At 60.7% G+C, this 56,391-nt stretch carries 55 protein-coding genes and 2 tRNA genes (1 of these 57 only partly in view); 33 read left to right on the top strand and 24 right to left on the bottom strand.

Going from position 1 to position 56,391, the window contains the following annotated elements:
- Positions 1 to 388: the beginning of a tyrosine recombinase XerC gene (locus ED655_RS00280; RefSeq protein WP_122048559.1), read on the bottom strand. The gene continues 548 nt to the left of window position 1, outside the view; 388 of the gene's 936 nt are visible here — the first part of the coding sequence; its start codon is at positions 386 to 388; the stop codon falls past the left edge of the window.
- 56 nt (positions 389 to 444) lie between these two features.
- On the opposite strand from ED655_RS00280, the gene ED655_RS00275 reads away from it, so the two are divergent.
- Complete coding sequence (locus tag ED655_RS00275) at positions 445 to 2,679, top strand: primosomal protein N' (RefSeq protein WP_122048558.1); 2,235 nt, start codon at positions 445 to 447, stop codon at positions 2,677 to 2,679.
- Between the two features lie 225 nt (positions 2,680 to 2,904).
- Here ED655_RS00275 and ED655_RS00270 read toward each other — a convergent pair whose 3' ends face one another.
- The 3 genes from ED655_RS00270 to ykgO all read right to left on the bottom strand — a co-directional run bounded on the left by ED655_RS00270 (position 2,905) and on the right by ykgO (position 4,175).
- Complete coding sequence (locus ED655_RS00270) at positions 2,905 to 3,159, bottom strand: hypothetical protein (RefSeq protein WP_146926680.1); 255 nt, start codon at positions 3,157 to 3,159, stop codon at positions 2,905 to 2,907.
- A 70-nt stretch (positions 3,160 to 3,229) separates the two neighbouring features.
- The gene (locus ED655_RS00265; RefSeq protein WP_162993321.1) at positions 3,230 to 4,012 is read right to left on the bottom strand and encodes a tetratricopeptide repeat protein; all 783 of its coding nucleotides are present in this window, start codon (positions 4,010 to 4,012) and stop codon (positions 3,230 to 3,232) included.
- Positions 4,013 to 4,049: 37 nt separating this feature from the next.
- A complete protein-coding gene (ykgO, locus tag ED655_RS00260; RefSeq protein ID WP_025886195.1) occupies positions 4,050 to 4,175 on the bottom strand; it encodes a type B 50S ribosomal protein L36 in 126 nt (41 codons plus the stop codon).
- Between the two features lie 167 nt (positions 4,176 to 4,342).
- On the opposite strand from ykgO, the gene ED655_RS00255 reads away from it, so the two are divergent.
- Complete coding sequence (locus ED655_RS00255; RefSeq protein ID WP_062165539.1) at positions 4,343 to 4,735, top strand: hypothetical protein; 393 nt, start codon at positions 4,343 to 4,345, stop codon at positions 4,733 to 4,735.
- Between the two features lie 40 nt (positions 4,736 to 4,775).
- Here ED655_RS00255 and ED655_RS00250 read toward each other — a convergent pair whose 3' ends face one another.
- Positions 4,776 to 6,905, bottom strand: coding sequence for a S9 family peptidase (locus ED655_RS00250; protein WP_122048555.1), 2,130 nt, complete (start codon positions 6,903 to 6,905; stop codon positions 4,776 to 4,778).
- 237 nt (positions 6,906 to 7,142) lie between these two features.
- On the opposite strand from ED655_RS00250, the gene ED655_RS00245 reads away from it, so the two are divergent.
- On the top strand, positions 7,143 to 7,673 hold the full coding sequence (locus ED655_RS00245) for a YjjA family protein (protein WP_122048554.1): 531 nt from the start codon (positions 7,143 to 7,145) through the stop codon (positions 7,671 to 7,673).
- Positions 7,674 to 7,895: 222 nt separating this feature from the next.
- Here ED655_RS00245 and mdoH read toward each other — a convergent pair whose 3' ends face one another.
- From mdoH to ED655_RS00215, 6 genes are all read right to left on the bottom strand, one after another.
- Entirely contained in the window at positions 7,896 to 10,073 is a 2,178-nt protein-coding gene (mdoH, locus tag ED655_RS00240; protein ID WP_122048553.1) for a glucans biosynthesis glucosyltransferase MdoH, read from the bottom strand.
- Positions 10,049 to 11,572, bottom strand: a complete 1,524-nt coding sequence (locus tag ED655_RS00235) for an OpgD/OpgG family glucan biosynthesis protein (RefSeq protein ID WP_035444360.1) — start codon at positions 11,570 to 11,572, stop codon at positions 10,049 to 10,051. The genes mdoH and ED655_RS00235 overlap by 25 nt, the downstream gene beginning before the upstream one ends.
- A gap of 135 nt (positions 11,573 to 11,707) precedes the next feature.
- Positions 11,708 to 13,171, bottom strand: a complete 1,464-nt coding sequence (locus tag ED655_RS00230) for a mannitol dehydrogenase family protein (protein ID WP_122048552.1) — start codon at positions 13,169 to 13,171, stop codon at positions 11,708 to 11,710.
- A 177-nt stretch (positions 13,172 to 13,348) separates the two neighbouring features.
- Positions 13,349 to 14,404 (bottom strand): FUSC family protein, encoded by a 1,056-nt coding sequence (locus ED655_RS00225; RefSeq protein ID WP_122048551.1) that lies wholly within the window; start codon positions 14,402 to 14,404, stop codon positions 13,349 to 13,351.
- 3 nt (positions 14,405 to 14,407) lie between these two features.
- Positions 14,408 to 15,946 carry a Do family serine endopeptidase gene (locus ED655_RS00220; protein WP_122048550.1) on the bottom strand — a complete coding sequence of 513 codons (1,539 nt, stop codon included), beginning with the start codon at positions 15,944 to 15,946 and terminating at the stop codon, positions 14,408 to 14,410.
- A 19-nt stretch (positions 15,947 to 15,965) separates the two neighbouring features.
- Positions 15,966 to 17,165 carry an OpgC family protein gene (locus ED655_RS00215; protein ID WP_240993421.1) on the bottom strand — a complete coding sequence of 400 codons (1,200 nt, stop codon included), beginning with the start codon at positions 17,163 to 17,165 and terminating at the stop codon, positions 15,966 to 15,968.
- A 160-nt stretch (positions 17,166 to 17,325) separates the two neighbouring features.
- Between ED655_RS00215 and ED655_RS00210 the strand changes: the two genes are divergently transcribed.
- The gene (locus ED655_RS00210; RefSeq protein WP_062165534.1) at positions 17,326 to 18,471 is read left to right on the top strand and encodes an Mrp/NBP35 family ATP-binding protein; all 1,146 of its coding nucleotides are present in this window, start codon (positions 17,326 to 17,328) and stop codon (positions 18,469 to 18,471) included.
- On the top strand, positions 18,468 to 18,638 hold the full coding sequence (locus ED655_RS15390; protein WP_162993320.1) for a hypothetical protein: 171 nt from the start codon (positions 18,468 to 18,470) through the stop codon (positions 18,636 to 18,638). Before ED655_RS00210 ends, ED655_RS15390 begins: the two co-directional genes overlap by 4 nt.
- A gap of 136 nt (positions 18,639 to 18,774) precedes the next feature.
- Here ED655_RS15390 and ED655_RS00205 read toward each other — a convergent pair whose 3' ends face one another.
- On the bottom strand, positions 18,775 to 19,413 hold the full coding sequence (locus ED655_RS00205; RefSeq protein WP_035444365.1) for a hypothetical protein: 639 nt from the start codon (positions 19,411 to 19,413) through the stop codon (positions 18,775 to 18,777).
- A gap of 340 nt (positions 19,414 to 19,753) precedes the next feature.
- Between ED655_RS00205 and ED655_RS00200 the strand changes: the two genes are divergently transcribed.
- A complete protein-coding gene (locus tag ED655_RS00200; RefSeq protein ID WP_122048549.1) occupies positions 19,754 to 21,961 on the top strand; it encodes a TonB-dependent receptor in 2,208 nt (735 codons plus the stop codon).
- A 40-nt stretch (positions 21,962 to 22,001) separates the two neighbouring features.
- Here the strand turns inward: ED655_RS00200 and ED655_RS00195 are convergent, their stop codons facing one another.
- The gene (locus ED655_RS00195) at positions 22,002 to 23,036 is read right to left on the bottom strand and encodes a lysophospholipid acyltransferase family protein (RefSeq protein WP_205835953.1); all 1,035 of its coding nucleotides are present in this window, start codon (positions 23,034 to 23,036) and stop codon (positions 22,002 to 22,004) included.
- A 260-nt stretch (positions 23,037 to 23,296) separates the two neighbouring features.
- Between ED655_RS00195 and ED655_RS00190 the strand changes: the two genes are divergently transcribed.
- Complete coding sequence (locus ED655_RS00190) at positions 23,297 to 23,971, top strand: HdeD family acid-resistance protein (RefSeq protein ID WP_122048547.1); 675 nt, start codon at positions 23,297 to 23,299, stop codon at positions 23,969 to 23,971.
- An 89-nt stretch (positions 23,972 to 24,060) separates the two neighbouring features.
- On the opposite strand, the gene trpA is transcribed toward ED655_RS00190, so the two are convergent.
- Entirely contained in the window at positions 24,061 to 24,876 is an 816-nt protein-coding gene (trpA, locus tag ED655_RS00185) for a tryptophan synthase subunit alpha (RefSeq protein WP_122048546.1), read from the bottom strand.
- On the bottom strand, positions 24,873 to 26,099 hold the full coding sequence (gene trpB / locus ED655_RS00180; RefSeq protein ID WP_122048545.1) for a tryptophan synthase subunit beta: 1,227 nt from the start codon (positions 26,097 to 26,099) through the stop codon (positions 24,873 to 24,875). The genes trpA and trpB overlap by 4 nt, the downstream gene beginning before the upstream one ends.
- Positions 26,100 to 26,223: 124 nt before the next feature.
- Between trpB and ED655_RS00175 the strand changes: the two genes are divergently transcribed.
- The 3 genes from ED655_RS00175 (at position 26,224) to rho (ending at position 29,291) form a co-directional block, all read left to right on the top strand.
- Positions 26,224 to 27,210, top strand: coding sequence for a magnesium transporter CorA family protein (locus ED655_RS00175; RefSeq protein ID WP_122048544.1), 987 nt, complete (start codon positions 26,224 to 26,226; stop codon positions 27,208 to 27,210).
- Positions 27,186 to 27,773 carry a hypothetical protein gene (locus tag ED655_RS00170; protein ID WP_162993319.1) on the top strand — a complete coding sequence of 196 codons (588 nt, stop codon included), beginning with the start codon at positions 27,186 to 27,188 and terminating at the stop codon, positions 27,771 to 27,773. The genes ED655_RS00175 and ED655_RS00170 overlap by 25 nt, the downstream gene beginning before the upstream one ends.
- A 222-nt stretch (positions 27,774 to 27,995) precedes the next feature.
- Positions 27,996 to 29,291 carry a transcription termination factor Rho gene (gene rho, locus ED655_RS00165; RefSeq protein WP_023978877.1) on the top strand — a complete coding sequence of 432 codons (1,296 nt, stop codon included), beginning with the start codon at positions 27,996 to 27,998 and terminating at the stop codon, positions 29,289 to 29,291.
- Between the two features lie 260 nt (positions 29,292 to 29,551).
- On the opposite strand, the gene ED655_RS00160 is transcribed toward rho, so the two are convergent.
- Positions 29,552 to 29,998, bottom strand: coding sequence for a methylated-DNA--[protein]-cysteine S-methyltransferase (locus tag ED655_RS00160; RefSeq protein WP_122048542.1), 447 nt, complete (start codon positions 29,996 to 29,998; stop codon positions 29,552 to 29,554).
- A 13-nt stretch (positions 29,999 to 30,011) separates the two neighbouring features.
- Between ED655_RS00160 and mnmE the strand changes: the two genes are divergently transcribed.
- The 6 genes from mnmE (at position 30,012) to ED655_RS00130 (ending at position 35,605) form a co-directional block, all read left to right on the top strand.
- Positions 30,012 to 31,316, top strand: coding sequence for a tRNA uridine-5-carboxymethylaminomethyl(34) synthesis GTPase MnmE (mnmE, locus tag ED655_RS00155; protein WP_122048541.1), 1,305 nt, complete (start codon positions 30,012 to 30,014; stop codon positions 31,314 to 31,316).
- Between the two features lie 7 nt (positions 31,317 to 31,323).
- Positions 31,324 to 33,180, top strand: coding sequence for a tRNA uridine-5-carboxymethylaminomethyl(34) synthesis enzyme MnmG (gene mnmG, locus ED655_RS00150; RefSeq protein ID WP_122048540.1), 1,857 nt, complete (start codon positions 31,324 to 31,326; stop codon positions 33,178 to 33,180).
- Positions 33,177 to 33,758 (top strand): 16S rRNA (guanine(527)-N(7))-methyltransferase RsmG, encoded by a 582-nt coding sequence (gene rsmG / locus ED655_RS00145; protein ID WP_122048539.1) that lies wholly within the window; start codon positions 33,177 to 33,179, stop codon positions 33,756 to 33,758. Before mnmG ends, rsmG begins: the two co-directional genes overlap by 4 nt.
- On the top strand, positions 33,748 to 34,560 hold the full coding sequence (locus ED655_RS00140) for a ParA family protein (protein ID WP_023978871.1): 813 nt from the start codon (positions 33,748 to 33,750) through the stop codon (positions 34,558 to 34,560). Before rsmG ends, ED655_RS00140 begins: the two co-directional genes overlap by 11 nt.
- The gene (locus ED655_RS00135; RefSeq protein WP_122048538.1) at positions 34,557 to 35,438 is read left to right on the top strand and encodes a ParB/RepB/Spo0J family partition protein; all 882 of its coding nucleotides are present in this window, start codon (positions 34,557 to 34,559) and stop codon (positions 35,436 to 35,438) included. Before ED655_RS00140 ends, ED655_RS00135 begins: the two co-directional genes overlap by 4 nt.
- A 91-nt stretch (positions 35,439 to 35,529) precedes the next feature.
- Positions 35,530 to 35,605, top strand: a tRNA-Lys gene (locus ED655_RS00130).
- Positions 35,606 to 35,964: 359 nt separating this feature from the next.
- Here ED655_RS00130 and ED655_RS00125 read toward each other — a convergent pair.
- The 5 genes from ED655_RS00125 to ED655_RS00105 form a co-directional block, all read right to left on the bottom strand.
- Positions 35,965 to 36,039 (bottom strand) — tRNA-Gln (locus ED655_RS00125).
- Positions 36,040 to 36,085: 46 nt separating this feature from the next.
- Positions 36,086 to 36,715, bottom strand: coding sequence for a TetR family transcriptional regulator (locus tag ED655_RS00120; RefSeq protein WP_371861687.1), 630 nt, complete (start codon positions 36,713 to 36,715; stop codon positions 36,086 to 36,088).
- 141 nt (positions 36,716 to 36,856) lie between these two features.
- Complete coding sequence (gene proC / locus ED655_RS00115) at positions 36,857 to 37,651, bottom strand: pyrroline-5-carboxylate reductase (protein WP_122048536.1); 795 nt, start codon at positions 37,649 to 37,651, stop codon at positions 36,857 to 36,859.
- Positions 37,648 to 38,154 carry a type III secretion system chaperone family protein gene (locus tag ED655_RS00110; RefSeq protein ID WP_023978867.1) on the bottom strand — a complete coding sequence of 169 codons (507 nt, stop codon included), beginning with the start codon at positions 38,152 to 38,154 and terminating at the stop codon, positions 37,648 to 37,650. The genes proC and ED655_RS00110 overlap by 4 nt, the downstream gene beginning before the upstream one ends.
- A 159-nt stretch (positions 38,155 to 38,313) precedes the next feature.
- Positions 38,314 to 38,598, bottom strand: coding sequence for an accessory factor UbiK family protein (locus ED655_RS00105; protein WP_023978866.1), 285 nt, complete (start codon positions 38,596 to 38,598; stop codon positions 38,314 to 38,316).
- Between the two features lie 206 nt (positions 38,599 to 38,804).
- On the opposite strand from ED655_RS00105, the gene rfaD reads away from it, so the two are divergent.
- From rfaD to ED655_RS00085, 4 genes are read left to right on the top strand one after another with little or no spacing between them, the layout of a single operon-like run.
- Entirely contained in the window at positions 38,805 to 39,785 is a 981-nt protein-coding gene (gene rfaD, locus ED655_RS00100) for an ADP-glyceromanno-heptose 6-epimerase (protein ID WP_023978865.1), read from the top strand.
- An 8-nt stretch (positions 39,786 to 39,793) separates the two neighbouring features.
- A complete protein-coding gene (gene lgt, locus ED655_RS00095) occupies positions 39,794 to 40,627 on the top strand; it encodes a prolipoprotein diacylglyceryl transferase (protein WP_031240893.1) in 834 nt (277 codons plus the stop codon).
- Positions 40,620 to 41,426 (top strand): purine nucleoside phosphorylase YfiH/LACC1 family protein, encoded by an 807-nt coding sequence (locus ED655_RS00090; RefSeq protein WP_122048535.1) that lies wholly within the window; start codon positions 40,620 to 40,622, stop codon positions 41,424 to 41,426. The genes lgt and ED655_RS00090 overlap by 8 nt, the downstream gene beginning before the upstream one ends.
- The gene (locus ED655_RS00085; RefSeq protein ID WP_240993436.1) at positions 41,426 to 42,406 is read left to right on the top strand and encodes a hypothetical protein; all 981 of its coding nucleotides are present in this window, start codon (positions 41,426 to 41,428) and stop codon (positions 42,404 to 42,406) included. Before ED655_RS00090 ends, ED655_RS00085 begins: the two co-directional genes overlap by 1 nt.
- A gap of 36 nt (positions 42,407 to 42,442) precedes the next feature.
- Here the strand turns inward: ED655_RS00085 and ED655_RS00080 are convergent, their stop codons facing one another.
- Positions 42,443 to 43,465, bottom strand: a complete 1,023-nt coding sequence (locus ED655_RS00080; RefSeq protein ID WP_122048534.1) for a glycosyltransferase family 61 protein — start codon at positions 43,463 to 43,465, stop codon at positions 42,443 to 42,445.
- A gap of 409 nt (positions 43,466 to 43,874) precedes the next feature.
- Between ED655_RS00080 and ED655_RS00075 the strand changes: the two genes are divergently transcribed.
- The 10 genes from ED655_RS00075 (at position 43,875) to ED655_RS00030 (ending at position 52,210) form a co-directional block, all read left to right on the top strand.
- On the top strand, positions 43,875 to 44,807 hold the full coding sequence (locus ED655_RS00075; RefSeq protein WP_023978857.1) for a ribose-phosphate pyrophosphokinase: 933 nt from the start codon (positions 43,875 to 43,877) through the stop codon (positions 44,805 to 44,807).
- 12 nt (positions 44,808 to 44,819) lie between these two features.
- Positions 44,820 to 45,404, top strand: coding sequence for a histidine phosphatase family protein (locus ED655_RS00070; protein ID WP_122048533.1), 585 nt, complete (start codon positions 44,820 to 44,822; stop codon positions 45,402 to 45,404).
- 235 nt (positions 45,405 to 45,639) lie between these two features.
- Positions 45,640 to 46,278: a 50S ribosomal protein L25/general stress protein Ctc gene (locus tag ED655_RS00065; RefSeq protein WP_122048532.1), complete on the top strand. Its 639-nt coding sequence runs from the start codon at positions 45,640 to 45,642 to the stop codon at positions 46,276 to 46,278.
- A 20-nt stretch (positions 46,279 to 46,298) separates the two neighbouring features.
- A complete protein-coding gene (gene pth / locus ED655_RS00060; protein ID WP_122048531.1) occupies positions 46,299 to 46,877 on the top strand; it encodes an aminoacyl-tRNA hydrolase in 579 nt (192 codons plus the stop codon).
- On the top strand, positions 46,877 to 47,971 hold the full coding sequence (gene ychF, locus ED655_RS00055) for a redox-regulated ATPase YchF (protein ID WP_122038308.1): 1,095 nt from the start codon (positions 46,877 to 46,879) through the stop codon (positions 47,969 to 47,971). The genes pth and ychF overlap by 1 nt, the downstream gene beginning before the upstream one ends.
- 79 nt (positions 47,972 to 48,050) lie before the next feature.
- Positions 48,051 to 49,205 carry a glycerate kinase gene (locus tag ED655_RS00050; protein WP_122048530.1) on the top strand — a complete coding sequence of 385 codons (1,155 nt, stop codon included), beginning with the start codon at positions 48,051 to 48,053 and terminating at the stop codon, positions 49,203 to 49,205.
- Between the two features lie 77 nt (positions 49,206 to 49,282).
- Complete coding sequence (locus ED655_RS00045; protein ID WP_408735632.1) at positions 49,283 to 50,539, top strand: glutamate-5-semialdehyde dehydrogenase; 1,257 nt, start codon at positions 49,283 to 49,285, stop codon at positions 50,537 to 50,539.
- Positions 50,505 to 51,161, top strand: coding sequence for a nicotinate-nucleotide adenylyltransferase (locus tag ED655_RS00040; RefSeq protein ID WP_062165514.1), 657 nt, complete (start codon positions 50,505 to 50,507; stop codon positions 51,159 to 51,161). Before ED655_RS00045 ends, ED655_RS00040 begins: the two co-directional genes overlap by 35 nt.
- 128 nt (positions 51,162 to 51,289) lie before the next feature.
- Entirely contained in the window at positions 51,290 to 51,745 is a 456-nt protein-coding gene (gene rsfS / locus ED655_RS00035) for a ribosome silencing factor (protein ID WP_122048528.1), read from the top strand.
- Positions 51,746 to 51,754: 9 nt separating this feature from the next.
- The gene (locus ED655_RS00030) at positions 51,755 to 52,210 is read left to right on the top strand and encodes a 23S rRNA (pseudouridine(1915)-N(3))-methyltransferase RlmH (RefSeq protein WP_171840743.1); all 456 of its coding nucleotides are present in this window, start codon (positions 51,755 to 51,757) and stop codon (positions 52,208 to 52,210) included.
- A gap of 124 nt (positions 52,211 to 52,334) precedes the next feature.
- Here ED655_RS00030 and ED655_RS00025 read toward each other — a convergent pair whose 3' ends face one another.
- Together ED655_RS00025 and ED655_RS00020 are read right to left on the bottom strand one after the other, a co-directional pair.
- Positions 52,335 to 53,111, bottom strand: coding sequence for a CHAP domain-containing protein (locus ED655_RS00025; protein WP_408735631.1), 777 nt, complete (start codon positions 53,109 to 53,111; stop codon positions 52,335 to 52,337).
- A 149-nt stretch (positions 53,112 to 53,260) separates the two neighbouring features.
- The gene (locus ED655_RS00020) at positions 53,261 to 53,611 is read right to left on the bottom strand and encodes a RidA family protein (RefSeq protein WP_122048527.1); all 351 of its coding nucleotides are present in this window, start codon (positions 53,609 to 53,611) and stop codon (positions 53,261 to 53,263) included.
- A 233-nt stretch (positions 53,612 to 53,844) separates the two neighbouring features.
- Between ED655_RS00020 and ED655_RS00015 the strand changes: the two genes are divergently transcribed.
- Genes ED655_RS00015 through ED655_RS00005 form a run of 3 tightly spaced genes read left to right on the top strand, consistent with a single transcriptional unit; the run spans position 53,845 to position 56,048 of the window.
- Complete coding sequence (locus tag ED655_RS00015) at positions 53,845 to 54,519, top strand: MBL fold metallo-hydrolase (RefSeq protein ID WP_122048666.1); 675 nt, start codon at positions 53,845 to 53,847, stop codon at positions 54,517 to 54,519.
- Positions 54,520 to 54,537: 18 nt separating this feature from the next.
- A complete protein-coding gene (locus ED655_RS00010; protein ID WP_122048526.1) occupies positions 54,538 to 55,065 on the top strand; it encodes a DUF192 domain-containing protein in 528 nt (175 codons plus the stop codon).
- A gap of 5 nt (positions 55,066 to 55,070) precedes the next feature.
- A complete protein-coding gene (locus ED655_RS00005) occupies positions 55,071 to 56,048 on the top strand; it encodes an NAD-dependent epimerase/dehydratase family protein (RefSeq protein WP_122048525.1) in 978 nt (325 codons plus the stop codon).
- The last annotated feature ends 343 nt before the right edge of the window (positions 56,049 to 56,391 follow it).

Here is a 56,391-nt window from a genome sequence, read left to right as displayed (position 1 = left end):
TGTCGCGTGAGAGCGGGCGCGGCAGACGCTTGCGTGTCTTTGGCGCCTTGAGCTGGCGCAGGGCGCTGGCGCTGACCCCGTGCCTGATATGGAGATAGTGGTAGAATGACCGTAATGCCGAGACCCGTCTGGCGCGCGAGCGGGCACGACCATCGGGCGTGCCTTTTCCGCTTTCGGCTCGGTTCGTGTCATAGGCCAGCCATGCCCTGAAATCGCTCGTGCGCAAGGAGGCAAAGGCGGAGAGATCGGGCTCCTGCCCCAGATGCTCGCCCAGAAATGCCAGAGCGGTTGCGACATCGTTGCGATAGGCCAGAACAGTGTTGGGGCGCGCCCGCTTTTCATGGGTCAGCCAGTCGAGCCATGAATCGAGACATTCATGCATCAGCATGACGGCGGACCTCGTCTCGGCTAAGAGGGCAGGGCAGAAGGGGGCGCTTGGGCAGCATGACAGAACCGAGCTTAGTGAAGCTGAAGGCAGATGGCGAGAGAGCTGTGCGCATCAGCGTTCTGCTGCCGCTGCCTTTTCCCACAGCCCTTGATTATCTTGCGCCTGAAGGCGCGGTTGCGCCGGGTGACCTGGTCAGTGTTCCGCTCGGGCGACGTCAGGAGACCGGCTGCGTGTGGGACACGCAAAGCGACGTTCCCGCCGATTTTGCACCCGCCGCTGCACGCCCCATTGCCCTCACACGCCTCAAGCCTGTGCTGGGGCGGCTCGATATGCCTGCCATACCGGGTGATCTCAGGCGGTTTATCGACTGGCTGGCCGCTTATACCCTGACGCCGCCCGGCCTTGTGCTTGCCATGGCCATTCGCGCCCGTCACACCATGCCCACAAAGGTTCAGCTCGGTTGGGTCAGGGGGCAGGCCGACCCGGCAGGATTGCGCATGACGCAGGCGCGCCAGTCGGTGCTGGAGGCCGTCAGTGAGGTTCCCCTCTCTACCGCAAGCCTGACGGAAAAGACCGGCGTCTCGTCATCTGTCCTGCGGGGGCTGGCGGCAGCCGGATTGCTGCAGGAGGTCCCTCTGGTTTCGGCACCGCTATTTGCCACGCCAGACCCTGCTTTTCATCCTCCCCATCTTTCAGACGAACAGCAGGCCGCCGCGCACATACTGGCCAGTGCAGTGCAGGGGCACAGCTTTGGCGTCACCCTGCTTGAGGGGGTGACCGGCTCTGGCAAGACCGAAGTCTATTTCGAGGCCATCGGCGCCTGTCTTGCGGCCAACCGGCAATGTCTCGTGCTGCTGCCCGAAATTGCGCTTTCCACGCAGTGGACAGATCGCTTTGCCAGACGCTTTGGTGTGCAGCCTGCGCTCTGGCATTCCGAACTGGGCGGCAAGAAACGCCGCGAGACATGGCATGCCATTGCCAAAGGTCAGGCCCCGGTCGTGGTGGGCGCACGATCGGCCCTGTTTCTGCCCTTCCCCGATCTCGGTCTGATCGTGGTGGATGAGGAGCATGAGACAGCCTTCAAGCAGGAAGAGGGTGTAACCTATCACGGGCGCGATATGGCCATTGTCCGGGCGCGCCTGTCAGATGTGCCGGCCATTCTTGTTTCTGCTACGCCCAGCCTTGAGACGCTCACCAATGTGGAGCACGGGCGCTACCAGCACGTGGTGCTGCATAGCCGCCACGGCAACGCCACGTTGCCCGATGTGCGCCTTGTCGATATGCGCCGGGCGCCGCCCGAGCGCGGCCAGTTTCTGTCGCCTGCCCTGACAGATGCCATCAGCGCAACCTTTGCGCGTGAGGAACAGGCCATGCTGTTCCTCAACCGTCGTGGCTATGCGCCCCTCACCCTGTGCCGTGCCTGCGGTCATCGTATGGAGTGCCCCAATTGCTCGGCCTGGCTGGTCGAGCATCGGGCCCGGCAGATCCTGACCTGTCACCATTGCGGGCATCATGAGCCCCTGCCCGATACCTGCCCGTCCTGCGCTGCCGAATCCAGCCTCGTGGCCGTCGGGCCGGGTATCGAGCGCGTGCATGAGGAAGCACGGCTGCATTTTCCCGATGCGCGTATTCTGGTCATGGCCTCCGATACGCTGGGCTCGCCCTCAGCGACGGCCGACGCAGTCAGGCGCATCAGCGATCGCGAGATCGACCTTGTGATCGGTACCCAGATTGTTGCCAAGGGCTGGCATTTCCCTGACCTCACTCTTGTGGGCGTGGTTGATGCCGATCTCGGACTTGGCGGTGGCGACCTGCGTGCCGCCGAGCGCACGGTCCAGCTTCTGCATCAGGTGGCGGGTCGCGCTGGCCGTGCGGAAAAGCCCGGGACGGTTCTGCTCCAGAGCTATCTGGGGGATCATCCCGTCATGAAGGCGCTCGTCTCGAACGATTATCTGGCGTTCATGGAGCAGGAATCGGCGCAGCGAAAGCCCGGTTTCTGGCCGCCCTACGGGCGTCTGGCGGCGGTCATAGTCAGTGCGGATTCAGCCGAGGCCGCTGATAAGGTTGCCAATCTGCTGGGCGCACGTGCCCCGGAAGGCGCCGGTATCCAGGTGCTTGGCCCTGCACCGGCCCCTCTCGCTATTCTTCGGGGTCGCCATCGGCGTCGCCTCCTGCTGCGTACCAGACGCAATGTGGCGGTTCAGCCCATCCTGCGGGCATGGCTCGACGGCGTGAAACTGACGAGCCATGAGCGCATCGATATCGATATCGACCCGATTTCGTTTCTCTAGACAGGAAGCGTTTCGCCGGACTTATTGGCATTGGGGCGCTGCCCCAAATCCCGCCAAAGGACAATTGTCCTTTGGAAACCTGCTTACTTGGAAGCGGGGATGGAAGGGGCAGGCCCCTTCACGGGTGCAGGGCAGCGCCCTGCCGGGGCCGGGCACCCCCGGTATCGCCCTCGCCTGGTGAGGAGCCTTGTCATCCCCAGGCGAGGTCGAGGGAAGGAGTAAAAATCAGGCGGACTTGTCTTCGCGCTTGGGCTTGATGGCCTTGACGACGAAGGTCACGATGGCGATCACGGCGAGGAGGTGCTGCAGATGGGGACGCAGCTTCTTGGGGCCGAACATGCTGAGGAAGGTCAGGCCACCCAGGATGGCTTCCTTGGTCTGCGGCTTGGCCGAGCCGCACATCTTGCTGATGCAGCAGCCCTTCTTCTGGGCCTCGGGGGCCGTCAGTTCGGTAACCTGAGCCTTGTTCTTCTTGAACATGATGTTCTCCTTTGACTTCGACATCTTATCAAACTGCATAATCAAGGCAGAGTTGAGATCGTGACGCGCTTTAAATGGCGCGTCCATCCAGTTGGGCCTGCAGCGCCTTCACACGTTTGGCACCACCGCTGGCCAGCGGATCGACCACAAGAAGCTGTCGGGCTGCCTGCAGGGCCGCCTTGAGATCGTGACGTTCCTCCTCGACCTGCGAGAGCAACTGCCATGAAAGCGGGTCGTCAGGGTCTTTCTGCAGGGCAACGCCCAGATCGCTGATCGCCCCTTCGAAATCGCCCGCCGCATAGCGCACCCGCGCCCGGCCGCGCCGGATGAATGGCTTGTCAGGCTGAAGCACAAGGGCGTTGTCGAGTGCCGCCTCGGCCTTGCGATAATCATGGGCCTTAAGGCTCGAATCCGCATTTTCCAGCAACAGGCGCGTGCTGGCAGAGAGGTTCTTCTGGCGCAGCGTCTCGGCGCGTCGTTCCAGCGCGCGGGCTTCTGTGGCCGTATGCGCCATACGCAGGGCCTTGCTCGTCTCCTGAAGGGGGTCGGGCTTTGGCGCGCTGGGGGGCTTGGCACCGGGAGAGGGCTTGGCGGAATCCGGCTTGCTGTTATCTCGCATCGCGGGGGGCGTGCCTACAGACGCGTTTGGCCCTTTGTCCGTGCGGCTCGTGCTCGTCTTGTCAGGGATTGACGGAGAGGTGGCAGCTCTGTGCAGGCCGGGTTTGTGGCCGGGCGCCGGGTGGCCGTCAGGCGATCCCTTGGCCGGGGAGAGGGCCAGAACGACAAAAGCCGCGCTGCCCAGGAGCAGACACGGCCTGACGACGGCCCCGCGAAGGGCCGTGTAACGCGTCAAAACGGGGCGAAAGCTCCGTTTCGGCATCAGCAGGGAATTAGCCCTGGCGAGCCTTCATGCGCGGGTTCTTCTTGTTGATGACATAGACGCGGCCACGACGGCGAACGACGCGGCAGTCCTTGTCGCGGATCTTGGCAGATTTGAGGCTGTTACGAATCTTCATGATAATTTGCTTCCCGGGCCATGCAAGACGAACGGGCGTCGCGCCCGCGAGAGGTGGTCGGAATACTCATGGCTCCGGTCAGAGTCAACTCCCGACTGAGCTTCAACCCCATGAAACCCTTTATTTTGGGCGTTTTCAAAGGATGAAAACCCAATTATCCTGATTCCATGAAGAAAGCTCTGCCTGTTCTAGCCGCCCTCATGGTGGGTCTGCCCCTTTCGGCGCAGGCTGCGCCCAAGCCCAAGAATGATCCTGCCTCGGTGCTTAACCGGATTCTGGCCGTTCTCCAGACCGACCCGGACTCGGCCAGCGACAGCTGTGTGGAGGCGCTCAAGGAGCTGCACAAGACGCAGAAGATCGTGGCGAACCAGGACTCGGATAGCAACAACCAGGATGCGGCTGTAGCGCGCGATGTGCTCGAATCCGATTTTGAGGAGACGATCGAGGTTTGCGGCACGGATGCCCGGACGTTGTGCCGCACCAAGGGTGAGGCCGATCCCAAGCTCCCGGCCATGTGTGCCGCTATAAGGCCACGCCCCCAGGCCGATAGCGACGACTGATTATCGTCCCGGCCCCGTATGAAGGGGGCCGGGTTCCGGATCAGGGAGTCTGATCCGGCAGCGGGCGACGCGCCATGGCCCAAAGTGCGAAACCGTAGACATAGGCGACTTCTTCCAGCCGCTTGAACCGGCCTGACGAGCCCCCGTGCCCGGCATCCATGTTGATACGGCACAGGAAGGGCCCGCCCGTGGCAACTTCACGCAGTTTCGCGATCCATTTTGCCGGCTCCCAATAGGTCACACGGGGGTCCGACAACCCACCCATCGCCAGAACCGGGGGGTAGGCCACGGGTCGGATATTGTCATAGGGCGAATAGCTGGCGATCAGATCATACGCGTCACGGTCTTCCAGCGGGTTCCCCCATTCGGGCCATTCCGGCGGGGTAAGTGGCAGGGTGTCATCTGACATCGTGTTCAGCACATCGACAAACGGTACCTGGGCAGCGATGCCGGCAAACAGTTCCGGGGCAAGATTGGCAACCGCCCCCATGAGCAACCCGCCCGCAGAACCGCCATGCGCCACGATACGCCCGGCCTGTCCGTAGCCCTGCCTAACCAGATGATGGGCGCAGGCCACGAAATCGGTAAAGCTGTTGGGCTTGTGTTTGCCGCGACCCTCAAGGAACCAGTTCCAGCCCTTTTCCGAGCCACCACGGATATGCGCGACCGCATAGACCCAGCCGCGATCGACAAGGCTGAACACCGAGGTGCTGAACCCGGACTCCATCGAGATGCCGTAAGACCCGTACCCGTAGAGCAGGAGGGGAGCCGTTCCGTCGCATGGGGTGTCCCGGCGCTTGAGAACGGTGACGGGCACCTCTGCGCCGTCAGAGGCGATGGCGAACAGGCGATGGGTCTCGTAAAGGGACGGATCATGACCCGAGGGAATTTCACGAATTTTCTTCAGGCTCTGCTCGCCTGTGCGCATATCCAGATCGTACCAGTGCGCGGGCGTCGTCGGTGATTCATAGATATAGCGCAGGATGCTGTCCTCGTATTCGAGAAAGCCCAGCAGGGTAAGGTCGAAAGCGGGCTCCTTCATGCCGATCGTGCGGACCTTCGTGCGGATATCGCCCTGATCGGTATTGTTCCCGGCACGGTTCCCCGCAGCGCTCTCTGACACGACATGAATCTCGATATTGCCGTTCACCCGTTCCGCCCAGGCGAGATAGTCCCGACAGGCTGCGGCGCCCAGCAGGAAGCGCCCCGGCTCATGCGCGAGGAAAGGCGTCCAGTTCTCTCTCGATGGCGACTGGTCCGGCGCCTGCATGAACTGGAAATCGACCGCCCCTTCCGCATTGGTGAGAATGATGAAGCGGTCATTCCAGTGCGTGAGGGTATAACGCTCGCCCCGCTTGAGGGGCGATGCGATGCAAGGTGCCTGTGTCGGGTCGCTGGCGGGGATCAGCAGCGTCTCGTTGGTGTCATGATCGCCACGTTCGATCAGGATCCATTGGCGTGATGCTGTGACCGACAGGCTCAGGAAAAAGCCTGAATCGGGCTCATCGAACACAAGAACATCCTCGCCGCCCGCCAGAGGACGACGATAGACGCGTGACGGCCGTCCGTGGTCATCACGGTAGATCCAGAACAGCCAGGCACTGTCGGGCGAGATCACGAAGCTGCCTGCGGCGCTCTCGACAGGAGGGGCAAAGGCATCACCGGTGGTCGTATCGATGCTGTGCAGGCGATAGACCTCTGAACCCTGCGTATCGGCGGCATAGACAAACACCCGGTGGTCATCGGAATGACGGACGCCAGCCAGGGCGAAATAGGCCTGGCTTTTGGCCAGCGCCTCGACATCGAGCAGGACCTGATCCTCACCGCCGGACCGGGGGCGGCGCAGATAGACCGGATGCTGTGCATCCTTGGCGAAGCGGGAAAAATAGAGCCATGCCCCATCGGGCCAGGGAACGGAATCTTCTGCCGGAGGAATACGGCCGATCATTTCCTGAAGCAGCGCGGCGCGTTCTGGCGCCATATCGGCCAGACAGTGCTCGGTGTAGCTGTTTTCCTCGCGCAGGGCTTCGGCGATATCCGTGCGGAGCAGGGACGGATCACGCAGGACTTTCTGCCAGTTCTCGTCCTTCATCCAGGCGTAATCATCCTGCCTGACCCGTTCGAGCTGGGTAATGGTGTGCGGTACGCGCCGTGGCGAGGGAGGAATCATGGCAGGACCTCAGTCTGGAAAAACAAAACCTGTACCAGAGTGCGGCAGAATGGGGCGCACCTCAACGCCCCCATGATGAAGCGCCGAAGTTTCGATAGGGGAATAAACCACTTGGCGCCTCACATGTTAGGAAAGCACACGTCCTTCATCCTGATATACTTTCGGGAAAGCGCGTTTTAACAGGCTCCGCTTGCAAGAGACGGGTCTGAAAAAGAGCAGAAAAAAAGGATCGCTTTCATGTTGTCTCGTCTTTGTCTCGGTCTGACCGCCGTCGCTGGCCTTACCTTCGCTGGTGCTTCTGCGCATGCGCAGCAGGCTCCCGTGCCGTCCGTTGCACCAGGAACGCAGTCCACCGTGATGCCTGCCGGGTCCATTCCTGTTCATCGTGATGGCGCTCCGGATGCAGCCAGTCACGTCATGCAGGCCGTTGGTGGCAGCGGCGTGAGCAACACGGTAGCGACCGCCAGCACGCCGGGCGTTCTCGATAATTATGGTCTGCCCTCGCTCGATGCGGCCAAGGCGGGCAATCTCGCTGGCCTCGCCAGCTATTGTGTGCGTAACCACCTGGTGCACGGCAACACACTGCGCGTTGTAGGCCGCAAGCTGGCCAAGCGTCCCGATGTGCAGAACGACCAGTACTACTCGCTGGGTGGTCAGGGCCTGCTACAGAGCAGCACCAATGTTCCCTTCGATGTCTCGACCCTCGATCTGAGCCATCGCACGCAGCTTTGCGCCCAGGTCCGTCAGCGTGGGCAGGATTTCAAGTAAGCGCCTGTTAAGACCGAACGACAAAAAGGGCCAGCCACAAGGCTGGCCTTTTTTTGTGGCCTGTCGTTGTGGGGCGCTATCCGAGACCATGCCTGGGGGCAGGGATCTTCCGGGACTTTGGCAAATGTGGTGTGGGGATTGGAGGGGTTCATCCCATCCCGGGTGCGAGGCAGAGCCCCGTGGGAATAATACCGGAACAGGCATTATTCCCATGAACCCTGTTCAGGCAGGGAGGCCGAGAATGAGGTCCAGGCCTTCGGCGCTGCACAGGACAGAGGCTTTTTCCTGCCGGGACAGTGTCGCGAGAGCGCTGTCCACGGAAGCGGCTTCACGCAGTTTCAGCAGACCGACCAGCAGATTGGCATCGATAGCGGCACCGGGCTGACGGGCAATGGGCAGAGCACGGCGATGCTCGGCGGCGAGAGCCGGATTGCTGCGCAGGGCCGTGAAGGCCTCGGCCGGGGGGCGATCCGGCATGGCTTCGGCCTGGGTGCGACGCAGATCGTTCTCGGCGGCGAGCTTCAGGATGGGCGGCAAATTGGTCTCTTCGGGGATGAGCAGGAGTCCCCAGCTTCTGAGCCACAGACCGACATCACGGCTTGCGGTCATGGCGGCCAGAGGAATGGCCAGGGCCAGACCAATCAGAACCGGCGTCATCCACAGGAAGAGCGAGAACGAGACTGACCAGGCCGCAGCAGCCATGACCAGACCATAGGCGGTATAGATCCAGTAGCCATGCGCCACTTCCTTGAGGGAAACGCGCCCGTCATCACGGTTCTGGGCATTCCAGCCGGAATCGCGGCCGCGCAGGATCGAAATGACGCCTGAGGTGTGGATCAGCATCGCAATCGGCGCGATCAGACCGCCAATGAGCGTTTCCAGCAGGATGGAGGCCACAAGGCGGACAAAGCCACCACAGCTGCGCAGCATGGCGCGATCAAAGAGCGCTGCGATCAGGGCGAGTGCCTTGGGGGCGAGCAGTACGGCCATCGTGCCGATGAACACGTATTTGGCCTGTACCGGATCGACCTGCGGCCAGTGCGGGTAGAGCGTCTTGGTGTCGCCAAAATATTCGGGCCGGTCGAAATGGGACTGTAGCGAGATCAGGATACCGAACATGAGGAACAGCAGCCACAGCGGCGAGGTGATATAGGCACCGATACCGACCATCATGTGCATGCGGCTCATCCAGTGCAGCCCGCGTGACAGAACGATCTTGCCATGCTGGAGATTGCCCTGACACCAGCGGCGGTCACGGATCGCGACATCTGTGAGCGAGGGCGGGCTTTCCTCATAGGAACCGAACAGACCCGGCACCATGTGAATGGCCCAGCCGCCACGACGCATCAGGGCGGCCTCGACAAAGTCATGGCTGAGGATACCGCCACCGAAAGGCTTGCGGCCCGGCAGGTGAGGCAATCCGGCTTGTTCGGCAAAAGCACGGGTACGGATGACGGCGTTATGCCCCCAGTAATTGCCTTCCGAGCCATGCCACCAGGCAATGCCGTGAGCGATCAGCGGCCCGTAAACACGCCCGGCAAATTGCTGCATGCGGGCAAAGAGTGTCTTGCCACCGATGATGACCGGCAGGGTCTGGATGAGCGCCACGTTCTCGTGGCGCTCCATGGCCGAGACCGTACGCACGATCAGGCCGCCATCCATCACTGAATCGGCGTCAAGGGTGAGCATCTGCTGATAGGCACCGCCGAAGCGTTTGACCCATTCTTCCAGATTGCCGGATTTACGATCGATGTTCTTGGGGCGACGACGATAGAAAATGCGCCCCTGCCCGTTCACCGCCTGCACAAAGGCAAGATAGGCGCGCTCCTCGCGAACCCAGACATCGGGGTCTGTCGTGTCGGAGAGGATGAAGAAGTCAAAAGCGTCGATACGGCCTGTCGCCACCAGGCTGTCATGGATCGCACGCAGGCCCACGAGGACACGGTCCGGGTCCTCGTTATAGGTGGGCATGAGCACTGCGGTCCGGGTCATCAGCGCGGGCAGAGGGGTATCGCGCGAGATGCCAAGACCCAGACCCCCGTGACGCAGCACCGAGACAAAGCCGGCAAGCGAGGAGGTAAAGGAAAGTGAGATCCAGGCGCCGAGCACCACGAACAGCGCCAGAACGATGATGCCCAGCGTCGAGACGCCCATGCTGTTGAGCACGCGGTTCATCTCGAACGCCCCCCAGCCTGTCAGGGCAATGGCACCGCCAATGACCAGCAGGCGGCGCAACCACAGCAGGGAGGGTGTGGTGGGGGGATGACGGTCACGCCCGAAAGTCTCGGGACGCTGACGCAGGCTCTGCGTCGGCATCTCGAGGGGCGATTCCGCCGGAAGCACGTCGAAGGGGGTGAAAGAGGTGGGAAGGGTGCTCACGGCGTCCAACGATACATCCATTTTTCGGAAATCGGCCCCTGCTCATTGGCAAGCTGGCACGTCAGTTCGGCCAGCTTGGCGCTGCCCGGATAGAATTCGAACGTCGTACGCCATCCCTTGATGTTCGGATTGGGCTCAACCACCACGTTCTTGATGGTCCCGGTCGAGGCCTGCGGTACGAGGTGGAAGGCTGCATTGGCGGGCAGGTTCTCGAACGGCTTGCCGGTGAAATCGATCACGAACATGCGGCCATCGGCATGATCGGTCACGGCGCCGACGCGTGTTGCGCCAATGCGGGCCAGATCGGTTGGCCAGGGCGTGTCCCAGCCCCAGTACATGCGATAGGTGTAGCCGTATTCGTGCCCGGCCTGCATGGGCTGCTTGGGGCGCCAGAACGACACGATATTGTCGTTCACCTCGTTGGGTGTCGGAATCTCGACCAGATCGACAGCCCCTTCGCCCCAGTCACCGATGGGTTCGATCCAGAGCGAGGGGCGCTTTTCGTAGTTCAGCGCGAGATCTTCGAAATCATGGAACGCGCGGCGGCGCTGCATAAGGCCAAAGCCGTGCGGGCTTGCATCCTGGAAGGCCGAGAACTGGAGATCGACGGGATTGTTCAGCGGGCGATAGAGCTGCCCACCCGTGCCGGTCCACATCTGGAGCGCTTCACTGTCATGGGCGCCGGGGCGCCAGTCATCGACATGATTGCGGTTATTGGCATCGAAATAGAACATGCCGGTCAGGGCTGCCACGCCGCCTTCGGTGATATCGGTGCGCGGATAGAAGCTCGACTGCACATCAAAGACCGTTGTGGCGCCCGGACGAATGGTGAAGCGGAAAGCACCAACGACCGAAGGGCTGTCCATCAGGGCATGAATAACGACCGAGTCGACGCCGGGCTTGGGCTTTTCGAGCCAGAATTCACGGAAGAGGGCGAATTCCTCGCCCTTCGGGTCGCCTGTGCCATTAGCGAAACCGCGGGCGGACAGGCCGTAATTCTGCCCCTTCGCCACAGCGCGGAAGTAGGATGCGCCGAGAAACACGGCACATTCTTCCATCACATTGGGGGTGTTGATGGCATTGCGCAGACGCAGGCCGGAAAAGCCGAGATCATCGGTCACGCGCAGCATCGGGTCGGGATAGCTGAACATGTCAGGGTCGTAGACGATCGGGCTCGACTGTCCGTCCACAACCTCGTTCATGTTGATACGCGGGCGATACAGGAAGCCACGCGGGAAAAACTCGACGTCAAAGGCGAGGTTCTGGCCGTGCCAGAGCGCACGCTCTTCCTTGTACGTGATGCCGCGGAACTGATCGAAGTTCAGATTGTCGATAGCGCTGGGGAGAGTCTGCTGCGGCGCCTTGTAGGCGGATTTCGACAGGTTCTGCGCGATCTGCCGTACCGTGTTGTTGTCGAACGGGGTTGGCTTCGGGGCAGCAGCAGGCGCTGCCCGGGCAATTTTGCTGGCCCCCAGTATCGAGAGGCCAGCACCGATTTTAACAAGATCGCGACGCAGCACTATGACTATCTCCGGCAGACCCGGCTAAATGCCGGGTGATGTCTGATTTTCCTAACGCCCATAAGTTACTTTGGGACACAGGAAAACTCGCCTGCCTTAGAAATCTGTCATGAGTGCGGCTTTCGCGCATCCTTTTCAGATAGAGAGAGCGGCCTTTACGCCTTTTTCTCTAATAACCTTGCGTAGTTCGGTCACTTTTTCGTCAAGTGCGGCATGATCAAGCTTGCGCCAGCCATCAAAGGCCGGGAGGGCAAACCCGGCTTCGTAATCGTCGCTCCTGGCGATTTTCCAAGTGTCATCGGTGAAGGTCGGTTCGATCGGCTCGAATGTGCCGCCCTTCTCGTTCTTGCCGCGAAGCATTTCAAGATAGGCAGCCAGACCATAGGCAACGCGGTCTAGATCGCGCTTGTCTTTCAGGAGGTTCTGGATGGTGGCGGTCCAGAACACCTGCACCTTCGATGCCCCATCGCTGCCGATACGCAGGTTCTGGTCTGCCATGGCCGGGTTGGAGAAGCGCGAGATGACCGATTCCTTGTACTTCTCAAGGTCTTCACCCGGCGCGGCCTTCAGGGTCGGGATGACATCTGTGTCGAGATAGCTCTCGACCAGCTTGCGCAGATCGGGGTCATTGATCGACTCGTCGATATGATCGTACCCGAGGAGCAGGCCGGAGAAGGCCAGGAAGATGTGCGATGCGTTGAGCATGCGGATCTTCATGAACTCATAATCGGTCACGTCATCGACCATCTGCACGCCGACCTTTTCAAGGGCGGGACGTCCATCGGCAAATTCATCCTCGATCACCCACTGGGTGAAGTCTTCCGCCACGAGCGGCAGAAGATCATCCAGGCCGCTCTCCTTGTTCAGGCGGGCAGCGATGTCCGCCGAGACGGTCGGTGTGATGCGATCAACCATGGCGTTGGGGAAGGTGGCATTTGCCTCGATCCAGCTTGCCAGCTCCGGGTCACGGGCGCGGGCATAACCAAGGAATGCCTTGCGCGCCACGTTGCCGTTATGACGCAGGTTATCGCAGGACATGATGGTGAAGGCGCGATTGCCCGCATCGCGACGGCGGCGCAGGCCCTCGACCACATAACCAAAGATCGTGGACGGCGTTTCGGGGTTGGACAGATCGCGCTGGACGGCCTCGTTGTCGAGCGCGAATTCACCCGAATGCTCGTCGATGTTGTAGCCACCCTCGGTGATCGTCATCGACACGATCTTGATGGCCGGATCGGCGAGATATTCCAGAACGGCTTCCTGCTTTTCGGGGGCGAGGAGATAGTCGCGCAGGGCGCCAATAACGGTGCGCTTACTCTCGCCCGAGGGGGCCGTTTCGGTCAGGGAGAACAGGCAGTCCTGCTGCTTGAAATCCTCGGCCTTCTTCTTGGAACGGTCGCCCGAGGTCAGGCCGACACCGATAATGCCCCAGCCCTGCTGGCCGGGCAGCGCGAGGGCCTTGTCGACATAATAGGCCTCATGGGCACGAAAGAAATTGCCGACGCCAAAATGCAGGATTCCGGGCTTGATGTCCTTGAGATCGTAAGACGGAGCGGCCACGCCTGCCGGCAGGTGCTTCAGGGTCTCGCGGGTGATCATAAGCTTAAATCCCTTTTTGTTGCTTCAGGAGTGCCATTTCTGAACGACATGAAAAGACCAGATCCAGTCACACACGTCAAAAAACGCCCGGCATGATCCGGCCCAAATTACATCAGGAAACGTAACAGGGGGGGCACAAGTTCAACGCGATTTGCGCAGATACGCCATGCGTTGGGCTTACTTTCCGATCATGTCTCTCAGGTCTTTCGCCCGGCTTTCGGGCGTGCTCATCAGCACGTCTGTGGCGCGACGCAGATCCTGACGCAGCAGGGCGATGACGAAATGCATTTCAGGCAGCGCATCCTGCCCCAGTGTCGGCAGCGCACTCAAGACGTCTTCCCGTCCCGGACGATAGGGTTTCTCATGGGCCTTGCCCGCAGCATGGATTTCGCAGCGCCGGGCGAGAGAGCGATAGGCATGGCTCAGACCGGTATGCAGCCCGGCCACGCCAGAAAAACCGCCCCTGTCCTTGCCCGCATTGATGGCACGGGCCACCAGCATGGTATCACTGAGCATACGGCGCATCAGGGCGGGCAGCACGGTCAGGATCGGGTGGCGTTTTTCGAGCAGCCCCCAGTTTTCGCGATAGGCCTCTGCCACACATTCATTAATCACCAGCAGGTTGCGGGCGCAATGATCGTTGCGGGCTTCGAGTTCGCTCCACATTTCCTGCCGTCGCAGGGCCGCCTGAAGCAGTTCGTCCATCTCGCGGAACATGCGCCCTGCGGTGAGGAAACCGCGCCGCCGCGCACTGGCATGAAGCACCACGAAACTCACAACCAGCGCGACGATCACACCAAGGAAAATGGCAGTCAGTCGCTCGGTCAGCGGCCAGTACGGGTTCGCGCCATGCGAGGGCAGAAGATAGACAATCATCAGCGTCACCCCGGCAAAGCGCAGCGAGGGGCGAACGGCCGCCATATAGGCCAGCGGTAGCAGGGCGACGCAGAAGATTGGCCAGTAGAAACCCAGAATAAGCCGCGCGGTGATAGCCAGTGTGCCAACAACAGCACCGACCAGCGTGCCGATAATCTGGTCGCGCGCCGTGGAAAATGTCTGGTCTATGCTCGACTGGGTGACGATCAGCGCCGTGATCAGGGCCCAGATCGTCTCGTCCAGCCCGGTGGCTTCACCGATGATCCAGCACAGGGCCACCGCAACGAGGGTTCTGACCATCTGCCGCCACGGGGCCTCACCATCCTCGCGCGCCCGGAGCAGTGAGGCAAAGGGCATAGATCAGTCTCCGGATAGCGGCAGCGGCACCCAGCGCAGCCCGTCCTGACCCTGAACGAGCAGGAGCACGGTATGTTTCTTCTGCTGGCGTGCGCGTGCCAGTTCCTTTGACAGGGCGTCCGGTGAATTCACGGCCACCTGCTGCACTTCCGTCACCACGTCGCCCGGCTGAAGGCCACGCGTATCGGCAGCACCATCGCGTGTCACATCGGTCACCACCACGCCTCGCTGCGAATCCGACAGGCTGTATTTGCTGCGTGTCTCATCATCGATGGCAGAGAAGGTGACGCCCAGATCAGCCAGGGCGAGCTTGGTCGGGCCTTTCAACTTGGCATCGCTTGGCGGCATGTCCGGCGCCTCGGGTGAGGGTTTGACCACCAGGGTGACATCCATTGTCTTGCCCTTGCGCCAGATGCCGAACACCGTCTTGGTGCCGGGCGCAATTTCGGCCACGAGGCGTGGCAGGGCGTGGCCATCAATGGGTTTGCCATTGAGCGCGGTAATCACATCGCCTGTCTGCAGCTTTGCCGCAGAAGCCGGGCCCTTGGGGTCGATACCGGCAATCATCGCGCCCTTTTCGGGCTTGAGGCCGATGCTGTCGGCAATTTCATGTGTCACGTTCTGCACGCGTACGCCAATCCAGCCGCGCGACACATGGCCATCACGGCGCAGCTGGTCGATCACACCACGGGCATCATTGGCCGGAATGGCAAAGCCGATACCGATGGAGCCGCCACTGGAGCTGTAGATGGCCGTGTTGATGCCGATCACCTGCCCATCGAGATTGAAAAGCGGACCGCCGGAATTGCCCCGGTTGATGGAGGCATCGGTCTGAATATAGTCGTCATACAGCCCGTGATTGATATCGCGCCCACGCGATGAAACGATGCCGCTGGTGACCGTGCCGGACAGGCCGAACGGATTGCCGATGGCCAGAACGCGGTCGCCGACGCGGGCCTTGTCGCTATCGCCAAAGGGCACGGTCGGGAAGGGCGTCTTGCTCTCGATCTTGATCACGGCCAGATCGGTCCGGCTGTCGCGCCCCACGATCTTTGCAGGAAGCACCGTGCCATCCTGAAGGGTGACGGAAACCTTGTCCGCATCCTTGATGACATGGTTGTTCGTGACGATGAATCCGTCGGGCGAGATGATGAAGCCCGAGCCCAGCGCCTGCATCTTGCGTGGCGGATCGGAAGGCGAGGGGGAGCGATTCATGTAATCGTGAAAGAATTTCTCCATCGGCGAGCCGGGGGGAAATTGCGGCACCTGCGGTCCGTCATCGGGGCTGGCGTCCGGGCCGTCATCGTCGTCATCATCCTCACCCGGCTTCAGCGTGGCTGAAATCGAGATGTTTACCACCGCAGGCAGCAGACTGGCTGCCAGATCGGCCAGGGAGTCCGGCGCCGCATGAACGCTGCGTGCAAGAGCCGCCGGCGCAGTTGCTGCGGGTGCGGCCGGTGCCGGCGCGGGGTCGGCAAAGGCGGAGGAGGCGGCGGAAACCCAGCCGCCCATCAGGGCGGCAAGAACGAGGCGATGTTTCATGGCGCTAGGCTAACGCAAATCAGGGGTTTGCGTCACCTATCTCCGCGCTGCGATCTTTCTTCTCTTCCGCCCGGGCTTCCTTGCGTGTTTCGCCCGCCATCAGAGCGGCCTGACGGCGATGGCGATCAAGCCAGACCGACAATCCATAGACCCCGAGGAAGCCAAGCACATTGACCAGAATCTGGATGACCCAGCCATCGCCAAAACTGTTCATCACCAGTCGGGCAAACAGGTCGAGAATGGTGCCGAAGCTGAATACCTCAAGCGAATGACGCCCCAGCAGCGCGAGACCCTGCCCGATACGTGTTTCCGAAAGGCGCGTGGCCGTTACGGAGGACTGGACAAGCAGCAGGATGGCCAGAGCGTCGGTCCAGCGCCAGATGGCCAGATCGGACTTGTCGGCCTGCGGCACGACGGCAAGCGGCCTCAGGCTAGGCAGGTTCCAGCTTTCATAGGGAAAGCACTCAAGCGCGCCGAACAGCAGATAGGCTCCGGCAAGGCATTTGGCCCAGAGGGGGGCCGGTAGATTGCCCTCGCGCTTGCCCGCCATGATGGCGGCCAGCATGCCAAGGGTGAAAATGAACTGCCAGGCCAGCGGGTTGAAATACCAGCCATCGGGGTCGAGCCAGTTGGGCAGGTTGAGCGTGGGGTCACTGTTGATCAGCCCCCAGAGCGCAAGACTGACCCCGCCCAGTAGCCATGGCGAGATCTTCCACAGAAAGACCAGCAGCGGAAAGGCCAGAAGCAGCACGATATAGAGCGGCAGGATGTTCAGATTGTTCGGCAGGGCCTGAAGGCTGAGGACGCTCCAGATCCATTCATGGCCATGGGCCAGTTCGGGCTCCAGAAAATCCACGGGCACGGGGTAATAATGCCGCCACTGGCGTATGGTGAAAACCGACACCAGCAACATGACCATCTGGAACAGATACAGGCGCCAGCATCGGCGCACGATGCGCTCGATACCCATGACCCATCCACCCGTTGGCGGCCCGCGCAGGATCAGGCGGCCATAGGCCAGCCACGAGGCATAGCCCGCCAGCAGCACAAAGATCTCGGCGGCGTCAGCGAAGCCGAAATTGCGCAATGTGAAGCGGTTGAGCACATCCTGTGGCGCATGATCGGCCAGCATCATCAGCAGCGCGATGCCGCGCAGGGCATCAATGCGATGGTCGCGCTTCTTGCGTTTAGGGGTGGCGTCGGTTGTGGCCTCGCTCATGCCTGTCATGCTCTCCTGCCCGGACGACCCGGGTGCATCTGCCCCGGTATTGACCTGCTCATACGCGCAGATGGTTGCGCGATCCACTTCCCGCCATGTTAAACGAAAGGGATAAGGCCCGGCCCCGTCGCCAGAAGCGCCCCGTCGCCAGAGGACAACCATGACCGATTTTGAAAAACCCGCCAACGAGGAAGACCAGCGCAGGATTCTCGAGACCCTGCGCCTGGTTCAGGATGAAGCCGGCACATCCAATGTCCTGAGCTTTGCCTCGCTTGAAGGTGTGGCGGTGCGTGATGGACACGCCCATGTCTCTCTCGCCACGTCGCGCGAGGATGCGGCGCGTATCGAACCCCTGCGTCCCCGTGCTGAAGCTGCTCTTGCGCGTCTCCCCGGTATCTCGCGCGCAACGATCATCCTGACGGCCCATCGTGCACCGGGCAAGGCTGCGCCCCAGCCTCAGGGGCACCGCCCCTTCCAGCTCGAGCAGCCCGCCAACAGCCCCGGCCATCCTCAGCCCATGCGCCCCGATGGCAAGGCCCTGCCCCAGGTGCGCGCCATCATCGCCGTTGCCTCCGGCAAGGGCGGCGTGGGTAAGTCGACCACCGCGGTCAACCTCGCGGCCGGTCTGGCCAAGCTCGGGCTGCGTACCGGCATGCTGGATGCCGATATCTATGGCCCCTCCCTGCCACGCATGCTCGGCCACTCCGCCAAGCCTGCGCTTGAAAATGGCAAGATCATTCCCGTCGAAGCCTGGGGCATGCACGCCATGTCCATCGGGTTTCTGGTGGATGAACAGCAGGCCATGATCTGGCGCGGCCCGATGGTCATGGGGGCCATCGGCCAGTTTCTGGGCGACGTGGCGTGGCCCGCCCTCGATGTGCTTGTGATCGACATGCCGCCGGGTACAGGTGACGCCCAGCTGACCATCGCCCAGAAGCTCAGCCTGCGCGGTGCCGTGATCGTTTCCACCCCGCAGGACATTGCCCTGCTGGATGCCCGCCGTGGGCTGACCATGTTCGAGCGCATGAATGTGCCTCTGCTCGGTGTGGTCGAGAACATGTCCTATTTCTGCTGCCCTAACTGTAACCATCGCACCGAGCTGTTCGGTCATGGGGGCGCGCGGGCCGAAGCCGAAAAGGCCAATGTACCGTTCCTTGGCGAAATTCCGCTGCTGGCCGATATTCGCATGAGCGCCGATGCCGGTACGCCGATCATTCTGTCCTCGCCCGACAGCGAGGCCGCGCAGGCCTATACCCGGCTGGCCCGTGCCGTGGCGGACAGTCTGCGTCTGGAGCCAGGCGCTTGAGGCGCTTGTCTCTCGCTCTTCTGGTCGGTGGTCTGGTGCTTGCGGGGTGCGGCCCCCGCAAGGTGGCCCATCATGGCTACGCCGACGATGGCTACGGGGTGATCGATAATTCCCCTCATCTGCCGCCGCCAGATACGCTCTGGCGGCCGGCCAGGCCTGCACAGTAAGCGGATGTATGGGGCGCTGCCCCATGCCCCGCCAAAGGACGGTCGTCCTTTATAAACCTGTCTGGTTCGAAACGGGGATTAATGGGGCTTGCCCCTCTGCGGGTGCAGGGCAAAGCCCCGCACCCTGCCCGAATAGTCAGTGAGCCGGTGTTACTGCCGGGGTCTGTTCGCCGGTTTTTTCGGTAACCGAGACATCGCCATTGACGGTTCGGTTGAGCACGGAAAATGACACCGCATCCATCGTCGTCACATCGACGTCATCGCCGGTCTTGAGGCTGTTCAGCAGGGGCTGAAGCGCCTTCTGACGCACAGTGATGGTGCGTGTGATATCAGCATGATCGATGATCGTTACCTTATGGGCAGCCGCATCGACCGTCACGACCTTCACGCGCTGACGCTGGAACGAGACGAGCGTGCCATGCGGGTGGCGACGGGCATAACCCTTGGCGGATGACACGGTCGATTCTGGCAGGGGCGTGCCGGGTGCGGCGATATCGGCTGCCATCGTCTGGAAGAAACGGACCGAAATCTGGTCTCCAGCCTCAAGATGGGGAAGGTTCTTTGCATCCTTGGGGATGGTGAGGTTGAGCAATCCGCCCTTCTTGTCACGCAGCAGAACGGTACGTGTTTCCGGATCGATCGTCTCGACCGTTGCGGTCATGCTCTGGTTGCCCGTGATCACGGCCTGTGCAGCCGCTCGGGAGATATGGAGCGTCGAAGCCGGTGCAGCGAAAAGAAGGGCAGTCAATGCGGGGCGCAGCAAACGACGGGTCATGCGCGTTGTCCTCGAAACCATGGGAGCGTTCTTGTCCTTCTTGGGTGTCAGTCAGAGCGAAATGGTCGACTGTTCCATCTCATCGGCGGGAGAGACGGACCGGTTCAGGCTGCCCCATGTTGCGCTTCATGAAAAGGGGGCGTGAGGCATGGGTGCTCAGCCTTTTGTGCAATTCACCGATAGGTTGCACAGTCCCGATCGGGTAGCTGCTGCCCAGGCCAGAAGCGGGCGCTTCTGACAACGATCGTCGGCATGTCGCTCAAGGATCGGGCGCAAAAACCTTCGAGGCAGTGTAAGGCGGTCTGGCAAGAGGGCGTTCGTTTCGGCATGAATACGGGTTATGTCCGATCACTCCACCCGCTCTGACCTGCGTTATGGCCTGTTGCTCCTGCTGGTTTGGGGTGGCGCCGCTATCGTCACAGGCTCAGGCAAGGCCGAGGCAGCGCCGCTGCAAGGCCATGACAAACCCGCACCGCAGACCGGGCAACGAGACGAGCATGTGATTGTGCATGGTCGTCAGGCATCCGGTATGGGGGCTGATTATGGCCGTCATGATGCGTCTCTCGGGCCGTTGGGCACGCGCTCGCTTCTGGACACGCCTTTTTCCATCATGGCGGTTTCACGGGATGTGATTGTGAACCAGCAGGCGCGCAATGCGAATGATCTGGTGCAGTACCTGCCTTCGGTACAGCTTGAAATGCGGGGAGACCCCAATACCAGCCGTCCGCAATCGCGGGGCTTCGAAGCGGATGTTATCGCCAATTCCCGTATGGACGGGCTCAATATGGTGATCACGACGCCTTATGCTGCCGAAATGTTCGATTCTCTCCAGGTGCTCAACGGGTTGTCGGGCGCGTTGTATGGACCGCAGAATCCGGCGGGGACATTCGACTACACGCTGAACCGCCCGACAGATCATGCTCGCGAGCATCTGGTGTTCGGAGTGGACTCGACGGGTGCGCCCCTGGAGTCACTCGATGCATCAGGGCGGGTGGGGCATGGGCGATGGTTTGGCTATCGTGTGACGATGCTCAACCAGTCTGGCACGACCTATGCCCCCGGTACGCATCTGCGACGCGGGCTGATTGCCGGAACCTTCGATTTCAGGCTCGACAACCGGACGACGATCCAGATTGACGTCAGCCAATACAGCTATGCCCAGCGTGGTTATGCCGGAGGGTTCTCCTTTGCCACGGGGCTTTCCTTGCCCAAGGCGCCCGATCTTGCGCAGCAGGGATATGGTCAGGATTTTGCGGGTTATAACGCGTCAACCAATACGGCGCTGGCAAAGGTCATCCACAGATTCAACGAGAACTGGTCGCTTACGCTGGGCGGCCTATATCAGGATGCCTGGCGGAATGTCTTTGGTGTCACCAATGCCTTGCTCGACGATACGGGGCGATATCGCACCACCATCACGGCAGCAACGACCGCCAATGATTTCCGGGTCTGGTCGAACCTCGCCTATGTCAATGGCCGGTTCCACACCGGGCGTTTCGTGCATCAGCTGGTGCTCGGCTCGAACGGTTACAGCATGGGTAATTTCAATCCGACTGCGGGGGCGAGCACGATACTGGGAACGGCCCGTATCGGGGCCCCGACCGTATTCGCAGGGACGCAGCCTTATTTCTCGGGGCGCTATCAATCCGCATCGATCCTGACACAATCCCTCCTTCTGGGGGATACGATGGCGCTGAACCGCCATTTTTCCATCATGGCGACGCTTGGCTGGAGCTGGCTCGACACGACGAGCCGCAACCGCAATGGCATCACGACCGCCGCCTATAACGCCTCTGGTGTTTTCACTCCCATGACGAGCCTGATCTATCGGCTTGACGAGCACACGAGCTTTTACGGCACATGGGGGCGGTCTGTTCAGGCGGGGCCGGTTGCCCCGGCGTCGAGCCGGAATGCCAATGACGTGCTCGCACCGCTGCGCTCGGAAGAATATGAGGTGGGCGCAAAATACCGCCCTTCGTCGGGGGTGATGCTGAGTGCCGCGGCTTTTCGCATGACGCGTGGTTTTGCCTTCACCGATCCGGTGAGCAGCCTGTATCGCGAGGCGGGAACACAACGCAATTACGGCGTCGAGGGGCAGGTTGCAGGGCGGGTCAGCGACGGGCTGAGTGTCATAGGGGGTGTCACCTGGCTTGATGCGCAGGTTGGCAACACAGGCTCTGCACTGACATCGCACAAGCAGGTTGTGGGGGTGGCTCCGGTGCAGGCCAATATCCTGCTCGATTATCACCCCGGCTGGGCGCGGGGTGGCGCGGTCAATGCGAGCGTGCACGTTGTTGGCAGACGCGCAGCCGATAACGAGAACCGCAGTTTCGTCGCCTCGTTCACAACCCTTGATCTGGGTGCGCGCTATGGCTTTCACGTATATCGCGTGCCGATGGTCATACGCTTCGGGGTCAGCAACGTAACCAATGCGCGGTACTGGGCTTCGGTCTATCCGAGTTCTGTCGATGGCGGCACCAATGCCACGAATTCGGCAGTTGCCGGCTTGCCCCGGAGCTATCACGCAACGACAGAAATCGATTTCTGATGGTTGTGTTATGATCGTTGTGTTCTGGCCGGCGCGCGTGTCAGCGCGATAGATCAGGCTGCCAGCCCGTCATGGTATCCCGGTTCTGGCGCAATTCTGCTGCGCCGCGCGCGACGGCAGACCATGCGGCATTGGCCAGTGCCTTGCGGCTGGGGAAGTCTTCTGGTGCCAGAGGCGCGTGAAGCAGGACAGTCGCCCGCTTGTTACGTGTTTTCAGAAATTGCCAGACGTGGGGCCCCAGATCCATATCGCCATACCAGGCAAAGATGGCGCGTCGGGTGCGCGTGACGGGCAAACCCTCCAGCCGGTCATAAACCAGAGAGATAGGTTGTATGAGTGGCGTCAGTCCGGGCGGGTAGGAGGGCATATCCACGGGCGGCGCATTTTTGGGCAGGCGTGGCAGCTTCGCGATCGCGAAGAAAGTGGACATGAAGGGCAGCACGCGCGACCCATCAGAGGATGTGCCTTCAGGGAACAGGATCAGATTATCTCCCGTCGCAAGACGCGTGATCATTTCGTCTCGCTCACGCCCGGTTGTGCTCCGGTTGCGGCTTACGAAAATGGTGCGTCCGATCTTGGAGACCAGCCCCATGATGGGCCAGCGTTCGATGTCGCCTTTGGCGACGAATACGGAATAGATCTTGGTTCCCAGTACAGGGATGTCGAGCCAGGATGAATGATTGGCGACATAGATAACGGGGCGCTCACCCCGATCGCGTCCTTTCTGTCCGCCGACTGTGCCGACGGGGCTGCCAACGACCTGGATATCCAGATCAAGCAACTTGCACAGAACGCCCCAGATGACCCGCGTCCAGCGTATTTTGAGAACGCCGGGGATGGGGAGCAGTAAAGCTTCAAATCCCACTGAAAGCGGCACCCAGATGATGACCCCGGCCAGACGGATGCCAGCACGAAGGGCCTCAACACGGCGGGTCAGCACGCTGGGCGCACGCGCGGGCGTAGGCTCCATCAAGATCGGGCGGGGCTGATGACGTGCGTGATTCTTGTTCGGTGCTTTGCTGCCCCGTCCTGATAGCAGTTTGGCGAGCCGGGCTCGGAAGTCTTTCGCACTCATGCCGTGTTCAATACTGTCAGGAGGCAAATGTGACAATCTCCCGACCTGCGATCCTCAGGATGATGACTGGTCAATACGTATTGATGGCAGCAGGACGCGCCGATCACGTTTTGTGCAGCGAAGCCTGGGAATGTTCCACGTGAAACATCGCCTTGTCCCATGGGTGCAGGTGGCGCTGGTGGTCACGTATTCTTTAGGGCGTCGCCTTGCGGTCTGCAGCCTGCCTCGTGCGTAATGATGAGAAAGAAAGGTAAAAAGTAATGTCTGGTTTTGGCAATACCCCAGAAAACAAACCCTCCGGTGACAATGATCCGGGCGACATCTCGCGCAGCGATGAATTACCTGGCGGGATCTTCACAGGCGGGAGCTTTCCCGAAGGCGGTATTCCGGGCTTGCCACCCTTTACGCCCAAGCTGAAACCAAACTGGTTCATCGGCATCGGGGCCGCCCTCATCCTGCTTGGTGTGTTTGCCTTTCTCGATACTGTTGTGACCACGCTGGCGAGCATCGTCGTTATCGGCATGTTGCTCATTTTCTCGGGGGTCGCCTATCTGGCGCAAAGTTTTGCCCATCGTGACGTGCCGGGGTCGCGGTTCTGGATTACTGCCCTGACAGGGTTTCTCTACGTTCTCGGCGGTATTCTTCTTATTCAGGAACCTGAGACGGGATCGCTGTTTCTGACAGCTTTCCTGGCCGGGTGCTTTATGGCTTCAGGCGTAATGAGGGGGCTCTGGGCGCTGGGCCATCGCCACGTGGCCAATTGGTGGACGATGATTCTCAGTGCGGCGGTTGCCCTGTTCACCGGGGTGTTCATCTTCGTTACCCTGCCGTGGTCCGGGCTCTGGCTTATCGGCACATTCATTGCCATCGAGCTAATCTTCGGCGGTATCTCCGCAATGGCGTTCGGCATGTCGCTCAAGCGCGACGGGCAGTGATATCCCGCCATGACGGCGCATGAAAAAGGCCGCCCCGACACAGTGTCGGGGCGGCCTTTTTTACATCAGTTCAACTGCGCAAGAGCCACTTAGTTCTGGCGAACGGCCTTGGCGATGTCCGCCAACTGACCCAGGACGGACGGAACGCTCTCTGCGGTTGCCTTCCCATTCTCCAGCGTGCCGGCAAGTGTCGCGATCAAGGCTGAGGCCACGACTGCAGCATCACCCACCGAAGCCGCCTGCGCGGCCTGTTCCGGGGTGCGAATGCCAAAGCCAATGGCAACCGGCAGGGGGCTGACGGCACGAAGGCGCGGAAGCGCGGCTGCGAGCTCATCGGTGCTCGCAGTGCGCGTTCCCGTAATGCCGGTGATGCTCACGTAATAGATGAAGCCTGATGCGGTGTCGAGCAAATAGGGCAAGCGGCTGTCGGGCGTGTTAGGCGCAACCAGCTGGATGATATCCAACCCGCAGCGTTGCGCGTCTCCTGACAGCAGATCGCTCTCTTCTTTGGGAAGGTCGACAATGATCAGACCATCGACACCCGCCTTGGCAGCATCGGTGCAGAAGCGTGCCGGGCCGTAACTGTCGATGGGGTTGAGATAGCCCATCAGGATGATTGGCGTCTCATTATCCGTCTCGCGGAAGGCGCGCACCATATCGAGCACCCCGGCCAGCGTAGCGCCTGCCTTGAGGCCACGCAGCGCGGCGGCCTGAATGGTCGGGCCATCGGCTGAAGGATCGGAAAAGGGCACCCCGATCTCGATCAGATCGGCCCCTGCCGCGGGCATGCCCTTGAGCAGGGCGAGAGAGGTTTCTAGATCCGGGTCATAGGCCTGAAGATAGGGGATGAGTGCTCCGCGCCCTGCTGCCTTGAGCGATTCAAAACGGGCCTTGATACGACTCACAGCGCAACTCCCAGATGCTCGGCGACGGTAAAGATATCCTTGTCGCCACGGCCCGACAGGTTGAGGACGATGATCTGGTCCGGCGACATGGAGGGGGCGATCTTCATGACATGAGCCAGACCATGCGCACATTCGAGCGCCGGGATAATGCCTTCGGTGCGCGTCAGAAGCTGGAAGGCCTCCAGTGCTTCCTTGTCGGTCACACCCACATACTCGGCGCGTCCGATATCATTCAGCCAGGAATGTTCCGGCCCGATGCCGGGATAGTCCAGCCCGGCGCTGATCGAATGGGCCTCGGCAATCTGGCCGAACTCGTCCTGCAGCAGATAGGTGCGATTGCCATGCAGCACGCCCGAGCGACCGCGGGAGATGGACGCTGCGGTAAAGCCGCTATCCAGCCCATGACCTGCTGCCTCGACCCCGATCAGGCGCACGGATTCATCGTCGAGGAAAGGATGGAACAAGCCCATGGCGTTGGAACCACCACCAATGGCCGCCACCAGCACATCAGGCAGGCGTCCCTCGACGGCCATCATCTGCTCGCGCGTTTCGATGCCGATGATTGACTGGAAGTCGCGCACCATCTCCGGATAGGGATGCGGCCCTGCCACCGTGCCGACCAGGAAGTATGTGTCATGCACATTGGCAACCCAATCGCGCATGGCCTCGTTCATGGCATCCTTGAGCGTGCCTGACCCTGCCGTTACCGGATGCACCTCGGCACCGAGCAGATGCATGCGAAACACGTTGGGCTTTTGCCGCTCGACATCGACGGCGCCCATATAGACCGTGCATTTCAGACCGAACAACGCGCAGACCGTGGCGGTGGCCACGCCATGCTGTCCTGCACCCGTCTCGGCCACGATGCGCGTCTTGCCCATGCGGCGTGCCAGAAGGATCTGGCCCATCACATTGTTGAGCTTGTGCGAACCGGTATGGTTGAGCTCTTCACGCTTGAGATAGATTTTCGCGCCGCCGAGTTCGTCGCTCAGGCGCTTGGCATGCCAGAGCGGACTGGGGCGGCCAACGTAATCGCGGAAATAGTAATCCAGCTCACGTCGGAATTCCGGGTCTGCCTTGGCTGCCTGGTAGGCATCCGACAGATCCTGCACCAGAGGCATGAGTGTTTCTGCAACGAACTGGCCACCAAAACTTCCGAAGCGACCGCGTTGATCGGGGCCGTTGCGCAGGCTGTTGGGGCGGGGCGGGACTTCAGAGCTCATGAAAATTATCCTGTCCGGGGCATGGATCGACATGGCGAGCGGGTTTCTGCGATACCAGAGGGGCGGCGTTGCGTCCATTCCCGACCCGCTGGGTGAAAGCGCCTGAACCAGAGAGGAAAACCTGATGTTTCTAGCGCACCCGGTCGGGCAGCCGGTTCACGAAATTCTGGCAGCCGATGATGCGAAAGGCGTGTCCTGGCTCGATCTGGTGGAGCCGAATGAGGATGAGATACGCCTTGCGGAAGCTGTGACCGGTCTGACCCTGCCGCGCAGGGCCGCACTGGAGGAGATCGAAAGCTCGTCGCGCCACTACCGGCATGGGGATGTGATCTATCTTTCCATGCCACTGGTGCGGGTGATCGATGGGCGGCTGACGGCATGGCCTGTGGGTATGATCGTTTCACCGGACCGGCTGATCACCCTGCGCTATTCCAGCTACACCGCTTTCGAAACCATGAGTCGTGACCTTGCGTCCAACGACGCCGATTTTGCGCTTTCCGATGTGCCGGAACTGACCATTCATCTGCTTGAGACGATCGTGAACCGTCTGGCCGATATTCTGGAAAATGACGGCCATACGCTCGATACGATCTCACGGACGGTCTTTGCGCCCAAACGTCCGAACCGCCATGTCCGCAACGCCAATATACTGCGACAGACGCTGCGTGAGCTTGGCGAGAGCGGTGACCTTACCTCATCCATCAGGGAGAGCCTGCTGGGGGTGGACCGCATTGGCATGTATCTGGGTGATGCGCGGTATTTCGAGTTTCGTGAGGCCCTTCAGACCCGGCTGCGTATTCTCGGGCGCGACGTTGCCTCACTGAACGATTACGTGGCTCAGATGACCGTCAAGGTGCAGTTCCTGCTGGATGCAACGCTCGGATTCATCAGTATCGACCAGAATGACGGGATGAAACTGCTTACGGTTGTCAGCTTCGTGGGCATCACCCCGACCCTTCTGGCGGGTATTTACGGGATGAATTTCAAGGTCATGCCGGAACTCGAATGGCATTACGGCTATTATTATGCGTTATGCCTTATGCTTGCCTCGGTGCTGCTGCCTCTCTTCATTTTCTGGCGCCGTGGATGGTTTGGAGATCGCTCAACGTGAAGCGCCTTGCCCTTTCCCTTCCGATCATGTGCGTCGCCCTCGCTGCCCAGCCTGTCATGGCGGGTGAGGCGGGGCGGCCCTTGCAGCCCACCACCCAGCAGGCGCAACAGATGCTTGATCGGCTTGCCCAGGAACCTCTGAAGTATGAGGGCGACAGCGCCACGGCCCCCGGCTTTCGTCAGGCCCCCGGCTATACTGGCCGTCAGCCGACGCAGATTCTGGTTGGGTATCACATCGAGGGTAGCCGTCTGCAGGGCGAATTCGTCGCGCTAGACGCGGATAATCGCCCCCTGCAGGCAGCGCCTCTTACTGGCGCATTGACCGCGCAGGATGTCACGCAAGCGCATTACCAGCCCGCTTCCGGCTTTGGCGGGCCGGTTCCCTGTACGATCGATATTGCCCTGCCCAAGCCCCTGCATCTTGACGGCCAATGCGCGCCGGCCATGATTTCCGGTGCCTATGCTGAACGTGTAAAGGCGTCACCTTTGATGTTCATTATTCCGGGTCTCGGCGCATCCGAGGCGACATCGGGACAGTATATGATGAAGCCTTGGCGCGGCTGATCGGAACTATTGACAGAAAGCGTTATTTCTCACTAGATTGAGACGCAAGAGCCGCCTGTTCTGATTCATGCGGCCTTTTTCAAGACCCTTTCGTCTTCGCTCATCGTCGGGCCCGTTTCTGCGGCCCATCTGACGGGGCATTCTTTCACGATCGATCATCTGTCACGGTCACGATTCCAAATCGTCCGGGCAATGGACTATAGCCCATCTAAGGCGCTTTTCATGCATCTTGCTGAACTCAAGAAAAAAACACCTGCCGATCTGTTGGCCTATGCTGAAGAGCTGCAAATCGAGAATGCTTCCTCGATGCGCAAGCAGGACATCATGTTCGCCATTCTCAAGACCCTGGCGGATAATGATCAGGCCATCTACGGCGAAGGCACGCTGGAAATTCTGCCCGATGGGTTCGGCTTCCTGCGCTCGCCTGAAGCCAATTACCTGCCCGGCCCTGACGACATCTATATCTCGCCTGCCCAGGTCCGTCGCTTCAGCCTGCGTCCTGGTGATACGGTTGAGGGGCAGATCCGCGCCCCGCGTGATGGCGAGCGTTACTTCTCACTGCTCAAGGTCAATACCATCAATTTCGAAGAGCCTGACGCGGTTCGTCAGCGCATCAACTTCGACAATCTGACGCCGCTCTATCCTGAGCGTCGCCTGCGTATGGAAGTCGAGCAGGCCGGTGCACCCGAGCCTCAGCCTACCGGCAAGGGCAAGAAAGACCAGCGCGACTATACGCCGCGCGTGATCGACCTTGTCGCCCCGATCGGTATGGGCCAGCGCGCCCTGATTGTGGCCCCGCCTCGCACCGGCAAGACCGTGATGCTGCAGAGCATCGCCTCGTCGATTTCCGCCAACCACCCCGATGTGTTCCTGATCGTTCTGCTGATCGACGAACGCCCCGAGGAAGTGACCGATATGGCCCGCTCGGTGCGTGGCGAAGTCGTGTCCTCGACCTTTGACGAGCCCGCGACCCGCCACGTGCAGGTGACCGAAATGGTGCTCGAAAAGGCCAAGCGCCTTGTTGAGCACAAACGCGATGTCGTGATTCTTCTCGACTCGATCACCCGTCTGGCGCGCGCCTACAACACCGTTGTTCCCTCATCGGGCAAGGTGCTGACCGGTGGTGTGGATGCCAACGCCCTGCAGCGCCCCAAGCGCTTCTTCGGCGCAGCGCGTAACATCGAAGAGGGTGGTTCGCTCACCATCATCGCCACCGCGCTGATCGATACGGGCAGCCGTATGGACGAAGTGATCTTCGAGGAGTTTAAGGGTACGGGTAACTCCGAACTCATCCTCGATCGCAAGCTTGCCGACAAGCGCACCTTCCCGGCAATCGACATCACCAAGTCGGGCACGCGTAAGGAAGAACTCCTTGTCGATCGTGCGTCGCTCTCGAAGATGTGGGTCTTGCGTCGTATCCTGTCGCCCATGGGGACGATGGATGCCATGGACTTCCTGCTCGACAAGCTGAAATACAGCAAAACGAACCAGGATTTCTTCGACGCCATGAACAACTGATCTGGTCTGCAGGTCATGAAAAACCGCCGGAGGCTCATGCTTCCGGCGGTTTTTTTATGGGCGATATCGAGGGGCGTTTCGCCGTGGACGCCACCCGGTTTGGTCGCGTTTTCCTTGCCTCATGCGGAGGAATGATCGTGCCGTAGAACGCGGTCTGCATGAAGCATGTTGGGGCAAGGTACCCAACTGATGGCGCCATATACTTTATCCGGCAGGGTAGGATTTGCCTACCGGGGGGCTGTCTTTACAGGGCTGGCGAGTCAGACCTGAACGCCTTCAAGGCGCAGCAGATAGCGCTTGTCGTCCAGACCATTCTCGCCGGAATAACCACCCAGATGGCTGCGCCCCAGAGCACGGTGGCAGGGGATCAGGATAGGGATGGGGTTATGCGCCATAGCGCCGCCAACCGACCGGGCCGAGCCTCCTGCCTTGAGGGCGAGTTCGGCATAGCTGATGGTCTCACCGTAAGGCACGTCGCGCAAAGCCTGCCAGACGGCTTTGCGATAGGTGGTCCCCCAAGGGGCAAGAGGCAGATCGAAACTTTCGGGCTCGCCGTCGAAATAGCGTTCCAGCATGGTCTGGGCGCGGCTAAGAAGAGGCGTCTTTTCCTGATCGCGCCCCCAACCCCAGTCGAGGGCAACGATTGCGCCATCATCCTCGCTGAGGGTGAGGGGGCCAATGGGGGAATGAAGCGAGAGCTGGGGCATAGAAGGGATTCACATGGTTGACGCGATGGAACGCCCGGCAGCGCGCAAGGGCGAGGTCATCTTCGCTCTGGCGACAGGAACCGGGCGGGCAGCAATCGCTATCATGCGCGCAAGTGGTACCGGGGCTCAAGAGGTGCTTGCGTCGCTATGTGGCGGAAAGCTGCCCAAGCCGCGTCATGCAAGCCTGCGGGCGCTGCATCATGAGGGCGACCATCTGGACGATGCGATGGTGCTGTGGCTGCCGGGGCCGCGTTCCTATACGGGCGAGGACGGCTTTGAGCTGCACCTCCATGCCGGTCCGGCCGTCATTGATCGCGTGGCAATGGCCCTGACAACGCTTGGTGCCCGACCGGCCGAGCCGGGCGAATTTACCCGGCGCGCCGTACAGGCAGGCAGGCTCGATCTGCTTCAGGCTGAGGCGATAGCTGATCTGGTGGAGGCCGAAAGCCAGAGCCAGCGTCAGCAGGCGCTTGCGCAGGCGGACGGCGCTTTGAGTCGCCTCTATGAAGGCTGGAGCGAGCGCCTGAAAACATTGCTGGCGCATCAGGAAGCGTTGATTGATTTCCCTGATGAGGATCTGCCCGAGGCGGTCGAGCTTGCCCTGTCGCGCACCCTCAACGACCTTCGCGCTGCCCTGAAGGCGCATCTCTCCGACAAGCGCGGTGAGATCGTTCGTCGTGGCCTGACCGTGGTGATTGCAGGGGCTCCTAATGTCGGCAAGTCGAGCCTGCTGAACCATCTTGCCGGATATGATGCGGCGATTGTCACGCACCGCGCGGGGACGACGCGCGATGTGATCGCGATTGACTGGCTGTTTCAGGGGGTGCGGCTGCGTCTGGTCGATACAGCGGGGCTGCGCGAGACCGAGGATGAGATCGAGGCAGAGGGTATACGCCGTGCAATGTTTCACGTGGAACATGCCGATCTGGTGCTGCACGTCGTGGCAGGTATGGCCGAAATCCCGTTGCGTCCCGATGCCATGATGATCAGCAACAAGGTGGATCTGTATCCGGCGCTGGATAATACGCTGGGTCTGAGCGTCCAGACGGGTGAGGGGATGGAGGGCTTCGAGCAGGCCCTAGGCGCGCGTATCAAGGCCCTGACCGCTGGCGTGGGCGCTCCACTGACACGGGCGCGACACAGGGCTGGTATCGAGGAAGCTCTGCTTTATCTCGATCAGGCTCATGAGGCGCTCTGGCCGGAAGTGAGGGGTGAGGCGCTGCGTCTGGCCATGCGCGCCCTGGGGCGACTGACGGGACAAGTTGATGTCGACTCTCTTCTGGATGTGATATTTGGACAATTCTGCATTGGTAAATGAGGCGTGTGTGAGCGAGTTTGATGTTGTCGTCATAGGCGGAGGTCATGCGGGAAGTGAGGCCGCAGCGGCTTCGGCGCGTTTCGGTGCGCGAACGCTTTTGCTGACCCAGAAGCCCGAGATGATTGGCGCCATGTCGTGCAACCCGGCCATTGGGGGTATCGGCAAGGGGCATCTCGTGCGTGAAATTGACGCGCTTGATGGCCTCATGGGACGGGCAGCCGATCAGGCAGGCATCCATTTCAAGCTGCTCAATCGCTCCAAGGGACCAGCCGTTCACGGCCCGCGTGCGCAGGCCGATCGTTTTCTGTATCGCAATGCCATTCAGGCGCTGCTGAAGGCCACGCCCAATCTGACCATCATGGCGGGCGAGGCAGCCGATCTCGAGGTGCGTGACGGGCGCGTCACAGGTGTCATTTGCGAAGACGGGCGCGTGGTCCGTTGCGGCGCTGTTGTGGTGACCAGTGGCACGTTTCTGCGCGGGGTCATTCATATCGGGCATACGCAGGAGCAGGCAGGGCGCATCGGCGAGCGTCCGGCAGCGCGTCTTGGCGAAAGGCTTGAAGCCCTCGGGCTGCGTATGGGGCGGCTCAAGACCGGCACTCCTGCACGGCTTGCGCGCGACAGTATTGACTGGGACTCTTTGGCTGAGGACAAGGGTGATGACGTACCCGAACCGTTCAGCAGGCTGACCGAGCGTATCACCACAGACCAGCTTTCATGCCGTATCACCAGCACGACGCCACAGACCCATCAGATCATTCGCGATAATCTGGCGAAATCCGCACTCTATGGCGGGGCGATTGCAGGCAAGGGGCCACGCTATTGCCCGTCAATCGAGGACAAGATCGTCCGGTTTGGCGAAAAGGATGGGCACCAGATCTTTCTCGAGCCCGAGGGGCTCCCCGGCAATCCGGGTGGCGATCTGGTTTACCCTAATGGTATATCGACGAGCTTGCCTGCCGATATTCAGGCGCTGATGATGGCCTCCATTCCGGGGCTTGAGAAGGCGCGTATCGTCACCCCCGGCTACGCCGTTGAATATGATTATGTCGACCCGCGTGAGCTCGCCCCCAGTCTCGCCCTCAGGGCCATGACCGGCCTTTATCTGGCAGGGCAGATCAATGGAACGACGGGCTACGAGGAGGCGGGTGCCCAGGGCCTGCTCGCAGGGCTCAATGCCGCACGCTTTGTGGCAGGCAACGATCCGCTCGTGCTGGGGCGTGATCAGGCTTATCTGGGTGTGATGCTGGACGATCTCACCTTACAGGGCGTTTCAGAGCCCTATCGTATGTTCACTTCACGCGCCGAATATCGACTCAGCCTGCGCGCAGACAACGCCGATCTCCGCCTGACTGCAATTGGGGAGGAAATGGGCTGCGTCGGTGCAGAGCGAGCCGAGCGGTTGAAGCAGGACCGCGAGGCGATCGACGGGGCAATGGACCAGGCCAAGGCACCGATCCATGCTCCGCAGGATCTGGCTGCACAGGGCATTGCTGTCTCACAGGACGGACGCAGGCGTTCCCTGCTCGACGTGCTGTCAGGGCAGGCTGACGAGGAAGCGGCGACCCGTCTGGCCCCGTGGTTTGGTGCGTTGCCTCTGCGCATTCGGCGCCACGTTGAGACCGAGGCACGCTATGGGGGGTACCTGCAAAGACAGGAGCGCGAGATACGCCAGCTGGCCAATGAGGCCCAGATCGCGCTGCCTGATGATCTCGATTATGGACGTATCGGTGGGCTGAGCAGCGAGATGAAGGAACGCCTTTCTATCGCGCGCCCGGCTAATTTCGCCGCCGCCCAGCGTGTGCCGGGTGTCACACCCGCCGCCATGATTGCGCTCCTCGCCCATGTGAGGGCCGTGGCATGATCGAGGTTTCACGTGAAACACGCGAACGCCTCGAGGTGTTCGCGGCACTCCTCGAGAAGTGGAATGCGCGGATCAATCTGGTGAGCCCGCGTGACATGCCCCATTTGTGGGAGCGCCATATCGCAGATTCGCTCAGACTGGTGCCGTTCATCACCAGAGGCGCACGCGTGATCGATCTGGGCTCGGGGGGTGGATTCCCGGCATTGATGATCGGTATCGCCTGCGACGCCGAGATGGTGATGGTGGAGTCGGACCAGCGTAAATGCGCCTTTTTGCGCGAGGCGGCGCGGGCCTGCGGCGTCAAGGCGCGGGTCGTGTCCAAACGCATCGAGCAGGCCGAACTTCCCCCGGCCCCCTATGTGACCGCGCGCGCGCTGGCGTCTTTGAGCCAGCTTCTTGAATGGAGCACGCCATTTCTTCTGCCGGGAGGGAAAGCCCTGTTTCTGAAGGGTAAAAATCTTCCCGACGAGTTGACCGAAGCCGAGCGGTGCTGGCACATGCAGCACAGAATTCTGGACAATCGCGCCGCCTCAGGTGGCGCCATCATCGAGATAAGCGATATCAAACGTGTCGAATAACGACACGGGCAAGAAGGCCCGTATTCTCGCCGTCACCAACCAGAAGGGTGGTGTGGGCAAGACCACAACAGCAATCAATCTGGCCGCGGCACTCGCCAGCACGCAACGCGTGCTGCTGGTGGATATCGATCCGCAGGGCAATGCCTCGACCGGACTGGGTGTCGATTATAATGCGCGTCAGATCGGCAGCTATGCGGCGCTCATGCAGGAAGCGCCCCCCGAAAAGCTTCCCCGCCCGACAGAGACACCCAATCTCGACATCATCGTTGCCAATACCGATCTGGCGGGTGCGGAGCTTGAACTGATCGGCAGTGATCGACGTGAGTTTCGCATACGCGAGGCTCTGGAGGCCCTGTCAGGGCGTTATGATGTCATCCTGATCGATTGTCCGCCAAGCCTGGGTCTGCTGACGCTCAACGCGCTCGTTGCGTCCGATGCCGTGCTGATTCCGCTCCAGTGCGAGTTTTTTGCTCTGGAAGGTATAAGTCAGATCGTGCGGACGGTTGACCGTGTGCGCCGGGCCTTCAATGCAGACCTGCATGTGGCGGGCATCATTCTCACGATGTATGACCGGCGCAACAACCTCTCGGAGCTTGTGGCGGCCGATGCGCGCAACTTCTTTGGCGAGCAGGTTCTGGAAACGCTGATCCCCCGGAATATCAAGATTTCCGAAGCCCAGAGCCATGGCTGCTCGGTGCTCGAATATGACCGTCGCAGCAGCGGGGCTCAGGCCTATCTCGCTTTGGCACAGGAAATCGGCCAGCGTCTGGGCCTCACCCAAAAGCAAGGGGCTCCCTCATGAGCAAAAAACCGGCTCCCCGTCTCGGCCGCGGCCTTGCCGCCCTGCTTGGCGACCAGGCGATCGAGCTGCCCCGTACGCAGGGGGCATCGCATGACGCTGTGCCGACCCCCTCCATGTTGGGGGTAGACCTTCTCGCACCGGGTCCTTTCCAGCCACGTGTGGATATGGATGAGGGGAGGCTGAACGAACTCGCAGACTCCATACGAAGCCGTGGTGTGCTGCAACCTATCCTTGTACGGCCAGACCCGGATCAGAAGGGACATTACCAGATCATCGCAGGTGAGCGCCGCTGGCGGGCCTCGCAGCGTGCAGGGCTGCATGAGGTGCCGGTGCATGTGCGTCTGCTCGATGATGCCGATGCCATGGCTGCTGCGCTGGTCGAGAATCTGCAACGCGCCGATCTCAACGCGATTGAAGAGGCAGAAGGCCTGCAACGCCTGCTGACCGATTACGCCCTGACGCAGGAGGAACTGGCCGGGGCTGTGGGCAAATCCCGCCCGCATATTGGCAATATTCTGCGCCTGCTGAACCTGCCCGAAGCCGTGCGCCAGAAGGTGCGTGACGGCTTGCTGAGTGCAGGCCATGCCCGTGCCCTGCTTGCGCATCCTGACCCCTGCGCAGCGGCTGATATCGTAATTGCCCGTGGGCTGAACGTGCGTCAGACCGAGGCCTTGGCGCGGTTGACCCCCAAAGCCGAACAGGAAGCGATCAAGGCGCCGCGCGATAACGAACTGGTCCGTCTGGAGCGGGATCTTGCGACGCGTCTTGGCCTCAAGGTTAAGATCGAATTCAACGGCAAAGGCGGCTCGCTTCGACTGGACTATCGTAGCCTCGATCAGTTCGACACGCTTATGCGTCTGCTTTCCCCGGAGAAATAGGGATTTTAGTTTCGTATGCGGAATAGTGCATTTTTTCTCTTGATGCCTGTTCCGCCCTTTGTTAGAAGCCCTCTCACCGGAGCGGGGCTATGGGCACATAGCTCAGTTGGTAGAGCAGCTGACTCTTAATCAGCGGGTCCAAGGTTCGAGCCCTTGTGTGCCCACCATCGCCCCGCCGGTACTTCCTCCTATGCAAAAATCGATCTTCCCAGACCTGTTCTGGGACTGGCACCTGCCGTTGCTTCGACGTACGGATACTGCCGTTCAAGAGAAGTATCGATCATCTGGCGGGTGTCATCGCGATAAGCCATGTTCGTGTCACGCCTCGCGCAGCGCTTGTCTGCGGCCATACCGGAGCGCCGTAGGACCGCGCAGCGTCGCTCCGTCCTGTATCAGGCAGAACGCCGTGTATGCGGAAAATCTGCGGCATAAGCCTGCATCGTGAGTTTCAGCACGATGAATCCGCAAGACGTCCGAAAACCGGCAGGCTCGTTCTGTAGATCAGTTTTTCAGAGGAAAATGGCGCTGGCTGGGATGGGAGGGATCGAACCTCCGAATGGCGGAATCAAAATCCGCTGCCTTACCGCTTGGCTACATCCCATCGCGTTGAAGGGCTTTTAATCTGCCTCATGGCAGACGTAAAGCCATTATGTTTCGAGTTCGAGCGGATGATCGGCTATGCCGCTGCGCTGGCTGGCCTGATCCATCAGGCGGTCCGGGGAGGGCTTGAGCACACCAAAACGTTCTGCCTTGTCGAGCCCCTGATCGAGCGCCGCCATGGTCTGCGAGAGGTCGGCGCTTTCATCCTTCTCCCAGGCACGCAGAGCAAAGCCCCAGACACCAGCAAGCCCGTTGAGACGCATCACCCCGCCAAGTCCGCTGCACTCCACACCAGCGACCTCGGCCATCCAGCGCATCGTGTCGAGGGTGGCAGCACCAAGCAGGAGTGTCAGACCGGGTTCTGTCGGCAGGGCCTGCAGAACGGCCCGGATGCCCTCGCGGTATTGCTGGAATACATCGAAGCGCCGCATGAACAGATCGAAGATGCGTTCACGGACGGATCCGCTCAAACCGTCATCGCGAAAGGCCGACTCGTCAGCCAGACGGCCCAGACGGAACAGCAGGCTGTGCCGGAAAGGAAAGCGGGCACGGACTTCATCGATCGGTAATCCGGCGCGCTGGGCGGCCTCGACCAGCGTGAAGCGTGGCCAGCCTTTTTCAGCGGCAATGGTGAAGCCCGCCTCCAGAAGCGCCAGATCAAATTCTTCGCGATCGATTTCCGTCATGAACCCGTCCCTGTCATTCAGCATCAATAATACAAGATGGTCAGGCCGTGACAATCGAATGACAGGGAAATGAACGGTTTTGCCCGTGCGCCATCCCTGTGATGGCTCAGAGGGTGTTCCGCGGTGCTTGGCTCAGGAGGCCATTTCGCGTGCTCGCGCCATGGCCGCATCAATCGCCCTGGTCATGGTGGCGGGCCAGGCTTCCGGTGCCATCATCGCCTCGAGCGCTTTGGCTGTTACGCCGTTGGGGCTCGTGACATTTTTGCGCAATGTCGCGCTTTCCTCCGGAGAGGCTTCGAGCAGCGCCCCAGCGCCTGAAACGGTCCCTCGTGCAATAAGCCGCGCCGTGTCAGATGGCAGGCCTACGCGCAGAGCTTCCTTTTCCAGCAATTCCGCCAGTAGGAACACATAGGCTGGGCCGCAACCCGATATGGGAGTGAGCGCCTCCAGCAGGGCTTCGCTCTCTACCCAGGCGACGTCACCCACGGCAGAAAGCAGGGTCGTGCAAAGCTCGCGCTCATCCTCGTCAAGATCGGTGCTGCAAACACCCGTTACGCCCTTGCCGATCGAGGCCGGTGTATTGGGCATGGCGCGCACGGTTTTCGTGCGGGCACCATCAGAGGCAGCGCGCAAGCTCTCGATGGTTCGGGCGGCCAGCATCGAGATGACAATGGTATCGTCCAGAATAGGCCTGAGCGATGCCATGGTTTCTTCCATGCCAGCCGGTTTGACGGCTAGGATGATGATGTCGGGTTTGAAGCCCTGGGGAATTTCCGAAGGGCTTCGCACGACGCGATGGGGGGCAGGGGGCGCTTCACAGCGTCGGTCCAGAATGACGGAGGGTGCCAGACCCTCCTCAAGCCAGCCCTGCCAGAGCGCCCCACCCATCTTGCCGCAACCAACCAGAAGCAGTGACGGCAGGCTCATGCTTCACCTGCGCAATCGAGCATAGCCGCCTCAAGGGCTTCGGCGGGAGATTTGCCGCTCCAGAGCGTGAACTGGAAGGCGGGGTAAAAGCGCTCACATTCCGTGATGGCGATATCGATCATGTCTTCCATGCTTTCTGCGGCAAGGCTCGTGGCACCGCGCAGCAGAACCGAATGGCGGAAAACCGGCGTGCCGGTTTCGAGGTCAAGGCTGAAATGCCCGATCCAGAGGCGCTCATTGGCCAGTGCGATCAGTTCGTAAAGCGCTTTGCGGCGGTTGGCGGGAGCCCGCAGGTCGAACGTGCAGGTAAAATTCATGGCTGCGATCTCACGGGACCATGAGAAATATAGCCCGTAATCGCACCATTTTCCCGGTGCTTCGGCGGCCATCTCGCAATCTGTGCGGCGATCGAACGCCCAGTCATGGCCGCAGACGATCTGCTCCATGACGTCGAGGGGATTCGTATCCTGATGCGAGGAGGAGGAGAAGGAAAGAGCAGGCATTCGGGACTCCCTGGGCCGGTGATGCGCATGGCATGGCGATGCGCATCAGGATGTCTGCAACGATATGAAGATCCGGGGCTGTGCAAGCTGCGAATCGTCATATCAGGCCACGTTACGTATGCCTGCGTCCTGTTGCAAGATCGCAGGTACGCAGGGCCTTTAACCGTGTGACGGTGGGGCGGTGACGGCCTTTTCCAGATCGGACAACCGCTCTTCCAGCTTGGCGATGCGGGCATCGGCATCTTCCTGCGCCATGCGAGCCCGTGTGGCCAGTTCGCGGGCCACATCCAGCTCGTCGCGTCGCACGAGATCGAGCGAGGATAGAACCTCGTCAATCCGTGCGCGCACCATGGCATGGACTTCTTCCCGCAGACCGGTCAGGGCCGAAAAGGCACCTCCGGCGACACCTGCGAGATCATCGAAAAAACGGGGCCGGTCTGCCATGGCGGTATCCTTGCTGTCGTGTCGCCCGGCCTTGTCACCGGGCGGTGAAAATGCCCCCGTGCAGCCAACACCGGGCGTCATGCCGCCCAGACTGGCCCCCACATCGTTCGGCTGCAACGCGGCATGGAGGATCAGGATGCCAGGGCCGCGCTTTTCTCCGGCTGGTGTGGCTTGGAGGTTGCGTTGCGGCGTCTTATACAGGTTCCATGATGATCGTCACCGGCGGCGCCGGATTTATTGGCTCGTGCCTGGTCGCAGCGCTCAAGGCGCGGGGTGAGGCTGTCGCGGTCGTGGACCGCCTTCGTGATCAGGGGAAGTGGCGCAATCTTGCCAAACATGCCCCGGACCTGCTGATYAGCCCGGAGGAGCTCGACGCCTTCCTGATCAACACGACCGGCATCAAGGCCGTGTTTCATATGGGCGCCATCAGCAGCACCACGGCACGCGATGGCGATCTGGTCTGGCAGACCAATATCACCCTGTCCGAAACGCTGCTCGACTGGTGCGCCTCGCGCGATGTGCCGTTCTTCTATGCGTCCTCTGCCGCCACCTATGGCGCAGCCGACCGGCCGGAACTCTTTTCCGATGCGCCCGAATCGCTCGGGACGCTGCGGCCCATGAATCTGTATGGCTGGTCCAAGCATGTGTTTGATCAGCATCTTCTGGCCCGGCAGGCCTCGGGTGGCGTGATGCCGCGCCAGTGGGCCGGTCTGAAATTCTTCAACGTCTATGGACCCAATGAATATCACAAGGGATCCATGATCTCGGTGGTGAAGGTGAAATATGACGAGGTGATGCGCGGGGCGCCGGCCCGGCTGTTTCGCTCCGACCGTCCCGATCTGGCTGACGGCGCGCAATCGCGCGACTTCATCTGGGTGGGCGATCTGATCGATGTGATGCTGTGGCTGTATGATCACCCCGATGTCAGCGGTCTGTTCAACTGTGGCACCGGCACGGCGCGCAGCTATGTCGACCTTGCCAATGCAGTGTGCGATGCGGCTGGTGTGCCGCGGCGCATCGAGTTCATTGATATGCCCGAGGCCCTGCAGGGGCAGTATCAATCCTATACCTGCGCCGACATGTCGCGCCTGCGTGCTGCCGGGTATGACCGCCCATTCACGACGCTTGAGGCGGGAATTACCCGCTACGTGCGCGACTATCTCGCGACGCCCGACCCCTATCTGTAAAGAACCCCATGTCCGCCCATCCGATCATCCTGCCGCAATTCGACCCGATCGCCTTCCGTCTTGGGCCGCTGGCCGTGCACTGGTATGCGCTGGCCTATATCCTGTCGATCCTGATTGGCTGGAAGATCGCTATCCGGCTCTGCGGGCTGGCGCCACGCGCTGCCACCCGTGAGCAGGTTGATGATTTTGCCTTCTGGGCCATGCTCGGCGTCGTGCTGGGCGGGCGTCTGGGTTACATCCTGTTCTACAAACCCGGCTTCTATCTAACTCATCCCCTGTCGATCCTTCAGGTCTGGCAGGGCGGCATGTCGTTTCATGGGGGGGCGCTGGGGGTCATTCTGGCGCTGGCGTGGTTCACGTGGCGCAACGGGCTGAGCTTCCTGTCCTTTTCCGACCGTATTACGGTCATCGTACCGCTTGGGCTCGGGCTGGGGCGCTGCGCCAATTTCGTCAATGGTGAACTCTGGGGCCGTGCGGCGCCGGACTGGCTGCCCTGGGCAATGGTATTTCCGACAGGTGGCCCCATCGCACGGCATCCTTCGCAGCTTTACGAAGCCCTTATGGAGGGCCTTGTCCTGCTTTGCGTCATGCTTGCCGCGGTAAGCCGTGCCTGGACGCGCGTGCGCTATGGCTTTCTCTCGGGTCTGTTCCTGTTTGGTTATGCGCTGGCCCGCAGCTTCTGCGAACTGTTTCGCGAACCCGACTCCTTCATCGGGTTTCTGCCTTTTGGCGTGACCATGGGACAGGTGCTCTGCATCCCCATGGCGCTCGCCGGGCTCTGGCTCATGGCATTCGGTACGCGCCATCCCCATACCCTTGAGGGAGAGAAGGCTTATGGCTGATCAGGCACCGCGCGGCTGGGTCTTGCCAGCGCCATCGCTGTCGCATGTCCGCCACGGCTTTTTCACGCGCCGTGGGGGTGTGTCACCGGCGCCCTATGACACACTCAACTGTTCGCTCGCTTCTGCCGATCTCGCGGCGAATGTCGCGGTCAATCGCGGGCGTGTGGCAGGATATCTGGGGGTTGAGGCGTCGTCCCTGCTGGGTCTGACCCAGACCCATTCCCCCGATGTCGTGGTTCTCACACATGATACGCCGGTCTGGCCCACAGGAAAGGGCCCCAGGGCCGATGCCCTGGTGAGCAATCGTCACGATCTCGCATTGGGTGTCATCACGGCCGATTGCGGACCGGTACTGTTTGCCAGTGCTGATGGCACCGTTGTGGGAGCCGCCCATGCCGGCTGGCGCGGTGCCGTGGGCGGCGTGCTGGAGGCCACTTTGGGCGCAATGCAGGCTCTTGGCGCAGGGGATGTCACTGTCTGTGTCGGGCCCTGCATCCGTCAGGCGGGATACGAGGTTGGGGCCGACATGCGTGCGGAGGTGCTGGATGGCTCTTCGCTTGTCGCACCTTCTGCCGAGCGCTTTTTCATCGAGGCACCCCGCGCAGGGCACTACCTGTTCGACCTGCCAGGATACTGTCTGTATCGCCTCAGGCGGGCGGGGCTGCGCAATGTTTCCATGATCGGGCTCGACACCCGGTACGATGCGCTACGCTTTTTCAGCCATCGTCGGCGCACGCTGGCGGGGGGCGGTGCAATCGGACATCAGATTTCAGCCATCAGGGCAGGGGCAGTCGCGTGATGGGTCGGATTATACGTTTTTCCGGGCTGTGTGGAGCACTGGCCCTGCTTGCTGGGTGCGTCGATATGCCGCATCCCTTTGGTGATCCGGGGCCGGAAGGGCGCCGTCTGGCCCTGACCACGCCACCACCGAGACTGGCTGTACCCACCCCTGCCGCGTCGCTGCTGGACAATAATGCCTCGGCCCTCTGGGCGAAGGACGTCGCGGCGCAACTGGTTGACCAATCGCTTCCGGCTGTGGCGCAGCCTGCCAAGCCGGGTGACTGGTGGCTCAGGCTGTCGGCAACCATGCAGGGTGATCAGGTCACGCCGCACTACGAAATCATGATGCCCAATGGCGAGGCCCGGGGGCATTGGGACGCGGCTCCGGTCGCGGCCTCGGTTTGGGCCCAGGGACAGGCTGATCAACTCTCAGCCCTTGCCGCCGGTTCTGCGCCACAGATTGCCAATGTGCTGACGGGCATTCAGGCCTCGATGATGCAGGCTGATCCGCATAGCCTCAAGCGCCGCCCTGCCAAGGTGTTCTTCAAGGGCGTGCATGGTGCTCCGGGCGATGGCAATGTGGCACTCGCCCGCGCCTTCGTTGCCAGCTTTCCCGACCAGCATGACAAGCTGGAGCGCGATGCCAAGGCCGCTGATTACAGTGTGGAGTGCATCGTGACCCTGAGCGACGGCCCTGCCGGTAATACAGGGCACCCGCTTCAGCATATCGAGATCGTCTGGCGCACCGTGGCGGCAGATGGCAAGGAAGCCGGCGCAGCCACGCAGCTTCACGATATCGACGCCCATTCCCTTGATGGCGCATGGGGTGATGTCGCAATGGTCGTAGCCGCAGAGGCGTCAGGTGCCGTGCATCAGATCATCACCAATTACTCAGGCCGCAATCACCAGCCGCTCTCGCCTGACCAGAGTGGGGCTGACAAGACCTCCGTGCCGCCAAGAGGGCCAGCCGGCGCCAGCCCGCCGTCAGAAAAGTCGTGAGACTTCCCTCAGACTGACAACGCGCGCCGTCTGTGTTCAGACGGCTCGGCGGCAGGCTTGTACAATCTCGACGGCAAGCCGTGCGGGTTCGCGGATGAGATAATGGTGATGCTCACTGTCAGTGACACTCAGGAAGGCACTGACATCGAGATAGACAGCATGATGGCCACCTATCGTATCGATCATGCGCTGTGTGCCGAAAATATAGCCATCGTGGTTCAGGATGATGACTGTCTTTCCCTGAAAGAACGCGGCATTCATGAACGCCGATCCGGAAAATCCGACAAAGATGCTGTGAGACGCCCATAGATCAAGCTGCTCTGCAAAAGGCAGTTCCTGCGGATGGACAATCTCGATGCCAAGGCTTGCGAGGAACACGCTCAGCTCGTGCTCGCCATCATAACGTCTTGTCGTGGCCGATGCCTTGCTGCGTGCAAGAAAGACGGGGCGTGATGCGGAATGCCTCTGGTGCCGATTGAGAAACGATTGGCCGATTGCCTGCATGAAGCGACCCCACTCACGGTAGCAATGCGCATTCTCCACGAAGGCTGGTTCGGCAATTCTGATCCCACGAATCAAGGTGTTTTCCGGAGGTGCGATGATGCGTGAATGATCGATGCCCAGGCTATTCAGTATAGGCAGGATGAAGCCATCATGGTCGCGAGACCGCGTGTAGGTCGGGGCGATATACCATTGTGCGCGTGAGGCATGAGCATCGAGAGCCCATAGACGCGCGAGGGTGCTGGTCAGAAAGTGGCCGAAATGATCGTGAAAATAGCCAATCCAGAAGCAATCGTGGAATACCTCGCCGCGCTCGCATTTATCCCGTTCTGTCTCAATCGCGATGATTTGGGGCGCGTGGATCTGAAGTTCGAAACTGCCCTGAACATTGACGCCCGAACAATAAGTCGAGTCAGTAATCAGGACGCCTGCCGGGGTGTAGAGTGAATTGTGGCGCAGAAGAGCAGCGTCATGATGCGCCAGCAATGGCTTGGTCTGAATGATATGCGTCCTGCCAAAAGTGTTGGGGCAGGCTTTCGGGATGTCGATCCGGCTCATTGGTGAGAGTGATCAGCGTTTGGTCGCGAGTTCACATGCGGTCCTGAAATTTTCCTGGAATTGGATTTGAAGATGAAATCGCGATCAATTTCCATGAGTATTGATATGTTATTATTCACAAAAATCAATACTTATTGGATAAACCATCGAAATTAATCAAAATATATTCGCATGTTTTCTATAAATGTAGAGCATGTGTTTGGGAGCCGGGATGGCCTCAGATCGTATTACGGCGGCAAGGAACGAAACCCGCATAGCGGGTTGATACCCAGAACATGAGTGGCGTCGGTCACAGCCCTGTAAAAATCACTCTATCAGCAGGAGTGGGCGCCCATGAGTTAATGACAGCCTTGCCCGACGTTGTTAGAAGGCCGCGTTTGCTGCCGCCCCGGACCGGAGTCGTTTCCCGATGAAGATCGTCGCCTGTAACAGTAACCTGCCATTGGCGCGTGCCGTTGCTCAGGAATTGCGTCTCCCGCTGTGCAAGGTGTCTGTACGACGCTTCGCCGATGCCGAGGTCTTTGTCGAAATCCAGGAAAACGTGCGCGGTGAAGACGTGTTCGTGATCCAGAGCACCTGCTCACCCACCAACGACAATCTGATGGAATTGCTGATCATGCTCGACGCCCTGCGTCGCGGGTCGGCCCGTCGCGTCACGGCTGTCATGCCCTATTTCGGCTATGCTAGGCAGGATCGCAAATCGGGGCCGCGCACCCCTATCAGCGCCAAACTGGTCGCCAATCTGCTGGTCGAGGCCGGGGCCAACCGTATCCTGACCATGGATCTGCACGCCATGCAGATACAGGGTTTCTTCGATATCCCGGTCGATAACCTCTACGCGGCCCCGCTTTTCAAGCGCGACATCAATGCACGCCATCCCAATGAAGACCTGATGATCGTCTCCCCCGATGTGGGCGGTGTGGTGCGTGCGCGTCAGCTGGCGCAGCGTCTGAACACCGATCTGGCCATTATCGACAAGCGGCGTGAGCGCGCTGGCGTTTCGGAAGTCATGAACGTGATCGGTGATGTCAGCGGGCGTTACTGTATTCTGGTTGATGATATCGTCGATAGCGGCGGTTCGCTATGCAATGCGGCCCAGGCCCTCATCAATCATGGTGCCGCCGGGGTAGAGGCCTATGTCACCCACGGTGTTCTGACTGGTCAGGCCGTGGAGCGCATCACGGCATCACCCATCCGGATGCTCACCCTGACCGACAGTATTCCGGCGACAGAGGCGATGGAAGCCTCACCCAATATCAGGCAGATCAGCACCGCCAATCTGCTGGCGCGTGCCATGAGTGCTGTGGCAGATGAAAGCTCTGTCTCCTCGCTCTTCGATTAAGGACTGGTTTTCATGCTGCTTCGTCGCCCCTTCTGGTATCTGCGCCACGGTCAGACCGACTGGAACGCCCAAAACCTCTCCCAGGGCCGCACGGACATCCCACTGAATGCCACGGGTCGCGAACAGGCCGTCAAGGCTGGTGCGTCTCTCTCGCAGCATTGGCGCGATGGCGCAGCACCTATCAGCCAGATCGTGTCTTCTCCGCTCACGCGCGCCCATGACACGGCGATGGCTGCCCAGCAGGCCATTGCAATGTCAAGTGGCGTCACCCTGCCGCTCAGCACGGATCGCGACCTTGAAGAGGTTTGCTTCGGTGTGATGGAAGGTGAGCCTATGGGCGACTGGTACGATCCATGGATCGCCGGCGAGTTTACGCCAGAAGGCTGCGAGACATTCGAGGGTCTCAAGACCCGTGCTGCGGGGGCAGTCAATCATGCGCTCGAACAGGGCGGTATCCCTCTGATTGTCGCGCATGGGGCCCTGTTCCGCGCCCTGCGCGCCGCCATGAGCCTGCCTATCAATGTCCGCCTCGCCAATGCCGTGCCGCTTTACTGCGACCCGACAGAGAATGGCTGGGTGCTCACCGCCTACGAGTGAGCGATGCGGGGCGCGGCCTCGCATCCCGGAAAGGGACAAGTCCTTTTCATCCCGGTCTGATTAAGGGTCGGGATCAAAGGGGCTGTGCCCCTTCGCGGGTTTTGGGGCAGAGCCCCGAGAAGAATCCCCCTCCCGAATCCCGAAGAACATTGCTTTACCCCCCCAATTCCGGTAAGGCGCCCCATCACTCAGGCACCCCTGGAGGCCATGAGTGCAATGAATTTGGGAGAATACCGTGACAAATATGACGTCCCTCGAAGTCTCTACGCGCGCGAAGGCTGGTAAGGGGGCAGCGCGCGCAACGAGACGTGCCGGTCTGGTGCCGGGTGTTGTGTATGGTGGCAAGCAGGAAGCCTCGCTGATCCAGATCGATCCGCGCATCATCCACAAGGAAATGGTCCGTGGTGGCTGGCGCTCGCGCCTGTATGAACTGCCGCTCGAAGGTGGCACCGTGCGCGCTCTTCTGCGTGAAGTGCAGCTGCACCCCGTGACCGATGCGCCGATCCATGTCGATTTCCAGCGTCTGGCTGCTGGCGAGAAGGTCCACGTGACCGTCGCCATCCACGTGACCGGTGAAGACAAGGCTCCTGGCATCAAGCGCGGTGGCGTGCTGAACCTGGTCCGTCACACGGTGGACGTCATGGCTGATGTGGACAACATCCCGTCCAGCTTCACGGTTGATCTGAGCACGCTCGACATCCACGACAACGTGCGTTGGGACGACCTGACCGGCACCGAGAACGTGACACCGGTTCTGCAGCTGCCGAACTTCGTCATCGCCACCATCGCGCCGCCGACGGTGGATGCCGAGATGGAAGCTGAAGCCGCTGCGAAGGCCGCTGCTGAAGCCGCCGCTCCTGCGAAGAAGAAGTAAGACCGCTCAGGGTGGCCGCAATGCTACTCTGGACCGGGCTCGGTAACCCCGAGCCCGGCATGCGCAGACAGCGCCATAATATTGGCTTCATGGCTGTCGAGCGTATTGCCGAATACTACCGGTTCTCTCCCTGGCGCTCGCGCTTCAAGGGAGAGACGGCCGAGGGCAGCATCGAGGGACAGAAGGTTCTTCTGCTCAAGCCCATGACTTACATGAATTTGTCCGGCGAGAGCGTGCAGCAGGCTGCGCGGTTCTTCAAGATTCCGGTTTCCGATATCACGGCGTTTCATGACGAGCTCGATCTTGCGTTCTGCAAGGTGAGGGTCAAGCGCGGTGGCGGTGCGGCGGGCCATAATGGCCTGCGCTCCATGGACCGTATGCTGGGTGACCAGAATTATCAGCGCATGCGTCTCGGCATCGGGCATCCCGGTCACAAGGACCGTGTGACAGGCCATGTGCTGGGCGATTTCGCCAAGGCCGAACAGACAGAACTCGAAACGCTTCTCGACGCCGTGGCTGCGGCGTCGCCCCTGCTGGCCAAGGGAGAACCGGAAGCGACAATGACAAAAATCGCCATGCTGTGCGGGGAGAAACGCTGATGGGCTTCAATTGTGGCATCGTGGGGCTTCCCAATGTGGGCAAATCCACCCTGTTCAACGCGCTGACCGAAACGGCGGCAGCTCAGGCAGCAAATTATCCCTTCTGCACCATTGAGCCGAATGTGGGCCGCGTCGCCGTGCCTGATTCGCGCCTCGACAATCTTGCGCGTATCGGCAAGTCGCAGAAGATCCTGCCGACCAGCCTCGAATTCGTCGATATTGCCGGTCTCGTGCGCGGCGCGTCTCGTGGTGAGGGTCTGGGCAACCAGTTCCTTGCCAATATCCGTGAGGTGGATGCCATCATCCACGTGCTGCGCTGCTTCGAGGATGACGACATCACCCATGTCGAAGGTGGCGTGGACCCGGTGCGCGATGCCGAGATCATCGAGACCGAGCTGATGCTGGCCGATCTGGACTCGCTCGAAAAGCGTCAGACGGCCTTGCAGAAGCGCGCGCGCGGCAATGATCGTGAGGCGCAGCAGCAGCTCGCCATCATGGATCCCATCATGGCCGCCCTCCGCGAGGGTAAGCCCGCCCGTACTGCCGTACCCAAGGGTGAGGAAGAAACAGCACGCCGCCTGCAGCTCATGACCACCAAGCCGGTGCTCTATGTCTGCAACGTGGAGGAAGGCTCTGCTTCGACCGGCAACAGCCATTCCGAAGCCGTGCGCAAGCGCGCAGAGGCCGAAGGCGCTGCCATGGTGGTGGTGTCTGCGGCGATCGAAGCGGAAGTCAGCCAGCTGCCGCAGGAAGAGCGCGCCGAGTTCCTCGAAGGGCTGGGGCTGAGCAATTCCGGTCTGGATCGTGTGATTGCTGCCGGCTACGGCCTGCTGGGTCTGAGCACCTATTTCACGGTCGGCCCGAAAGAGACGCGCGCCTGGACCATCACCAAGGGCACAAAGGCCCCTCAGGCGGCTGCGGTCATTCACAACGATTTCGAGCGCGGCTTCATTGCCTGCGAGACCGTGGCCTATGACGATTACATTGCCTGTGGCGGCGAGTCCGGTGCCAAGGAAGCGGGCAAGCTGCGTATCGAAGGCAAGGAATATGTGGTGCAGGATGGTGACGTTCTGCTGTTCCGCTTCAACGTCTGACAGTATCCGGGTTTGACAGGATCAGGGCTTGACCGGCCTGATCCTGAGGCAATGATAGGGCGTCTTACCGGAGGCGCTGATGGATATTCTCGTTGCCTGTGACTCCTTCAAGGAGAGCCTGACGGCCGAGGCCGTGGTTCAGGCGATTATCGGCGGTTTCAGGGAAATCTACCCGGATGCCCGCTATCATGCCTTTCCTATGGCGGATGGCGGCGAGGGAACTGCTGCCATCATGGCCCGCACATTGGGCGGCCGACTTGAAACCCGCGATGTGTGCGGCCCGCTCGGTGTGCCTGTTTCGGCGCGTTTCGCTGTTCTCGATCATGGCCGGACAGCACTGATCGAACTGGCCGAGGCCGCCGGTCTCGCCCAAACCCCGCTCGAATCGCGCTCACCCCTGTTCACCACCACCTATGGTGTGGGTGAACTCATGAGCGCGGCCCTTGATATGGGGTGCAGGCATCTGGTTCTTGCGCTTGGCGGCAGTGCAACCTGCGACGGCGGAGCGGGTCTCTTACAGGCGCTTGGTGTTTCGCTGCGCGATCTGCACGGGCAGGAAATTCCTCACGGAGGAGGACCGCTCGGGGCGGTGTTCTCTCTGGATGACGACCGGCTCGATCCCCGGCTGGCAGAGTGTCGTATCGAGATTTTGTGCGACGTGACGGCTCCCCTGCTGGGAGAGACCGGCGCGGTTGCCGTATTCGGGCCTCAGAAGGGGGCAACACCCGCCATGATCCCGCTTCTGGAGGCCTCGCTGGCGCGCCTTGCGAGTCTGGTGGAACTGCGATGCGGGCGCGATCTGACGGCGGTGGAAGGTATGGGCGCCGCGGGTGGTGCGGCGCTGGGGCTGGTCGGGCTGTGCGGGGCGAGGCTCGTTCCGGGGGCTGAGGCGGTGGCGGGGCTTCTGGGTCTGGATACGCGCGTGAGCCAGATGGATCTGGTCATCACCGGTGAGGGGCGGCTGGATTGCCAGACCGCGCAGGGCAAGGCACCGCAGGCAATCGCCACGCTGGCGAAAAAGGCAGGCAAACCGGTGATAGCCTTTGCGGGTACACTGGGTGCAGGACATGACGATCTGCTTGCAACAGGCTTTGACGCCGTTTTCAGCTGTCTTGAGCGCCCCTGCACTCTGGAAGAGGCATTCAGCGAGGCAGAGCATGCGTTGAGGCGCTGCGCGCGCAACGTTGCCGCGACCCTTGCCCTGGGCCGATCTTTTCAAGCAGCGCAGGCATGATACATAGCTGATCGCCCTTTGGGCCGTTTTCGGGTTCGGCCGGGCCAGATGCCGCAAGGCAGACAGGAGAATGAATGATGGAAGCTGCTACGACCGTGTCCGATTTCAAGGCCCTGACCGGACCAGCGCGCGCAGCGGCCCGTCTTCTCGCCATTGCTCCGGAAAGCCAGCGCAACGAGGCCTTGCGTGCCGCCGCAGCGTCACTGCGTGAGCATGCGCCTGATATTCTTGTGGCCAATGCACGCGATGTCGCCTCCTCCAAGGCAAGCGCTGCCTTCATCGACCGGCTGACGCTGACGCCTGCACGGATCGAGTCCATGGCAAAGGGCCTCGAATCGATTGCGCTTTTGCCGGATCCGGTTGGCAGGGTGCTGTGTGACTGGACACGTCCCAACGGCCTGAACATCCGCCGTGTGGCGACTCCGCTTGGTGTCATTGGCATGATCTATGAAAGCCGCCCCAATGTGGGGGCTGACGCTGCGGGCCTGTGCATCAAATCCGGCAATGCCGTCATCTTGCGTGGCGGCTCCGAGAGCCTTCATTCAGCACGGTGCATCCAGTCCTGCATCCAGGAAGGACTGGAGAAGGCGGGTCTGCCGCGTGACTGCGTGCAGATCGTCCCCGATGCTGATCGGGCGCATGTCGCCGCCATGCTGACAGCTGCCGGTGAAATTGACATGATCATTCCGCGCGGTGGTAAATCGCTTGTCGAGCGGGTGCAGCGCGAGGCCCGCGTACCGGTTCTCGCTCATGCCGATGGGCTGTGTCACACCTATATCCACAAGGATGCCGACTTCGCGATGGCGCGTGAGATACTCGCCAATGCCAAGATGCGGCGTACCGGTATTTGCGGTGCGACCGAGACCCTGCTGATCGACCACGCAATTGCCGAGGCCCTGTTACCTGCGCTGGTGCAGGATCTGCATGCGCTGGGCTGCGCCATTCTGGGTGACGAGACAGCGCGTCATATCGTGCATGATCTTGAACCCGCCACGTCGGATGACTTTGCGACGGAATGGCTCGATGCGCGTCTCTCCGTGGCGGTCGTCGAGAATATCGATTCGGCACTTGCCCATATCGCGCGTTATGGCAGCGGTCATACGGAAGCGATCATCACTGAAAATGCAGAGGTTGCCGAACGCTTCCTGAATGGGACGGATAGCGCCGTGGTGATGTGGAACGCCTCGACCCAGTTCTGCGATGGCGGAGAATTCGGGTTCGGGGCCGAGATCGGTATTGCCACGGGCAAGATCCATGCCCGAGGCCCCGTCGGGCTCGAACAGCTTACGACCTTCCGTTATGAGGTCCGAGGCACCGGGCAGACCCGCCCCTGACGTGGTGGAAATTCCGAAATATGGCGATAATCGTGCGGTGTCGATCGGGCTGCTCGGTGGGTCGTTCAATCCGGCCCATGCTGGTCATCTGCAACTCGCACGCTACGCCCTGACCCATCTGCGCCTCGATCAGGTCTGGCTCATGGTTTCGCCGGGTAATCCGCTCAAGCCAAGGCGAGGCATGGCGCCGTTCGAAAATCGCCTCGACTCGGCCCGTGCCCTGGCTGACGGTCGGCATATCATCGCCACCGATATCGAGGCACGGCTGAACAAGCGTTATACCGTCGAGACGATTGCGCTGCTGAGGCTGCGTTTTCCAAGGGCGCGCTTCGTCTGGCTGATGGGAGCGGACAGTCTGGCGACGCTCACACGATGGCGTCGCTGGCGCGATCTTGCCCTGCATGTTCCCATGGCAGTCGTGCCGAGACCGGGCAGCAATCGCACGGCGCTTTCAGGCCAGGCCACCCACGCGCTCAGCCATATGCGCGTGCCTCCACGACGTGGGCCGATCATGTCGCGCTCTAAAGGTGGTGTCTGGGCTTTTCTTCCGGCGCCGCAAAACGGTATATCAGCGACAGCGTTGAGGGATTCCGGCAATTATCCCGCCTCGCTCTCTCTCTAATGTATTGACCGGAGTGTCGAGCCATCGCCAGAAAACCGTCCGACGAGACGCCCACCCCAGCCCGTCGCACCCGCGCGTCCGCTGGTGAGACCAAGACCCAGCCCGCTTCGGGCGAGGCCACTGCCACCATGAAGACCGCCGGCACGCCGCGCAAGAAGGCCGCCGCTGCAGGCCCGCGCAAGACCCGCGGCGCTGCACCGCGCACCGGTGCTGAGCCGGAACTGGTTGAAAAGGCGCTGGCACTCATCACGGCAAGCCTTGATGAAGACAAGGCCGAGGATATCGTGACGCTCGACCTGCGGGGGCGTGCCAGTTTTGCTGACCATATGGTGGTCGCCACAGGTATTGCCGACAGGCAGATTGCCGCCATGGCCACGCATATTGAAGACAAGCTGAACGAGATCGGCATCAAGCGCATCACCATCGAAGGTGCGAACGGAACCGATTGGGTTCTGCTCGATACCGGTGACATCGTTGTGCATCTGTTCAAGCCCGAGAGCCGCGCGCTCTATGCGCTCGAGCGTATGTGGGGCAAGGACCTCGACGATACTGCCAGCGATGAAGCCGACATGACGGATCTCTGATTACGCATGATCAGGATTGTGGCGGTCGGTCGCCTCAAGAGAGGGCCGGAGCGGGAGCTGTTCGACCGTTATGTCGAACGCACCCGCCCCAGGGTCGATCTGATCGAGATTGGCGAATCGCGTGGCAGTGCCCTGGAAATCCGTCGCAAGGATGCGGCGGCGATTCTGGCGGCCTGTCCCGAGGGTACGATCGTGATTGCGCTGGATGAGGGGGGGAGTTCACCCGACTCCCAGCAATTCTCCACCATGCTCGATTCGTGGCTTGCAACCGGCAAGCAGGTTTCCTTCGTCATCGGCGGGGCTGAAGGGCTGGAGGCCAGCGTTATCGAGCGGGCCGATGCCCGTATCTCTTTTGGGCGTATGACCTGGCCCCACATGATTGTGCGATTGCTTCTGGCAGAGCAGATCTACCGCGCGCGCGCGATCAGCGCGGGCCATCCCTACCATCGTTCAGCACGCCCCTGAATCCCGTCTGCCAATAGGCTCAGGCGCTTCGTCCCGAGTGACGATTGCAAGGCGGGCGACAGGCCATAAAAAAAGGCGACCCGTTTCCGGGCCGCCTTGGCGGGAATTAGCTGATCAGGCTTGATCAGCGCAGATTGCGGCTGGGGCCTTCCACGCTGAAGGCATCTTCCGGGGCCTCTGCCACTTCGGTCGAGTTCATCGGATGTTGCAGAGCTGCGAAGCTTGCCGTCGTCACGTTATGCGAACGTGTGGAACGATGAGCAGGCGCCGGCGTATTATTAGCCATCATCACCCCGTCATCAGGGCGACCATAGATAAACCCGTAGGTCGGGTAGATGCTGCCGTAGGTACCAGACTTGCTGTTGAGCGCCACGCGCACAGCAGACCAGTCGTTATTGGGAGAAACGTCGATGACGCGCACGTTCTTGGCAACACCGTTCTGCGCCCAGTGAGACTGGTCGATCACGATCGTGCGGTTGTCTTCTACAGCACGGACGACCGCCACGTGGCCATAGGGCATACGGCGGATAGCGCGGAAATTCAGCACCGAGCCTGGTTCGGGGGCAGAGCCACGGGCGTAAACGCCGCGAGAGTTATCCCACCAGTCACGGGCATTACCGCTCAGCACAACATCAGAAGCGGCTTTGGCGTAGGCAACACACTGGATAACGTGACCACCGGAATGGTGGCGCCGCGTCGTGAAGCGTGTCTGGCGAAGTGCGACGTGACGCGCTGAGGTGTGTCGGGCGCTATGCGCAGAATGCATAACAGCCTTGTGACCAGCCTTCTGGCGCGCTTCAGCTTTTGGGGCCAGAACCGCCGACCCTACCAGAAGGGACAAAGCGGTCAGGGACGAAAAAAACGGCCTGCGGAGAAGTCTGAGGCAACTTTTCTGTCCCACGTTCATTGATTCGATATCCGCCCGTTGTGTGTTGCATCTAGGTAACTGTGTTCACCTTGGATTGGCAACCCATGTAAGGGGGAGTCATGGCGATTTTATGAACTTTCCCCGAGATAAAATGTGTCGACCCGGGGAAAATTCAATAAGCCTTACTTTGTTGTGATCAGCATAATTTCCACGAGCATACGCGGATCGGCCAGAATCGCCTGAACGCAGGCCCGCGCCGGGGCTGAGTCTTTCGGCAGCCAGGCCGTCCACTGCTTGTTGAGTGCATCGCGATCGCTGATGTCCTTCAGCCAGATCTGTGCCTGCAGAATGCGGGTGTTGTCCGTGCCATGCTGCTCAAGCAGAACATCCAGCTGTTCGAGCACATCGGAAGTCTGGGCATCGAAATCGGCATCGAGATTACGGGCCACGACGCCCTGCGTGAAAACGAAGCCGTGATATTCGACGGCTTTGGACATGACGGGATTAGGCTCTGTGCGGATGATTCGGCTCATGATCGTCTCCTGATAACCTCGTAATTCCGGGCAGATTGCGCTGCGCCGGACTGGGCGGACTCTGATGCGACCAGGAGGCCCGGTCAATCCTGCCCCGCCCTTTGCATGTTATATGATTGCTTGAATGAATGGCCCCTGCGCGGTATCGCGGCCATGAAGCCTTTGCGCATCATGGTCCGCACAGCAACGCTTCCGGGATTTTTCTGCCTCTCAGGCGGCCCCATTCTTCCGGAATGCGTCACGATCAAGAAGAGGAAGAGCCGGATTTGCGTGCCCGCACCGTCAAGGTAACGCCACTGCGTCAGAATTGTACCGTGCTCGAAGATCCCGATACGGGCCGCGCGGTCGTTGTCGATCCAGGAGGTGACGCGCCTGAGATTTTGCAGCTGCTTGAGGGCATGACTGTTGATGCCATTCTGCTGACTCACGGGCATTTCGACCATGTTGGTGGGGCGGACGCCCTGCGTGCGGGCCTTGAAAAACGTCAATCAACCCCGGTTGCGATGATCGGTCCTGACCGGCGCGATGCCTTTCTGCTCGAAACGGTGGAGGATCAGGCCCAGGCCTTCGGGTTGTATGACCTGCAAAATGCTCATCCCGACCGGTTTGTGGTTGATGGTGAGGTCATCGAGCTTCCCACCGGCACGTTTGAAGTCGCGCATTGTCCGGGCCATACGCCCGGTCATGTCATCTATATAAGTCGAGCCGATAAACTGGCCATTGTGGGCGATACGTTGTTCCGTGGTGTTGTTGGTCGGTCGGATTTCGCTTATGGCGACCATGAGAGTCTGATTGCAGGGATCAAGCGTACATTGCTCTCCCTGCCTGACGATTTCATTGTTCTGCCGGGGCATGGTTTGCCAACCATGATTGGCGAAGAGCGGCAGAATAATCCTTACCTCGCCTGAACAACCGGGAGCGCAGACATGAACAGGAATTTGCGGAGCCGTGCGCTTCTGACCAGTCTGGTCCTTGCCGCCACTGCTCTGGCTGGCGCACCGATCTCGTCCAGTGCAGTCGCGGGGGACAGTCAGCATGAAGCCCAGGCAGGCGCCCAAAAGCCTCTCGACAAAGTGCCCCTGACGATCACCGACCGCCACAACGGTCGCCATGATTTCACTGTTGAGGTCGCCCGGACAGAAAAGCAGAAGGAAGCCGGGGAATCGTCGCGTCAGAGTATCGCGGAAAATACAGGGATGCTCTTCCTGTTCAGCCCCCCCGAGGCGGCTGCCATGTGGATGCGTGATACGGCACCGTCGCTCGATATCGTCTTTATCGGGACGGATGGCCGCATTCAGGCCATTACTGAAAAGACTGTACCGTTCAGCGAACGTCGTCTGGTCGGGCAGGGTGACTCTGCCGCTGTTCTTGAAGTGGCGGCAGGCACAATGGAAAAGAACAATATTGTCGTGGGCGATCTCGTATCGTCCAAGGCACTCCCAGTGGCGCACTGAACGTCATGAGGGTTTTCCTGACCGGGGCAGCAGGCTTTGTCGGCTATCACGTGGCCGCCCAGCTCCTGAGCCAGGGACACGAGGTGATCGGGTTCGACTCGCTGAACGCTTATTATAGTGTGCAGCTCAAACAGGATCGTCTGGCGCAGCTTGCCGGCCAGAATGGTTTTGTTTTCCATAAGGGTGATCTAAGCCGCCGTGAGGATGTTGAGGCGGTCCTCACGGCACATCCGGGCATTACGCATATCGTGCATTTGGCCGCTCAGGCAGGGGTGCGCTATTCGCTGGCCGATCCATGCGCCTACGTGACGTCCAATATGATGGGACATGTCGTGCTGCTTGAGGCGGCGCGTCACCTGCCTGATTTGCGCCACATCGTTTATGCCTCATCATCGTCAGTCTATGGGCTCAACGAAACGATGCCTTTTCGCGAGAGCGATCCCGTTGATCGTCCCGGATCATTCTACGCGGTGACCAAGCGCGCCGGTGAGCTGACGGCCCATGCCTACGCCCATCTCTATGGCCTGAAACAGACCGGACTGCGTTTCTTCACAGCCTATGGTCCGTGGGGGCGCCCGGATATGGCCTATTACAAATTTGCCCGCGCCATAACGGCAGGCGAACCGCTTACCTTGTATGAAGGTGAGGGGCTGGCGCGCGACTTCACCTATATCGACGATATTGTCTCTGGCGTGCTTGCCGCTCTGGACAATGAGCCAGAGAAAGGCGTTTCGCGTCTTTTCAACCTGGGAAGTGATTCACCGACAGCCGTCAGTCGCCTTGTTGCGTTGCTTGAGCAGGAACTTGGGCGCAAGGCAGTTATCAAGGCAAAGCGTCGCCCGTTGTCGGATGTTGAGGCAACATGGTCCTCTCATGAGGAAATGACAAAGCTGACGGGCTGGCGGCCCGTGGTGTCGCTGGAGGAAGGGGTGAAGCATTTCGTGGCCTGGTTCAAGGCGTATGAGGCGGCCAATCTCATCTAGATACGGGCGTTCTTCATGACACGACAGACGGGAGGCTTCGGCCTCCCGTTTTGCGTATCGGCTGGCAAACGTGGTCTCGGTTTTTTGAGATGGGTGTCATTTTTTTGAAATTATGTGTTGACGGTGATGGGTGTGGGGTCTAAAAGCCCGTTCACCGCAGCGGAACACGCCGCGGTGACTGCCTGGAAGACTGAGTAAGATCAGTGGGTTAGGTAGGGTTCTTTGAAAATTGAATAGGTTATGGAAGGGATATGTTGGCGGCGCTTTGGTGTTGTCTGAACCAGTGGTTCTGATGATGAGAGTGCTGACTGATTTATTCTTTTTCGAAAGAACTACAGACGTC

Origin of the sequence: Asaia bogorensis (assembly GCF_900465345.1) — a bacterium.
GTDB lineage: Bacteria > Pseudomonadota > Alphaproteobacteria > Acetobacterales > Acetobacteraceae > Asaia > Asaia bogorensis_A.
The sequence above is the reverse complement of the archived record's forward strand: the minus strand, read 5'-3'. Positions and strand labels throughout refer to the sequence as shown.

Coding starts and splice junctions, on each gene's coding strand:
- ED655_RS00255 (WP_062165539.1), top strand. CDS start 4,343: ATGAAGAAAGCTCTGCCTGTTCTAGCCGCCCTCATGGTGGGTCTGCCC.
- ED655_RS00175 (WP_122048544.1), top strand. CDS start 26,224: ATGTTTCTAGCGCACCCGGTCGGGCAGCCGGTTCACGAAATTCTGGCA.
- proC (WP_122048536.1), bottom strand. CDS start 37,651: ATGAGCCTGCCGTCACTGCTTCTGGTTGGTTGCGGCAAGATGGGTGGG.
- ykgO (WP_025886195.1), bottom strand. CDS start 4,175: ATGAAGATTCGTAACAGCCTCAAATCTGCCAAGATCCGCGACAAGGAC.
- rho (WP_023978877.1), top strand. CDS start 27,996: ATGCATCTTGCTGAACTCAAGAAAAAAACACCTGCCGATCTGTTGGCC.
- ED655_RS00070 (WP_122048533.1), top strand. CDS start 44,820: ATGCTGCTTCGTCGCCCCTTCTGGTATCTGCGCCACGGTCAGACCGAC.
- ED655_RS00205 (WP_035444365.1), bottom strand. CDS start 19,413: ATGACCCGTCGTTTGCTGCGCCCCGCATTGACTGCCCTTCTTTTCGCT.
- ED655_RS00075 (WP_023978857.1), top strand. CDS start 43,875: ATGAAGATCGTCGCCTGTAACAGTAACCTGCCATTGGCGCGTGCCGTT.
- ED655_RS00270 (WP_146926680.1), bottom strand. CDS start 3,159: ATGTTCAAGAAGAACAAGGCTCAGGTTACCGAACTGACGGCCCCCGAG.
- mdoH (WP_122048553.1), bottom strand. CDS start 10,073: ATGGATGTATCGTTGGACGCCGTGAGCACCCTTCCCACCTCTTTCACC.
- ED655_RS00005 (WP_122048525.1), top strand. CDS start 55,071: ATGAGGGTTTTCCTGACCGGGGCAGCAGGCTTTGTCGGCTATCACGTG.
- ED655_RS00220 (WP_122048550.1), bottom strand. CDS start 15,946: ATGAAACATCGCCTCGTTCTTGCCGCCCTGATGGGCGGCTGGGTTTCC.
- ED655_RS00105 (WP_023978866.1), bottom strand. CDS start 38,598: ATGGCAGACCGGCCCCGTTTTTTCGATGATCTCGCAGGTGTCGCCGGA.
- ED655_RS00225 (WP_122048551.1), bottom strand. CDS start 14,404: ATGCCCTTTGCCTCACTGCTCCGGGCGCGCGAGGATGGTGAGGCCCCG.
- ED655_RS00170 (WP_162993319.1), top strand. CDS start 27,186: ATGGTTTGGAGATCGCTCAACGTGAAGCGCCTTGCCCTTTCCCTTCCG.
- ychF (WP_122038308.1), top strand. CDS start 46,877: ATGGGCTTCAATTGTGGCATCGTGGGGCTTCCCAATGTGGGCAAATCC.
- ED655_RS00190 (WP_122048547.1), top strand. CDS start 23,297: ATGTCTGGTTTTGGCAATACCCCAGAAAACAAACCCTCCGGTGACAAT.
- ED655_RS00275 (WP_122048558.1), top strand. CDS start 445: ATGACAGAACCGAGCTTAGTGAAGCTGAAGGCAGATGGCGAGAGAGCT.
- ED655_RS00195 (WP_205835953.1), bottom strand. CDS start 23,036: ATGAGTGCGAAAGACTTCCGAGCCCGGCTCGCCAAACTGCTATCAGGA.
- ED655_RS00250 (WP_122048555.1), bottom strand. CDS start 6,905: ATGATTCCTCCCTCGCCACGGCGCGTACCGCACACCATTACCCAGCTC.
- ED655_RS00010 (WP_122048526.1), top strand. CDS start 54,538: ATGAACAGGAATTTGCGGAGCCGTGCGCTTCTGACCAGTCTGGTCCTT.
- ED655_RS00200 (WP_122048549.1), top strand. CDS start 19,754: ATGTCCGATCACTCCACCCGCTCTGACCTGCGTTATGGCCTGTTGCTC.
- ED655_RS00040 (WP_062165514.1), top strand. CDS start 50,505: ATGAGGTCCGAGGCACCGGGCAGACCCGCCCCTGACGTGGTGGAAATT.
- ED655_RS00050 (WP_122048530.1), top strand. CDS start 48,051: ATGGATATTCTCGTTGCCTGTGACTCCTTCAAGGAGAGCCTGACGGCC.
- pth (WP_122048531.1), top strand. CDS start 46,299: ATGCTACTCTGGACCGGGCTCGGTAACCCCGAGCCCGGCATGCGCAGA.
- ED655_RS00085 (WP_240993436.1), top strand. CDS start 41,426: ATGGGTCGGATTATACGTTTTTCCGGGCTGTGTGGAGCACTGGCCCTG.
- ED655_RS00045 (WP_408735632.1), top strand. CDS start 49,283: ATGGAAGCTGCTACGACCGTGTCCGATTTCAAGGCCCTGACCGGACCA.
- ED655_RS00245 (WP_122048554.1), top strand. CDS start 7,143: ATGTTGTCTCGTCTTTGTCTCGGTCTGACCGCCGTCGCTGGCCTTACC.
- ED655_RS00210 (WP_062165534.1), top strand. CDS start 17,326: ATGACCGATTTTGAAAAACCCGCCAACGAGGAAGACCAGCGCAGGATT.
- lgt (WP_031240893.1), top strand. CDS start 39,794: ATGTCCGCCCATCCGATCATCCTGCCGCAATTCGACCCGATCGCCTTC.
- trpB (WP_122048545.1), bottom strand. CDS start 26,099: ATGAGCTCTGAAGTCCCGCCCCGCCCCAACAGCCTGCGCAACGGCCCC.
- ED655_RS00015 (WP_122048666.1), top strand. CDS start 53,845: ATGCGTCACGATCAAGAAGAGGAAGAGCCGGATTTGCGTGCCCGCACC.
- mnmE (WP_122048541.1), top strand. CDS start 30,012: ATGGTTGACGCGATGGAACGCCCGGCAGCGCGCAAGGGCGAGGTCATC.
- ED655_RS00090 (WP_122048535.1), top strand. CDS start 40,620: ATGGCTGATCAGGCACCGCGCGGCTGGGTCTTGCCAGCGCCATCGCTG.
- rsmG (WP_122048539.1), top strand. CDS start 33,177: ATGATCGAGGTTTCACGTGAAACACGCGAACGCCTCGAGGTGTTCGCG.
- ED655_RS00110 (WP_023978867.1), bottom strand. CDS start 38,154: ATGCCTGCTCTTTCCTTCTCCTCCTCCTCGCATCAGGATACGAATCCC.
- ED655_RS00135 (WP_122048538.1), top strand. CDS start 34,557: ATGAGCAAAAAACCGGCTCCCCGTCTCGGCCGCGGCCTTGCCGCCCTG.
- rsfS (WP_122048528.1), top strand. CDS start 51,290: ATGAAGACCGCCGGCACGCCGCGCAAGAAGGCCGCCGCTGCAGGCCCG.
- ED655_RS00215 (WP_240993421.1), bottom strand. CDS start 17,165: ATGAGCGAGGCCACAACCGACGCCACCCCTAAACGCAAGAAGCGCGAC.
- ED655_RS00080 (WP_122048534.1), bottom strand. CDS start 43,465: ATGAGCCGGATCGACATCCCGAAAGCCTGCCCCAACACTTTTGGCAGG.
- ED655_RS00230 (WP_122048552.1), bottom strand. CDS start 13,171: ATGATCACCCGCGAGACCCTGAAGCACCTGCCGGCAGGCGTGGCCGCT.
- ED655_RS00020 (WP_122048527.1), bottom strand. CDS start 53,611: ATGAGCCGAATCATCCGCACAGAGCCTAATCCCGTCATGTCCAAAGCC.
- ED655_RS00160 (WP_122048542.1), bottom strand. CDS start 29,998: ATGCCCCAGCTCTCGCTTCATTCCCCCATTGGCCCCCTCACCCTCAGC.